This is a genomic window from Deinococcus alpinitundrae, assembly GCF_009982895.1.
Taxonomy (GTDB): Bacteria; Deinococcota; Deinococci; order Deinococcales; family Deinococcaceae; genus Deinococcus; species Deinococcus alpinitundrae.
Map to the genome: position 1 here is coordinate 1 of NZ_WXZL01000012.1, position 55,826 is coordinate 55,826.

General features: G+C 67.1%; 52 protein-coding genes, 3 tRNA genes and 1 pseudogene (1 of these 56 running past the window's edge). 34 read left to right on the forward strand and 22 right to left on the reverse strand.

All coding sequences use genetic code 11. From position 1 onward, the window contains the following. Nucleotides 1-21 precede the first annotated feature (21 nt). Nucleotides 22-97, forward strand: a tRNA-Gly gene (locus tag GUI70_RS12260). Nucleotides 98-168: 71 nt separating this feature from the next. Here the strand turns inward: GUI70_RS12260 and GUI70_RS12265 are convergent. The 4 genes from GUI70_RS12265 to GUI70_RS12280 form a co-directional block, all read right to left on the reverse strand. Beyond that, complete coding sequence (locus GUI70_RS12265; RefSeq protein ID WP_161882607.1) at nucleotides 169-2,478, reverse strand: glycoside hydrolase family 15 protein; 2,310 nt, start codon at nucleotides 2,476-2,478, stop codon at nucleotides 169-171. A gap of 71 nt (nucleotides 2,479-2,549) precedes the next feature. Next, nucleotides 2,550-3,113 (reverse strand): 3'-5' exonuclease, encoded by a 564-nt coding sequence (locus tag GUI70_RS12270; protein WP_161882608.1) that lies wholly within the window; start codon nucleotides 3,111-3,113, stop codon nucleotides 2,550-2,552. 5 nt (nucleotides 3,114-3,118) lie between these two features. Beyond that, on the reverse strand, nucleotides 3,119-4,021 hold the full coding sequence (locus tag GUI70_RS12275; RefSeq protein ID WP_161882609.1) for a DMT family transporter: 903 nt from the start codon (nucleotides 4,019-4,021) through the stop codon (nucleotides 3,119-3,121). Next, entirely contained in the window at nucleotides 4,018-4,770 is a 753-nt protein-coding gene (locus tag GUI70_RS12280) for a glucodextranase DOMON-like domain-containing protein (RefSeq protein ID WP_161882610.1), read from the reverse strand. Before GUI70_RS12280 ends, GUI70_RS12275 begins: the two co-directional genes overlap by 4 nt. A gap of 108 nt (nucleotides 4,771-4,878) precedes the next feature. Between GUI70_RS12280 and GUI70_RS12285 the strand changes: the two genes are divergently transcribed. The 4 genes from GUI70_RS12285 to GUI70_RS12300 all read left to right on the forward strand — a co-directional run bounded on the left by GUI70_RS12285 (nucleotide 4,879) and on the right by GUI70_RS12300 (nucleotide 11,457). Then, nucleotides 4,879-5,910: a GGDEF domain-containing protein gene (locus tag GUI70_RS12285; protein WP_161882611.1), complete on the forward strand. Its 1,032-nt coding sequence runs from the start codon at nucleotides 4,879-4,881 to the stop codon at nucleotides 5,908-5,910. Nucleotides 5,911-5,988: 78 nt separating this feature from the next. Beyond that, on the forward strand, nucleotides 5,989-8,094 hold the full coding sequence (gene recD2, locus GUI70_RS12290; protein WP_237724873.1) for an SF1B family DNA helicase RecD2: 2,106 nt from the start codon (nucleotides 5,989-5,991) through the stop codon (nucleotides 8,092-8,094). 125 nt (nucleotides 8,095-8,219) lie between these two features. Beyond that, nucleotides 8,220-9,845, forward strand: coding sequence for an HD domain-containing phosphohydrolase (locus GUI70_RS12295; RefSeq protein WP_237724874.1), 1,626 nt, complete (start codon nucleotides 8,220-8,222; stop codon nucleotides 9,843-9,845). A gap of 46 nt (nucleotides 9,846-9,891) precedes the next feature. After that, nucleotides 9,892-11,457 (forward strand): GGDEF domain-containing protein, encoded by a 1,566-nt coding sequence (locus GUI70_RS12300; protein ID WP_237724875.1) that lies wholly within the window; start codon nucleotides 9,892-9,894, stop codon nucleotides 11,455-11,457. Nucleotides 11,458-11,479: 22 nt separating this feature from the next. On the opposite strand, the gene GUI70_RS12305 is transcribed toward GUI70_RS12300, so the two are convergent. Then, the gene (locus GUI70_RS12305) at nucleotides 11,480-12,160 is read right to left on the reverse strand and encodes a hypothetical protein (RefSeq protein ID WP_161882613.1); all 681 of its coding nucleotides are present in this window, start codon (nucleotides 12,158-12,160) and stop codon (nucleotides 11,480-11,482) included. 123 nt (nucleotides 12,161-12,283) lie between these two features. Here GUI70_RS12305 and GUI70_RS12310 point away from each other — a divergent pair, with 123 nt between their 5' ends. The 4 genes from GUI70_RS12310 to GUI70_RS12325 all read left to right on the forward strand — a co-directional run bounded on the left by GUI70_RS12310 (nucleotide 12,284) and on the right by GUI70_RS12325 (nucleotide 17,365). Then, the gene (locus GUI70_RS12310) at nucleotides 12,284-12,586 is read left to right on the forward strand and encodes a putative quinol monooxygenase (protein ID WP_161882614.1); all 303 of its coding nucleotides are present in this window, start codon (nucleotides 12,284-12,286) and stop codon (nucleotides 12,584-12,586) included. 121 nt (nucleotides 12,587-12,707) lie between these two features. Then, a complete protein-coding gene (gene sthA, locus GUI70_RS12315) occupies nucleotides 12,708-14,222 on the forward strand; it encodes a Si-specific NAD(P)(+) transhydrogenase (RefSeq protein WP_237724876.1) in 1,515 nt (504 codons plus the stop codon). Nucleotides 14,223-14,226: 4 nt separating this feature from the next. Then, the gene (locus GUI70_RS12320; protein WP_161882615.1) at nucleotides 14,227-14,757 is read left to right on the forward strand and encodes a hypothetical protein; all 531 of its coding nucleotides are present in this window, start codon (nucleotides 14,227-14,229) and stop codon (nucleotides 14,755-14,757) included. 349 nt (nucleotides 14,758-15,106) lie between these two features. Continuing rightward, the gene (locus tag GUI70_RS12325; protein WP_161882616.1) at nucleotides 15,107-17,365 is read left to right on the forward strand and encodes a xanthine dehydrogenase family protein molybdopterin-binding subunit; all 2,259 of its coding nucleotides are present in this window, start codon (nucleotides 15,107-15,109) and stop codon (nucleotides 17,363-17,365) included. A 46-nt stretch (nucleotides 17,366-17,411) separates the two neighbouring features. Here the strand turns inward: GUI70_RS12325 and GUI70_RS12330 are convergent, their stop codons facing one another. Next, nucleotides 17,412-18,017, reverse strand: coding sequence for a TMEM175 family protein (locus GUI70_RS12330; RefSeq protein WP_161882617.1), 606 nt, complete (start codon nucleotides 18,015-18,017; stop codon nucleotides 17,412-17,414). A 289-nt stretch (nucleotides 18,018-18,306) separates the two neighbouring features. Here GUI70_RS12330 and GUI70_RS12335 point away from each other — a divergent pair, with 289 nt between their 5' ends. Then, on the forward strand, nucleotides 18,307-18,852 hold the full coding sequence (locus GUI70_RS12335) for a DUF4142 domain-containing protein (RefSeq protein ID WP_161882618.1): 546 nt from the start codon (nucleotides 18,307-18,309) through the stop codon (nucleotides 18,850-18,852). A gap of 89 nt (nucleotides 18,853-18,941) precedes the next feature. Here GUI70_RS12335 and sufD read toward each other — a convergent pair whose 3' ends face one another. The 4 genes from sufD to sufC form a co-directional block, all read right to left on the reverse strand. Next, entirely contained in the window at nucleotides 18,942-20,297 is a 1,356-nt protein-coding gene (sufD, locus tag GUI70_RS12340) for a Fe-S cluster assembly protein SufD (RefSeq protein ID WP_161882619.1), read from the reverse strand. A gap of 29 nt (nucleotides 20,298-20,326) precedes the next feature. Beyond that, nucleotides 20,327-20,686, reverse strand: a complete 360-nt coding sequence (locus GUI70_RS12345; protein ID WP_161882620.1) for a VOC family protein — start codon at nucleotides 20,684-20,686, stop codon at nucleotides 20,327-20,329. 183 nt (nucleotides 20,687-20,869) lie between these two features. After that, complete coding sequence (gene sufB, locus GUI70_RS12350; protein WP_161882621.1) at nucleotides 20,870-22,276, reverse strand: Fe-S cluster assembly protein SufB; 1,407 nt, start codon at nucleotides 22,274-22,276, stop codon at nucleotides 20,870-20,872. 126 nt (nucleotides 22,277-22,402) lie between these two features. Further along, nucleotides 22,403-23,197, reverse strand: coding sequence for a Fe-S cluster assembly ATPase SufC (gene sufC / locus GUI70_RS12355; protein WP_161882622.1), 795 nt, complete (start codon nucleotides 23,195-23,197; stop codon nucleotides 22,403-22,405). 200 nt (nucleotides 23,198-23,397) lie between these two features. Here sufC and GUI70_RS12360 point away from each other — a divergent pair, with 200 nt between their 5' ends. The 9 genes from GUI70_RS12360 (at nucleotide 23,398) to GUI70_RS12400 (ending at nucleotide 31,550) form a co-directional block, all read left to right on the forward strand. Continuing rightward, nucleotides 23,398-24,114, forward strand: a complete 717-nt coding sequence (locus GUI70_RS12360) for a MotA/TolQ/ExbB proton channel family protein (RefSeq protein WP_161882623.1) — start codon at nucleotides 23,398-23,400, stop codon at nucleotides 24,112-24,114. Further along, on the forward strand, nucleotides 24,111-24,515 hold the full coding sequence (locus GUI70_RS12365) for an ExbD/TolR family protein (RefSeq protein WP_161882624.1): 405 nt from the start codon (nucleotides 24,111-24,113) through the stop codon (nucleotides 24,513-24,515). Before GUI70_RS12360 ends, GUI70_RS12365 begins: the two co-directional genes overlap by 4 nt. A gap of 72 nt (nucleotides 24,516-24,587) precedes the next feature. After that, entirely contained in the window at nucleotides 24,588-26,897 is a 2,310-nt protein-coding gene (locus tag GUI70_RS12370) for a hypothetical protein (RefSeq protein WP_161882625.1), read from the forward strand. Nucleotides 26,898-27,012: 115 nt separating this feature from the next. Continuing rightward, entirely contained in the window at nucleotides 27,013-27,798 is a 786-nt protein-coding gene (locus GUI70_RS12375; RefSeq protein ID WP_161882626.1) for a hypothetical protein, read from the forward strand. Nucleotides 27,799-27,928: 130 nt separating this feature from the next. Continuing rightward, entirely contained in the window at nucleotides 27,929-28,768 is an 840-nt protein-coding gene (locus tag GUI70_RS12380; RefSeq protein ID WP_161882627.1) for a DUF72 domain-containing protein, read from the forward strand. A gap of 304 nt (nucleotides 28,769-29,072) precedes the next feature. Then, nucleotides 29,073-30,023 carry a hypothetical protein gene (locus tag GUI70_RS12385; RefSeq protein WP_161882628.1) on the forward strand — a complete coding sequence of 317 codons (951 nt, stop codon included), beginning with the start codon at nucleotides 29,073-29,075 and terminating at the stop codon, nucleotides 30,021-30,023. An 89-nt stretch (nucleotides 30,024-30,112) separates the two neighbouring features. Then, on the forward strand, nucleotides 30,113-30,505 hold the full coding sequence (locus GUI70_RS12390) for a RidA family protein (protein ID WP_161882629.1): 393 nt from the start codon (nucleotides 30,113-30,115) through the stop codon (nucleotides 30,503-30,505). Next, complete coding sequence (locus GUI70_RS12395) at nucleotides 30,502-31,425, forward strand: aldo/keto reductase (protein ID WP_161882630.1); 924 nt, start codon at nucleotides 30,502-30,504, stop codon at nucleotides 31,423-31,425. Before GUI70_RS12390 ends, GUI70_RS12395 begins: the two co-directional genes overlap by 4 nt. Before the next feature lie 50 nt (nucleotides 31,426-31,475). Then, a tRNA-Thr gene (locus GUI70_RS12400) sits at nucleotides 31,476-31,550 on the forward strand. 77 nt (nucleotides 31,551-31,627) lie between these two features. Here GUI70_RS12400 and GUI70_RS12405 read toward each other — a convergent pair. Then, nucleotides 31,628-32,239, reverse strand: a complete 612-nt coding sequence (locus GUI70_RS12405) for a TetR/AcrR family transcriptional regulator (protein WP_161882631.1) — start codon at nucleotides 32,237-32,239, stop codon at nucleotides 31,628-31,630. A gap of 125 nt (nucleotides 32,240-32,364) precedes the next feature. Here GUI70_RS12405 and GUI70_RS12410 point away from each other — a divergent pair, with 125 nt between their 5' ends. The 4 genes from GUI70_RS12410 (at nucleotide 32,365) to uvsE (ending at nucleotide 36,774) form a co-directional block, all read left to right on the forward strand. Next, nucleotides 32,365-35,097, forward strand: coding sequence for a YhgE/Pip domain-containing protein (locus GUI70_RS12410; protein ID WP_161882632.1), 2,733 nt, complete (start codon nucleotides 32,365-32,367; stop codon nucleotides 35,095-35,097). An 81-nt stretch (nucleotides 35,098-35,178) separates the two neighbouring features. Beyond that, a complete protein-coding gene (locus GUI70_RS12415; protein ID WP_202630469.1) occupies nucleotides 35,179-35,694 on the forward strand; it encodes a gluconokinase in 516 nt (171 codons plus the stop codon). Next, nucleotides 35,684-35,863 (forward strand): DUF2256 domain-containing protein, encoded by a 180-nt coding sequence (locus GUI70_RS12420; protein WP_237724877.1) that lies wholly within the window; start codon nucleotides 35,684-35,686, stop codon nucleotides 35,861-35,863. Before GUI70_RS12415 ends, GUI70_RS12420 begins: the two co-directional genes overlap by 11 nt. After that, nucleotides 35,860-36,774, forward strand: a complete 915-nt coding sequence (gene uvsE / locus GUI70_RS12425; RefSeq protein WP_272952874.1) for a UV DNA damage repair endonuclease UvsE — start codon at nucleotides 35,860-35,862, stop codon at nucleotides 36,772-36,774. Before GUI70_RS12420 ends, uvsE begins: the two co-directional genes overlap by 4 nt. 55 nt (nucleotides 36,775-36,829) lie before the next feature. Here uvsE and GUI70_RS12430 read toward each other — a convergent pair whose 3' ends face one another. From GUI70_RS12430 to GUI70_RS12445, 4 genes are read right to left on the reverse strand one after another with little or no spacing between them, the layout of a single operon-like run. Beyond that, nucleotides 36,830-37,354, reverse strand: a complete 525-nt coding sequence (locus GUI70_RS12430; RefSeq protein ID WP_161882634.1) for a copper chaperone PCu(A)C — start codon at nucleotides 37,352-37,354, stop codon at nucleotides 36,830-36,832. A gap of 36 nt (nucleotides 37,355-37,390) precedes the next feature. Next, complete coding sequence (locus GUI70_RS12435) at nucleotides 37,391-37,795, reverse strand: DUF2946 family protein (RefSeq protein WP_161882635.1); 405 nt, start codon at nucleotides 37,793-37,795, stop codon at nucleotides 37,391-37,393. A 42-nt stretch (nucleotides 37,796-37,837) separates the two neighbouring features. After that, entirely contained in the window at nucleotides 37,838-38,668 is an 831-nt protein-coding gene (pyrF, locus tag GUI70_RS12440) for an orotidine-5'-phosphate decarboxylase (RefSeq protein WP_161882636.1), read from the reverse strand. A gap of 1 nt (nucleotide 38,669) precedes the next feature. Then, nucleotides 38,670-39,563 (reverse strand): class I SAM-dependent methyltransferase, encoded by an 894-nt coding sequence (locus GUI70_RS12445; protein WP_161882637.1) that lies wholly within the window; start codon nucleotides 39,561-39,563, stop codon nucleotides 38,670-38,672. 165 nt (nucleotides 39,564-39,728) lie between these two features. Between GUI70_RS12445 and metK the strand changes: the two genes are divergently transcribed. From metK to GUI70_RS12460, 3 genes are all read left to right on the forward strand, one after another. Further along, entirely contained in the window at nucleotides 39,729-40,970 is a 1,242-nt protein-coding gene (gene metK, locus GUI70_RS12450; RefSeq protein WP_161882638.1) for a methionine adenosyltransferase, read from the forward strand. Between the two features lie 125 nt (nucleotides 40,971-41,095). Next, nucleotides 41,096-41,887, forward strand: a complete 792-nt coding sequence (locus GUI70_RS12455; protein ID WP_202630470.1) for a hypothetical protein — start codon at nucleotides 41,096-41,098, stop codon at nucleotides 41,885-41,887. Nucleotides 41,888-41,932: 45 nt separating this feature from the next. After that, complete coding sequence (locus GUI70_RS12460; RefSeq protein ID WP_237724878.1) at nucleotides 41,933-43,204, forward strand: MFS transporter; 1,272 nt, start codon at nucleotides 41,933-41,935, stop codon at nucleotides 43,202-43,204. A gap of 28 nt (nucleotides 43,205-43,232) precedes the next feature. Here GUI70_RS12460 and GUI70_RS12465 read toward each other — a convergent pair whose 3' ends face one another. From GUI70_RS12465 to GUI70_RS12475, 3 genes are all read right to left on the reverse strand, one after another. Beyond that, nucleotides 43,233-43,742, reverse strand: coding sequence for a GNAT family N-acetyltransferase (locus GUI70_RS12465; RefSeq protein ID WP_161882639.1), 510 nt, complete (start codon nucleotides 43,740-43,742; stop codon nucleotides 43,233-43,235). A 152-nt stretch (nucleotides 43,743-43,894) separates the two neighbouring features. Then, complete coding sequence (locus tag GUI70_RS12470) at nucleotides 43,895-44,272, reverse strand: hypothetical protein (RefSeq protein ID WP_161882723.1); 378 nt, start codon at nucleotides 44,270-44,272, stop codon at nucleotides 43,895-43,897. Next, complete coding sequence (locus GUI70_RS12475) at nucleotides 44,272-45,357, reverse strand: butyrate kinase (RefSeq protein WP_161882640.1); 1,086 nt, start codon at nucleotides 45,355-45,357, stop codon at nucleotides 44,272-44,274. Before GUI70_RS12475 ends, GUI70_RS12470 begins: the two co-directional genes overlap by 1 nt. A 126-nt stretch (nucleotides 45,358-45,483) precedes the next feature. On the opposite strand from GUI70_RS12475, the gene GUI70_RS12480 reads away from it, so the two are divergent. From GUI70_RS12480 to GUI70_RS12490, 3 genes are read left to right on the forward strand one after another with little or no spacing between them, the layout of a single operon-like run. After that, nucleotides 45,484-46,902 carry a S1C family serine protease gene (locus tag GUI70_RS12480; protein ID WP_161882641.1) on the forward strand — a complete coding sequence of 473 codons (1,419 nt, stop codon included), beginning with the start codon at nucleotides 45,484-45,486 and terminating at the stop codon, nucleotides 46,900-46,902. Between the two features lie 26 nt (nucleotides 46,903-46,928). Next, nucleotides 46,929-48,326 (forward strand): tRNA nucleotidyltransferase/poly(A) polymerase family protein, encoded by a 1,398-nt coding sequence (locus GUI70_RS12485; protein ID WP_237724879.1) that lies wholly within the window; start codon nucleotides 46,929-46,931, stop codon nucleotides 48,324-48,326. Between the two features lie 42 nt (nucleotides 48,327-48,368). After that, on the forward strand, nucleotides 48,369-48,983 hold the full coding sequence (locus GUI70_RS12490; RefSeq protein ID WP_161882642.1) for a site-2 protease family protein: 615 nt from the start codon (nucleotides 48,369-48,371) through the stop codon (nucleotides 48,981-48,983). Between the two features lie 65 nt (nucleotides 48,984-49,048). Here the strand turns inward: GUI70_RS12490 and trhA are convergent, their stop codons facing one another. Further along, a complete protein-coding gene (gene trhA, locus GUI70_RS12495) occupies nucleotides 49,049-49,705 on the reverse strand; it encodes a PAQR family membrane homeostasis protein TrhA (RefSeq protein ID WP_161882643.1) in 657 nt (218 codons plus the stop codon). A 181-nt stretch (nucleotides 49,706-49,886) separates the two neighbouring features. Between trhA and GUI70_RS12500 the strand changes: the two genes are divergently transcribed. Beyond that, nucleotides 49,887-50,801, forward strand: a complete 915-nt coding sequence (locus GUI70_RS12500; protein ID WP_161882644.1) for a LysM peptidoglycan-binding domain-containing protein — start codon at nucleotides 49,887-49,889, stop codon at nucleotides 50,799-50,801. A gap of 62 nt (nucleotides 50,802-50,863) precedes the next feature. Here GUI70_RS12500 and guaB read toward each other — a convergent pair whose 3' ends face one another. Further along, nucleotides 50,864-52,327, reverse strand: a complete 1,464-nt coding sequence (gene guaB, locus GUI70_RS12505; protein ID WP_161882645.1) for an IMP dehydrogenase — start codon at nucleotides 52,325-52,327, stop codon at nucleotides 50,864-50,866. Between the two features lie 104 nt (nucleotides 52,328-52,431). Between guaB and GUI70_RS12510 the strand changes: the two genes are divergently transcribed. Further along, nucleotides 52,432-52,507: transfer RNA gene (locus GUI70_RS12510), tRNA-Ala, on the forward strand. A 118-nt stretch (nucleotides 52,508-52,625) separates the two neighbouring features. Here the strand turns inward: GUI70_RS12510 and GUI70_RS12515 are convergent. After that, the gene (locus GUI70_RS12515; protein ID WP_161882646.1) at nucleotides 52,626-53,678 is read right to left on the reverse strand and encodes an SIS domain-containing protein; all 1,053 of its coding nucleotides are present in this window, start codon (nucleotides 53,676-53,678) and stop codon (nucleotides 52,626-52,628) included. A 46-nt stretch (nucleotides 53,679-53,724) separates the two neighbouring features. Then, on the reverse strand, nucleotides 53,725-54,870 hold the full coding sequence (gene nagA / locus GUI70_RS12520; RefSeq protein WP_161882647.1) for an N-acetylglucosamine-6-phosphate deacetylase: 1,146 nt from the start codon (nucleotides 54,868-54,870) through the stop codon (nucleotides 53,725-53,727). A gap of 84 nt (nucleotides 54,871-54,954) precedes the next feature. On the opposite strand from nagA, the gene GUI70_RS25010 reads away from it, so the two are divergent. The 3 genes and pseudogenes from GUI70_RS25010 to GUI70_RS25020 all read left to right on the forward strand — a co-directional run. Next, entirely contained in the window at nucleotides 54,955-55,080 is a 126-nt protein-coding gene (locus tag GUI70_RS25010; protein ID WP_272952875.1) for a hypothetical protein, read from the forward strand. A 36-nt stretch (nucleotides 55,081-55,116) separates the two neighbouring features. After that, nucleotides 55,117-55,545, forward strand: a pseudogene (locus GUI70_RS25015) (hypothetical protein); the annotation flags it as partial. 13 nt (nucleotides 55,546-55,558) lie between these two features. Then, nucleotides 55,559-55,826, forward strand: the start of a protein-coding gene (locus tag GUI70_RS25020; RefSeq protein ID WP_272952876.1) for a phosphatidylglycerol lysyltransferase domain-containing protein. It continues 371 nt past the right edge of the window; the window shows 268 of its 639 coding nt (coding positions 1-268); its start codon is at nucleotides 55,559-55,561; its stop codon lies off the right edge, out of view.

Consider the following 55,826-nt stretch of genomic DNA (forward strand, 5'->3'; position numbering starts at 1 on the left):
TTAGCGCTGCACCGATTTTTCGCGGGAGTAGCTCAGCTGGTAGAGCACTACCTTGCCAAGGTAGATGTCGCGCGTTCGAATCGCGTCTCCCGCTCCAAAGTAGAAAATGGCCCCGAACCGATGTTCGGGGCCAGCTTGCGTTGCAGGTACCAATTGCACTTAACACGGTCAGCGTTTAGCGAGCTGCACTTGATGCTCACCATGTTCCCAGCCGTCCTCGAACAACCGGGCAAATTCCAGTGTCCGCGCCGTTCTCAGCGTCGAGGCCCGTAGGCGCACCCCCCACATGCCGAATGGCAGCGCCCCGGCTTGAATGTCGTGGGTGCGTTGCCAGTTGTCGTGGCCCAGGTGCAGCGTGAACGGCCTGGTGTCCTCAACCATCAGGTCCATGCCTTTAGGCAAGGTAGCGCTTGGAGCCGCGGAGCGCCAGAAGCGGATCTTCGGGCGGCGGTCAGACGCCGCGTAGCGCTCCTGCACCGTCTTAAGCCGCTCGAACGGCTCGTGATGCTCGCGCGCCCACAGCAGCTTGATAAATTCAGCGTGTGCCCAGACCAGCGGCATGGCGCTGCCAGCGGGTTTCCCCGGATAAAAACCGCGCTCCGGCAGCGGGTCGGCGTCCCAGACCTGTTCGGGAAAGAGTCCGCCGGGACCGCAAGATTCGAGCATGGCTTTGATGTACGGCATGGGCGACTCGCCACTGAGCAGCGCCAGGTGACCGCGCTCGCCAGTCAGTAGCGGCCACGGACGGCCCTTGCCCTGGCCGTCGAAGCCGCTGCCGTCGTCGTAATTGCCGTAGCCGTCATGCTGGTAGCGGTAATAAAGCGGGCCGTGCGGCGAGTCGTAGCGCAACTCGCCGTCCACCACCCGCAGCGTGTCCTGAATGCGCGGATCGCGGGCGTCTCGCAGGCCCATACGGACCAGGTAGCCGAAATCCAGGCTGACGATCTCTCCGGCCCGGACCACCCTGCCCCCAGTATTGGCGAGCGTGAGCAGTTGTTGGCCGGGGAGATCGGCGGCTTGAGGCGCGATGCGGATGTAGTAGCCGGGCACGCCGTACTGGTGCGCCAGCGGTGCATCCTCTCCACTCACGTAGCACCAGTCTTCCAGGCGGTCATTCCAGTCGTCGGCCAGCGCCTCGGCGTACTGACGCTCCTCGCGGCTGAGCCAGGGACCCGCGCCCACCAGCGCAGCGATAATGACAGCCAGGGTGTAGGCGCTGACCCCGCTGTTTTCTTCCCAGCGGTCTTCCGGACTGACGGGGCCGCTGCGAATCAGGTAGCCTGCTGCCCGCTGAACCGCACGGGTCACCGAGAGGAACCGGATGTTGTGAACGGCCCCCAGTTCATGCATCTTGGCGGCCAGCAGCACGGCAAACGCCGTTTCGTCGAGCTGGTCTCCGGTCCAGTAACTCTCGCCGTCGGGGAAGATGTTCTGCGGCCAGTGACCGTCGCGGCCCTGGGTGGCCAGCAGGTATTCCAGCCCCCGCCCGGCGGCCTCGTGTTGTCCGGCGGCCAGCAGCGCCGTAACCCCTTCCACCATGTCGCGCGGCCAGACCAGGTGGTAGCCGCCCGCGTCGGCGTGCGACTGCCCGAATGGCACGCTGAGGCTGGCGATGATGCCGCCGGGAAAGTCGCGGCCCTCGTGCACGCGGATGACCTGGGCGCTGAGGCGGGCACGGCTGACTTCGGCGCGGTTGCCGGGCGGCAGGTTCAGCACCTCGGTCCAGCGCTGCCAGTCGTTCAGAAAACGCGCGCGCACCGCCGGAAAGTTCAGGTGAACGCTGGAGCGGGCGTGCAGCAGCGCCGACTCGGGATGGTTGGCGAACGACAGCGCGATGATCCCTTCCTTCTCGCGCAACTCGCCGATCAGCGCCACGTTGCCGCCCTCGGCGCGATCATAGGTCCAGGTCATCTCGCCGTGCTGGTCGAAGTCCTGCCACCCGTCGCTGATGCCCACGAATCCGGCGCTGGCGCGGGTCAGGCCGCCGCTGGCCAGCAGGGTCAGCACGTTCTCGCCGCGCCGGGCGAACAACGCCTCGCCGTCGACCCAGGCGGTGTTGTCGATGCCGGAGTCGCCCAGGTGAGGTGCGAGCAGGGCGTAGAGCACCGCGTCGCCGCGCAGTCGGTAGGCGATTAGCAGCGAATCGCGGTGCGGGTCGGGAACCACGTCGAGGCTGAGACTGAACCCCTCGCCTTGGTGGCGGATGCCGATGGCAGGGCCTTCTTCCGGCAGCAGCAGGCTGTAGCGGCGGCTGCGCTTGAGATCAAACCAGCCGCCGGAGGTACGAACCAGAAAGGTCAGGTCGCGCACCTGTGGATCGCCGTTGGTGGGCCAGTACACCTCGTTGAGGTTGCCGTGGCCGACGCTGGCCCAGACCCGGCCCCGGCCCAGCGAGGTGGTCACGGCGTCCTTGTCACTCGACGTCCAGGTGGGCGGCAGCCCCGGCGCACCGGGGGCGAGGCGAACAGGCTTGGACATGGCTCTCCCTTTGAACAGCGCTCTTCTGGCCCTGACCCTGACAGCGGGCGCTCAGGCCCGCATGAAACTGCTCACCTCGCCGCCGAGGCCGAGGCCGCCTCCAGCCGCCGACTGAGTTCGACGAAGGCGCGGGCCGTAACCTGCACGTCGCCGAAGCTGCGGTGGCGGCCTCCCGGCGCAAAATCCAGGCCCAGGCGCTGGGCCAGTGCACCTAAGTTGTGTGAGCGCTCACGCGGAAAAGCGCGGCGCGAGAGCTGCACAGTGCAGACTTCACGAACGGGAGCCCACAGCAGGCCGTGTCGTCGGGCCGCCACCCGCATGAAGCCGTTGTCGAAAGCGGCGTTGTGGGCCACCACTACCGCCGTGCCCACGAAGGCCAGAAACTCCGGCAGCACCTGTTCGAGAACCGGCGCTGAGCGCACCATCGCGTCGCTGATGCCGTGAACGCGCGCGGCTTGCCAGGGAATCGGCTTCAGCGAGCCGTCGGCGCAGAGGGGACGCACCAGCGTCTCAAAGCGCTCCTGCTCGTAAATCTGGCCGCCCCGGACTTTCAGCGCACCGATTTCCACGATGGCGTCTTTTTCCGGACTCAGGCCGGTGGTTTCCAGGTCGAAGACGACATATTCCCCTTGCATAGCCTTCAGGGTAGCGCCTCCTGAGCCTCTCTCGGCGCGGTGCTCAGCAGCAGGGCGGCCACGATGACAAGCGCCGCGCCGCCGAGTGCCGCCGGACCCAGGCGCTCGGCGAACAGCAATGCTGCGAGCAGCGAGGCCACCACCGGCTCGATGCTGGCGATCACGCTGGCACGGGTGGGATTGAGCCGCTGCAGGCCCAGGCTGTAGGCGCTGTAGGCCGCGAAGGTGCACAGCAGGGCGATCAGACCGAGATTGAGCCAGGCCGCCGGGGACTTGTGGACGAAACCGACAAAGGGGAGCAGGCCCAGCGCCCCCACCGGTAGCGCCACGGCGTAGAGTGCCTGCGGGTCGTAGCGCTCGAAAAAGACCCGGCCATACAGGTAATACAAGCTGTAGGTCAGGCCCGCCGTGAGGCCCCAGCCAAGTGAGAGCACCGACACTTGCACCCCCGAGCCGCCGCCCAGCGAGATCAGTGCCACGCCAACCAGGGTCAGGGCCACCGCGCCGAGTTCGCGCTTGCCCAGCCGCTCGTTCCAGAACAGCCAGCCGGAAAGCGCCACGAACGCCGGAGCGGTGTAGAGCAGCACCGAGGCCAGGCTCGCGCCGCCTGCCCGGACCGCCAGTTGGTAGCTGGCGTAAAACAGGCTGACCCCGCCCAGCCCGAACAGCCCGGTGATCAGCAGATCGCGGCCACGCGGCCAGGCGCTGCGGCGCACGCCGGCGCTGAGGGCAAAACAGCCGCCGCCCAGCAAGGCCCGCCAGAACGCGACTTCCAGCGGCGAGACGCCTTCCTGCTGGGTGAATTTGCCGAAGATGCCCAGCAGGCCCCACAAACAGGCGGCCAGCAGCACCCAGCCTGCCCCGGTGCGGGCCGCCGACCCGAGGTTCGTCGCGTGCGGGCGACTCAAGCGCCGCGCCGCCAGGCCAGGATCCCCAGCACGCTGGCCGCCACCAGCCCGGCCACCGCCAGCCCCAGCAGAGACAGTGCCCGCACGTCGCGCACCTGGCCCACGGCCCTGAGTTCGCCGGTGGTGTAGACCGATTTCTGATCGCCGCTGAGCAGCACATCCAGCGGCGCGGGCGTGCCTTCGCGGGCGCTTCTCAGGGCGCTCGGCGAGGTGTCGCCGCCGGGCTGCGCCACTCCGTCGGGGCTAAACGGAGTGTAGAGACTGGTCGTGACCCAGTAGCTGTAGCGTCCAGCCGGCAGGTCGGTGCCGATGATAATGTCGGTGCCGCTCAAGCTGACGCGCGGCGCAGGGCGGCTGAGCCGCTTCCCCGCTGCATCGGCGCTGAAGTGCTGGGCGACGAAACCGTTGACGCGGTAGTGTTCCTGCCAGCCGGGTGGCCTGGCGGCACGCAGGCCCAGGCCATCCAGATCGTTTGCGCCGCCTGGCCTGGTCTTGACGAAAATATCGAGGTTGAATCCGGAAAACCCTGCCGGAGCTTGCCAGGGGTTGCCGACGGCCCCCAGGGCAGTCCTGAGCTGCACCTCGCCGCCCACGTTCTCGGCTCTAAACAGCCTCAGATCGAGCATGGCCTCAGTGACGGCGGGCCGGGTCGGCAACTGGTAACTGCCGTCGCCGCTGGCGTCACCCGTCGGGTCGGGCACGCTCAGCAGCAGGGCGGCGGGAATGAAGGCGGCCAGCAACACAGACACGCCGGGCAGTATAGCGAGCGGTCCTCAGGGGCAGGTCGAGCAGTATAAGCGCCGGACCCAGGCGCTAGGCGCGGACCCTCAAAAAACCGCTAGGATAGCAGACACTGCATGGCTTTTCCGTTCATGACTCCTGATCTCTTTTCTCTCGAAGGTCGCCGCGCGCTGCTGACGTTGACCCTGGGCCTGATGGTGATGGGGCTGCTGCTGCGTCTGGGTCTGTTCGCCTTCAGCGAACCCATCGTCCTGGCGCGCCCCGCCAGCTGGCTTCCCCTGGTGGTGGCCGCGACGCTGCTGCTGATCTCGCGCAGAAGATGGCCGCTGAGAATCAGCGTGGCGCTGAGCGTGCTGGTGTTCGCGCTGGTGGCGCTGCAAGATCTGTTCCAGGCGCTGCTAATTGGCAGCTTGCCCAGAGGCCTGAGTTTGTGGACGCCTGCCGTGATCATCGAGGTCTTTTTGCTGCTGGGGTCGTCGGCGGGGCTGGCGGTCACCGGATTGTTCGGGACACTGCTGCTGGGCGTGCTGCTGTGGCACCTGCCGCTGGCGCTGGTGATCCAGCAGTCCTGGGTCAATCTGGTGCTGGCCACGCTGCTGCTGACCTGGCTGGGCTACGGGCTCAGCCGGTTTCTGGAGCGTGCTTACCGGATGCAGGAAAGCAGCAGCGCCGCGCTGGTCGAGGCCCGCCAGGACGCCCTGACGCGGGTGCTGGGCCGGGCCGCCATCGAGGACGAACTTGATCTGGCGCTCGAACGTGCCGAGCTGCACGGCAGTCCGCTGAGCCTGGTGGTCTGCGATCTCGACCATTTCAAGACGGTCAACGATCGCCACGGCCACGCGGTGGGCGACGAGGTGCTGCGCGGGGTCGCCAAGCTGCTGCGCCGCAGCGTGGGCCAGGGCAGTAGCGTGGGGCGTTGGGGCGACGAGGAATTCTTGCTGGTAGTGCCGCTCGCCAAGCCGGATGCCCTGGGCCTGGCCGAGCAGCTCCGGCGCGATATTCAGGCCAGCCAGGTGGCTGGGCTGCGCGTCACGGTGAGCCTGGGGGTGGCCGCTTACCGCAGCGGTGAGAGTGCCACCAGCGTGTTTGCCCGCGCCGATCGGCGGCTCTACGCGGCCAAACGAGCCGGGCGTAACACGGTGCGCTGAACAGATGTTCCAGGCGGCGGGTTCACCCCGAGTCCACACCTGCCGGAGCTGATATGCTGAGAGCAGAATGGAGCCGCCGTGACCGATCTCGCCTCGCTGACCGATTTCAGACCCCGGCAGCTCAGTGTGACGGGCAGCGTCAACAAGGTGCGCTACCGTGCCGAGAGCGGCTTTACGGTGCTGTCAGCCACCCTCCGAAACGAGGAGGGCGAGGATGGCGACGCCACGGTGGTGGGCCTGATGCCGCCGCTGGATATCGGCGACCGCTTCAGCGCCGAGGTCAGCATGGAAGAGCACCGCGAGTACGGCTACCAATACAAGGTGCTGAACATGGTGCTGGAAGCGGTGCCCGCCGACCTCACAGAGGAGGGGGTGGCTGCTTACCTGGAAGCCCGCGTGGGCGGCGTCGGCAAGGTGCTGGCGAGGCGCATCGCCTCACATTTCGGCCCGGCGACGTTTGCCGTGCTCTCGGACACCCCCGAGAAGATGCTTCAGGTGCCGGGCATCACCCAGGCCACCTTATTCAAGATGACCCAGAGCTGGAGTGTGCAGGGCGGCGAGCGGCGGGCGCTGGCGGCCTTGCAGGGCCTGGGCCTGAGCATTTCTCAGGCGCAGCGTGCGGCCAAGCACTTCGGAGAGGCGGCAGCCGAGCGCTTGCAGGCCGACATCTACGCCCTGACCGAAGTGGAAGGCATCGGCTTTCTGACTGCCGACAAACTGGCCCGCGAACAGGGCATGACGCTCGACGACCCACGCCGCCTGACCGCCGCCGCCGTCTACGCCGTGCAGCAGGCCGCGCAGCAGGGCGGCCACAGCTACCTGCCGCGTGAGCGTGCCGAAAAGGGCGTGGCCCACTACGCCCGCGTCACGCCGGAGCAGGCGCTGCTGGCCCTCGACAACGCCGTGGAGCTGAACCGGCTCAAAGACGACGCGGGCCGCATCTACCTGCCGCCAGTCTTGCGCGCCGAGCGGCGGCTGGCCGGAACCATCCGCACCCTGATCAATACCCCACCCACCGGCGAGTGGAGCGTGCCCGCCGGAGCCGAACAGGGCTTATCCGAGGAGCAGGCCAGCGTGCTGCACCTGATGGAAGCGCACCGCCTAGTGGTCCTGACCGGCGGCCCCGGCACCGGCAAGAGCACCACCACGCGCGCGGTGGCCGACCTGGCCGAGTCGCTGGGGCTGGAGGTCGGCCTGTGTGCGCCCACCGGCAAGGCGGCGCGGCGGCTGAGCGAGGTCACGGGCCGCAGCGCCAGCACCATTCACCGCCTGCTCGGCTACGGCCCCGAGGGTTTCCGGCACAACCACCTCGAACCGGCCCCTTATGAGCTGATCATCGTGGACGAGGTGAGCATGTGCGGTGACGCATTGATGCTGAGCTTACTGACCGCTGTAGCGCCGGGCGCGCGGGTACTGCTGGTGGGCGACACCGATCAGTTGCCTCCGGTGGATGCGGGGTTGCCGCTACACGCCATCACCCAGGTGGCACCGGCCATCCGGCTCTCGCAGGTGTACCGCCAGGCGGCCCAGAACCCGATTATCCGGGCGGCCCACGATCTGCTGCATGGTCAGGCTCCGGCCTGGGGACCCGCAGAACTCCACTTCGTGCCCACCGAGGCGGACGTGGGCGCGCGGCGGGTGGCCCTCTTGGTGCGCGAACTCGGCGGTCCCGGCAAGGTACAGGTCCTCACCCCCATGCGCAAGGGACCGCTGGGCGTGGAGATGCTCAACCACCACCTTCAGGGCGTCTTCAACCCCGGCGTGGGGGGCGTACGCATTGCTGACGGCGAAGCGCGGGCCGGGGACATTGTGGTGCAGACCAAGAACGACTACCAGAACGAGGTCTTCAACGGCACGCTCGGCACCGTGCTGCGCGAGGACCGGGGCAAGTTGCAGGTGGATTTCGACGGCAACGTCGTGGACCTCGCCGGAGCTGAGCTCTTCAACCTCCAGCTCGGCTACGCCCTGACCGTCCACCGCGCCCAGGGCAGTGAGTGGGGCACGGTGCTGGGCGTGCTGCACGAGGCCCATATGCCGATGCTCTCGCGCAACCTGGCCTACACCGCCCTGACGCGGGCCAGGGAGCGGTTTGTGGGCGTCGGCTCAGAGAGTGCCTGGGTGCGGGCGGCGGGTCGACAGAAAGACGAGCGCCACACGGCGCTGCTGGAGCGGATCCGCGGCTGAAATTACTGGTTCAACGTCGTCACAGTCAGGATTTTGCAAGGCCCAGAGGACTACACTCCTCATGATGGCCTCCTGCTTTTTCCTGCTGGTCGACGGCGCTGCTGGACATGGCCAGGGTCGTGGTCTTGAAAGCTGCTGACTTGCCGGGTGTCGTGTCTGCTGGGGCGGATTTGCACCGCGCTTCCAGGACACCCAAACCCGGTGTGGAAGCGCAGGCGCTGGTGCTGTTGGCCCAGTCTTCCGAGGACGTGTTCCGGCGCTGCGTCAGCCTGGCACTGGAGATCACGCGGGCCACGACCTCGATGGTGCTGCTGCACCGGCCCGCGCTGGACGTGCTGGAAGTGGTCGCGGCCAGCGGCCATCTGGCCGAGGAGGCCACCGGGCGGCGGCTGAGGCGCGGCGAAGCGCTGGGCTGGCGGGTCTTTGACGCGGGTGAGGTGCAGATTGTCGAGCAGGCGCAGGACACCGCCGAGGCCTATTTCGTCTCTGGGCGTCCCCAGCCCGGTATGTACCTGGGGGTGCCGCTGCTCGACCCGGAAGGCCAGGTGTTGGGCGTGCTGTCTGCCGACACCACCAACACCACGGAGCGGCTCGACGCGGCAGACGCGCAGGTGCTGCTGCTGCTGGGGCAGGCCGCCGGCGTGGCCTACAGCCGCTGGCTGGCGCTCGAACACGCCCAGGTCACGGCGCGGCAGTTCGAGCGCCTCGCCACGCTGACGCCGGAGCTGGACCGCCTGACCCAGCCCGAAGAGATTGCCCGGCTGGCACTGCAAGCACTGATCGACATGAGTGGGTTTACTTCCGGAGCGGTGTTCGCCATCGACCCCCAGGGTCAGGCCACCCTGACCGTGCTGGAGGGCGAAGCCTACGAAGGTCCACCCAGCGTTGCCCGCCTCCGTGAGCCGCACCCGCCGGTAGGCCTCGTGGCGGAGGTGTTGCGAACCGGCAGTCCGCAGTTGGTGCCCGATTACCTGGGCTGGAGCGGCCCACGTGTGGGCGGTATCTATACCGCCGTCGCCGCGCCGCTGCGTTCACGTGGACAGGTCGTGGGCGTGATCGGCCTGATGCATACCCGTCACCGTCACGACGCCCCCGGCGAAATCATGACCCTGCTGGGGATGGTCGCGGCCCGCATCGATCAAGCGCTGGAACGCGCCGCCGGACTGGAGTATCTGCATCAGACGCGTGAGGCGGCCCTGCGGGCGCTGGGCCGGGTGCTCGAAGGCCGCGACGGCGATACCTTCGGCCACACTGACCGCGTCACCACGCTGGCCCTGAAACTGGGTGAAGCGCTGGGCCAGTCGCCGGAGGACTTACAGCATCTGCGCTGGGGCGCGTACTTGCACGACATCGGCAAGGTGGCGGTGGGCGACGACGTGCTGCGCAAGCCCGGTGCGTTGACTGCGGGGGAGCGTCGGCTGATGCAGCGCCATGTGGTGGTTGGGGACGACATGCTGCGTGACGAAATGTTCGTGCCGCGTGCGGTCAGGGAAGTGGTGCGCCACCATCACGAACGCTGGGACGGTTCGGGCTATCCGGACCAACTGGCGAGGCAGGCGATTCCGCTGCTGGCCCGCATCTTCAGCGTGGTGGACGTCTACGACGCGCTGCTCAGTGAGCGGCCCTACAAACGGGCCTGGCCCCAGTCGGAGGCCCTGGCCGAACTCCAGCGCTGCGCGGGCAGTCAGTTCGATCCTCAGATCGTCGAGGTCTTCGTGGAATTGGAGCAGCCGTGGCCTGTCTCCCGGTGATGCACCGTTGCTCCAGCGCTGCGGGAGGGTGGGCGTGAGCGGCGGCGTGTCAGACCGCTTGCTGGCCTTGCCCCGGCGAACGGCCCTGCAAGAGGTAGAGAAGAACCTGGCCAAGTCGGAGGTGGGGGCTGCCGAGCGCGCGCTGCTTCACCGCGACGCTGTGTACATCGCCCTGGATTTGGGCGAAGCCGCCTGCGCCATGACGCACGCCCTGAGTGCGCTGGAGCTGGCCCGTGCCTGCCAGGACGGCCCCTTGCAGGTCAAGGCGCATGTCGCTCTGGCGCTGGTGCAGGCTGAATTTTACGATGATCTGGGTGCCGGGGTGCAATTTGCGCTGGCCGATGGGCTGGCCCGCAAACATCATGATGACCGTGGCGTGGCTTTGATCGCCGTGAATACCTCGCACTACGAACTTGAGCGCCGCAACTACGGCGAGGCGGTAATGGTGCTGACCCGGCTGCTGCGCTCTGAGCATGTCCGGGGACTGGCACTGCCCGAGTCGCTCGGTTTGCTGAATACCTTTCACGTCAACTTCGTGGTGGCGGCGGCCGAGGCACTGCTGATCGGTCAGGTTCCGCTGACCGATCAGCCAGGGGCCGAAGAGCAACTGCAGTTCTCGGCCTCGTTCCTGCGCGGTCTGCAGCGTGAGGGCGGTATGGCTTCACTGGAAGCGACCGCTGTTCTGGACGCCTTGACCCGCTATGCGCTGTGGCAGGGCGACCTGACGGCGGCCCAGCAACTGGCCGACGAACACGTGCGTCTGACCGGGCAGGCCGACGTGCCGGTGCTGCATGGCCGTGCCCTGCTGGACCGCAGCCGGGTGCGTGGGCAGATCGGCGATCTGGAGGCGGCCATTGATGACGCCCAGCAGGCCGTCGAACACTTTGGGGCGGCGGCCGACGGCTTGTGGGAAAGCCGCGCCCGCGAAACGCTGGCCGAGGCTTACGCCCGGATCGGACGCTTTGAGCAGGCCTTCGAGGCGCAGCGGGCGGTGACGCGCGGAGTGGAGCGGCTGTTTCGCGATTACCACCAGCAGCGTGCTCTGGTCGGTCAGATTGCCCAGCAGGCCCGTGAGGCCGAGGTGCATGCCCGGGCCATGGCGCAGGCGGCCCTGAGTGATCCCCTGACCGGCATCCCCAACCGGACCCAGGCGATGCAGGTGCTAGCCCGACTGCGCGAGCAGGTGGTGGGCGGCGGGCCGGTGAGCGCCATCGCACTGATGGACCTCGACCATTTCAAGCGTGTCAATGATCTGTACGGCCACCTCACCGGAGACGCCGTGCTGATCGAGGTAACGCGCCTGCTGACCGCAGAGTTGCGGAGTAACGACGTGCTGGCCCGGCTGGGCGGTGAGGAGTTCGTGGTGATTCTCACGGGAGTGACGCTCAGTGAGGCCGTGCGACTCTGCGATCATCTGCGCGCTACCCTGCAGCGCGCCGACTGGGAACACACCGCGCCGGGGCTGAACATGACCGCCAGTTTCGGAATCACCATGCTGAGCGCCGAGCTTGACCTGACGGCCACGTTGCAGGCCGCAGACCGCGCGCTCTACGAAGCCAAGGCGGCTGGGCGCAACACCATGCAAGTGGCCCCGCAACTGCAATACGTATAAGGCGAGGTCGACAGCTACTGGCTCAGAACGCGATCTGCGATTTCAGGGCGTCCAGACTGCTCCAGACGCTACCGGGCGCGAGCGCACCGTTGTTGACGCTGCCGCTCACGCTGATGGTGCTGGGAAAGCTGTACGTGCCGTTGATGCTCAGGGCCAGCACATTCCAGCCGGTCGAGAGGTTGACGTTGACCTGCAAAGTGGTGGGAAAGCCGGTGGCCGCCTTGCAGTCGAGCGGCCCGTTCAGGGTGGTGGGCTTGTCGGCGTAAAGGTAGGCGCGGCCCTTGAGGCTCCGGTTGAAGGTGTACTCGTCCTTGATCACCACCGCGTCGGCATAATCCTTCTGGTTGCCTGCTTTGAGCGTGGCAAAGCCGTAGCCCTGGGCGCTAGGATCGCTCAGGCTCAGGCTGCCCTTGCAGCCCAGATCGGCCAGCAACACGGCGCTCAGCGAGGTCTTGACACTGGTGACTTCGTCGCTGGTCGGCAGCGTCAGCGAGAACTTGCCCTGCGCGTCGACTGTCGTTGAAGCCAGGGTGCGGGTGCCGACGATCAGGGCCAGGCTGGTGCTGCTTGCTCCAGAGAGCTGTCCGGTGATGAAGGGTGCGACTTCGGCAGCGGGCAGGGGTTTGGGCGCAGCAGGTCGGCCGCAAGCGCCGAGTAGGGCGGCGGTCAGCAGAGCCGCAGGAACGAGACGCAGGAAAGTCATGCTCTAGACTACGACGTCAGGCTCGTCTCAATCTGATGGAAGTTCCCTGGCCAGGCGTTCAGAGGCCACCCAGTCGCGCTACAGTAGGGCGTTCCCCAACCCAACTTCCCGGAGGCGATTTCGATGATCATTTCGCACGGTACCCTGACTTTTCCCGTCGCCCACTTGGACACCGCCCGCAGCATGCTGATGGGCCTGGCGGCTCAGACCCGCACGGAGCCGGGCTGCCTGAGTTACCTCGTTTCGGAGAATTTGGACACGCCTAGCGCATTCATCATCAGTGAGCAGTGGGAGAGCATGGACGCCATGCAGACGCACTTGGGCTTGCCGGGCGTCGGTGAGGCGGTCAAGCAGGTCACCGAGATGGGTGTTGACGACCTGACCATCACCGCCTGGGAAACGGGGCAAGCCACCAAGATCATGTGAGGCTGGCTGCGCCGCGCGCCTGATCATCAAACTCCGATTGGCCCGGCCATCCGGGCATGCCACAATGGAGCTGACCCCTTCGGTTGGCTCTTTTTCCGTTCTCCTCGCCCGTGAGGTTGCCATGACACCCAGCCCTAAGAACAGCCAGATGCCGCTTAGCGCTTCGCCGCACGACGACTTCACCTACGATCTGCTGGTCATCGGCTCCGGTCCCGGCGGGCAGCGCGCGGCGATTCAGGCGGCCAAACTTGGCAAGAAGGTGGCAGTGGTGGAGCGCAAGGCGGTGATCGGCGGCGTGTGCATCAATACCGGCACCATTCCCTCCAAGACCTTTCGCGAGGCGATCATGCACCTCAGCGGCTACAACGAGCGCGGCCTCTACGGCTCTTCCTACGCCGTCAAAGACGACATCACCGTGCAAGACCTCTTGCTCAGAACCTCCAGCGTGATGTCGCACGAACTCGACGTGGTGCGCAACCAGCTGCACCGCAACCGCATCGAGAGCATCAACGCCGAAGCCTCGTTCATGGGGCCGCATACCGTACGCCTGCGCGACGTGCGCGGTCACGGCGACGGCTGGCGCGACGTGACGGCCCGCCACATCGTGATCGGGGTGGGCACCAAAGCGGCGCGCGATCCCAAGATTCCCTTCGACGGCCAGCGCATCATCATCAGCGATGACATTCTCGATCTGCGCGAGTTGCCACGCACCGTGACGGTTATTGGCGGCGGCGTCATCGGCTGCGAGTACGCCAGCATGTTCGCCGCGCTGGGCGTGCGCGTGACCCTCATCGACAAGCGCCCGAGATTGCTGGAATTCGTGGACCACGAGATCACCGACGTGCTGGCCTACCAGATGCGCCAGAACCGCATGACCCTGCGGCTGGGCGAAGCGGTCAAGGCGGTGGAGCCGTTTGCGGATCAACTGGGGCAGCGCGTGAAAGTGACGCTGGCCAGTGGCAAGGAAATCGTCAGCGACATGGTCCTGTATGCGATTGGCCGGGTGGGGGCCACCGACAAACTCAACCTGGAAGCAGCAGGCCTGAGCGCCGACGAGCGGGGCCGTATTACCGTCAACGGGCACTACCAGACAGGTGCGGGGCACATCTACGCGGTGGGCGACGTTATCGGTTTTCCCAGCCTGGCCTCAGTGAGCATGGAGCAGGGGAGATTGGCGGCCTGCCACGCTTTCGGGGTGCCGACCCAGAGCGTGCCGGAACTGTTTCCCTACGGCATCTACACCATCCCTGAGATCAGTACGGTGGGCAAGAACGAGGAAGAGCTGACGGCGGCGGGCGTGCCGTACGAGATCGGCAAGGCCCAGTACCGTGAGATTGCGCGCGGCCAGATCATCGGTGACGAGCAGGGCACCTTGAAGTTGATCTTTCACCTCGACACCCGCGAACTGCTGGGCGTGCATATCATCGGCACCGGGGCCAGCGAACTCATTCACATCGGGCAGGCGGTGATGGCCTTCGGCGGCACGGTGGACTACTTCGTGAACACGGTCTTCAATTATCCGACCCTGGCTGAGTGCTACAAGACCGCCGCCTTCGACGGCATCAACCGCCTGGGCAGCGCGCCGCTGCTGGAGCCGAAGCTCGAACCGGCCAAAGAAGTGGGGGAAGTGGTTTAAGGCCATGTTGCGGTTCCTGCTCACCGTCCTGATGCTTACACCTGCGTTGGCCGCCGAGGTGCGGGTGCCGGGCAGCAACGTGTTCTACGCCGTGTCCAAGGACGCCCAGGGCCACAACAGCAGTGCCATTTTTCTGGATGAACTGTACACCGACACCAGCAAGAGTTATCTCAGCCTGCGCTGCATCGGCGGGGGCTATCTGGCGAGTCTGAGCACCAAGTTCGAGCTGTTCAGTGCCGGGCAGCGCTCCAGTCTGGACCGGCTCTACACCGTGACCTATCAGGTGGGCGCGGCCAGGCCAGCCAAAGTCAGGACGCTGCGCGCGTTCGAGGTCGGCGGGCAGCTCAACCGCTCGGCCCTGACCTTCCTCGACCCCAGCGCCAACGCCATGATCGCCAGCGGCCTGAGCGCCGGAAAAACGATGCGCCTGAACATCGTGCCGCTGGCCGGGGCCGTGCTGAGCGCGCCACTGAATTACACCTTTCCAGCCAGCGGCTTTGCGGCGGCGGCCCAAGCAGTGAACGGCTGCCGGTAAAGTAGGTTCGTTCGGCTTGCTGGATATGCTGGTTGTCGGCCGGTATCCGCTCGAAGCGCCTGACTTTTGAAGCTCTGGGCGGCAGGGTCAATTCGCTGAAACTGAGCCGCAGCGCTTCGTGACGCGTCTGGCCAAAGGCGCGCTCGGCCGCCGGATTCCGCTCGCCCCCCACGGTGTCCTGATCGGTAGCGCTAGATAATGCAGTCCAGTGAGGCTTGCAGCATGGGGCTGGGGCTGGCCGCTGTGAAAAAAGGAGATAAGGTCAGCGAGGAACGGGCAGCCTGACTTGGCCTACCAGTCACCGCCGGGGAAATCCGTAGAATGCGGCCAAGTACAACTGGAGGCCTGCATGAAGGAGACCAATCATCTCGGTAAGCGGCGCAAGATCATCGACGGTTTCGAGAAAGTGACTGGAAGTGCTCAGTACACTGCCGATGTCTCGCTGGCGGGCATGGTCCACGCCCGCCCGGTGCTCTCGCTGTACCCGCATGCGCGGATTAGCACCATTGATGCCGAGGCGGCTCTGGCCATGCCCGGTGTCATCGCCGTGCTGACCGGGCACGACCTCAACCGGGGCCGGGCTGCTCCCTCGCGCTCGCGGATGATCCTGGCTGAAGGCGAAGTGATGTTCGCCGGACAGCCGGTGGCCGTCGTGGTGGCCGACAGCGAGGCCCGGGCCGCCGATGCCGCCGCGCTGCTGGACATCGACTATGAGGTGCTGGAGAGCGTGGACGACGCTGAGCAGGCCATGACGGATGACCTGTTGGTCTGGCCGCACGGTGCGCCCAGCGCCGACGGCAGCATGGCCAGCCTCCACGGCGGCGAGGCAGGCGGGCAGGAAGCCCAGAAGGCGTCCAATATCGATCAGCAGCGCGTGTTTGAGCGTGGAGACGCCCGCGCTGCACTGGAAAGCGCCCACGTGGTGATCGACCGCCACTACAGCAACGCCTGGGTCCACCAGGCTTACCTGGAGCCGCACGCCGTCGTCGCGCAGCCGGGCGTCCGCCCTGGGCAGGTCACGGTGTACACCAGCACCCAGGGCCAGTACACCGTTCGCAGTGAAGTCGCTGGAGCCCTGGGCCTGCGCGAGCGAGACGTGCGGATCGAACCGATGACCGTCGGCGGCGGCTTTGGAGCCAAGTACGGCATCCTCGACGCGCTGGTGGCCGCCGTGGCGATGCATCTGCGCCGCCCGGTCCGGATGGTGCTCTCGCGCTCGGAAGACATGCTCACCACCATGCCCGCGCCCGGCATCACCACCCACGTCCGCCTGGGGGCCGACGCGGCAGGTAAACTCACCGCGCTCGACGTGCGGGCCGTGATTGAGAATGGCTTGTTCAGCTTTGGACACGCCGGCATCATCGCCACCGTGATCGGCGGAATGTACCGCTGCGAGAACGTGAGGATCGAGACGTTCGAAGTGGTGACCCACCGCGCACCGACAGGTGCTTACCGCGCTCCCGGCGTGCCGCAGGCCCTCTTCGCGCTCGAATCGAGCATTGACGAGTTGTCGCGCCAGTTGCAGCAGGACCCGCTCGAACTGCGTTACCTCAATGCCGTCGAGACCGGCGACCTCACCGGCACCGGGCAGCCCTGGCCGGATATCGGCCTCAAGGCCTGCCTGGACCGTGCCCGCCAGCATCCCATCTGGCGCTCGCGCGGCCAAGTACCCGGCGAGGGCGTAGGGCTGGCCATCGGCGGCTGGCCCGGCGCTTTCTCACCGGCTGGGGCGGTGTGCCGGGTCGATACCGACGGCACCGTGCGGCTGCATGTCGGCAGCGTGGACATCAGCGGTGTTCACTCTTCGATGGTGCTAATCGCCGCCGAAACGCTCGGCGTCGAACCTGAGGCGGTGGAGATCGTACAGGGCACCACCGACAGCGGCCCGTATGCGCCGGGTTCGGGCGGCTCACAGGTCACCATCAGCCTGGGCGGCGCGGTGCTTGACGCCAGTGAGCAGGTGCGCGATCAGTTGGTCGACCTGGCCGCTGTTCAATTCGAAGCGCACCGCGAGGACATCGAACTCGTAGGTGGGCAGGCACGGGTGAAGGGGGTGCCGGGCATGTCGGTGGGCATCGGGCAACTGGCGCAGCGCGCCCAGCGTCAGGCTGGCGGCCCCGGCCCGGTCGTGGCCGAGGGGCGCGCCGCCATCAAAGCCGGCGCGCCGGGCTTCATCGTGCAATTTGTGCGGGTCCATGTCGATCCCGACACGGCCCTGGTGACGCCGCTGGAGGCGGTGGCGATTCAGGACGTCGGCTTCGCGCTCAACCCCATGCTGGTCGAGGGACAGATGCAGGGCGGCATGGCCCAGGGCCTGAGCATCGGCCTGTATGAGGGCCTGGCGTTTTCCGGTGGCACCCTGACCAACCCGAACTTTCTTGAGTACGTCTTTCCCCGCGCCGACAACCTGCCGCCGATCGAAGCGGTCATCGTCGAGCAGCCCTCGGCCAACGGTCCCTTCGGAGCGCGCATCGTGGGTGAGCCGCCGATCACGGCGGGGGCCGCCGCCGTCGCCAACGCCATCCGTGACGCGACCGGCGTGCGCGTCACGCAACTCCCTGTTGCGACTGAAGCCCTCTGGCGGTTGATGCAGGCTTCCCCGAACTGAGCAGCGCCCCGGAGGTGCTCGCCTGGGCACCGACCCGAGAAGTGCTTCACGACTTGCTGGAGCGCTGGTGCGCGGCCAGCACCCGCTCGATGCGCCGGTCGGGCACGACCCACATCAGCGCCACGCCGATCAGAATCAGACCGCTGAGCCACACGCCGGGCAGTCCCAGCAGCGGACTGAAACTGGCGACGATGTACGCGCCCGTCGAGAGCTTTTCCCTGAGGCCGCCTTCCACCGCGTCGGCCAGCAGCGTGTTGCTGGGGTCGGCGCGCATGATCGCTTGCTGAAGCAGCGCAAAGGCCACGCCGCACATCAGCAGGTCGACCGAGTAGACGCTCATGGGCACGGCGGAAAAATGACTTTCGCCTGCCCAGGCCGTTAGGATCGGCAGCAGCGAGAGCCAGAACAGCAGGTGCAGATTGGCCCACATCACCGAGCCGCTGATGCGTTTGACGGTCACGAGCAGGTGATGGTGGTTGTTCCAGTAGATGCCGACATACACGAAGCTGATGACGTATGCCAGGAATTTGGCCCAGTCGCTGAACAGATCGCTGAGCTGATGGCCTTCTGGCGCTTTGAGTTCCAGCACCATGATGGTGATGATGATGGCCAGCACGCCGTCGGAAAAGGCTTCAAGTCTGGATTTGTTCATGTCCTCGTGACCTCAGCCTTGGCATCGGGGTATTTGGTACCGAGCGGCGCCATTTTCTGCCCGCTGCGCCGCACAGTAGCATGCCAGCCGCCCGGCAAAGCGCGCACCTGAAATGCACCTCAGATAAAGACTGGCTGTGCCGAGGATCAACGCCAAACGAAGGTCAGTTCAAGGAGGGGGCGGACGATGTTCAGGTGGCTCAGGGCAAATCAGGCGGCCCAGGCGGCAGCTTGAAGGCAGGAGCGCGAGGTGGTCCGTATGGACGCCTTGAGCGCTCAAAGGAGTGTTCATGTCAACATTTTTGAAGTCTGCTGTTCTCACCGCTTCGCTGCTGCTTTCACTGTCTGCTGCCCAGGCCGGGGGCGCGGGGATGCCCATGCCGCCGAGCGTGTCTACCGCCCAGACGACCAACAACCCCGACGTGCTGTTTATGGACGTGGCGACCATGAGCAACCTGGCCGAGATCGCCACCTCGAAGCTGGCGCTGCAAAAGAGCAGCGACGCCTCGGTGCGCGCCTTCGCCCAGCAGATGATCACCGATCACACCAAGGCCCAGGCTGAACTTGCCCAGCTCGCCGCCAGCAAGGGCATCAAGCTGGCCGACAAGCCGGGAGCCGATCAGCGCCTCCAGTCCGACAAGCTCGCCACGCTCTCGGGCGCGGCCTTTGACGCCATGTACAAGATGGTGCAGGTGGGTGGCCACCAGATGACCCTCGATCTGATCAAGACCTACCGCACCATCGGCAAGGACGTCCAGGCGCTGGCGTATGCCGCCAAGATTCAGCCGGTGGTGGCGATGCACCTGGACATGGCGAAGGCACTGCCAGGTCAGTAAGCTTTCCCCTGCCGACTTTTGCACCACGACAACGAAGCGCCCCGCCGATTTGGTTCACTGGCGGGGCACTTTCGTTTGTGGGCCGGGTTTTAAGCCGCTCCGACCTTCTTGGCGATGATGCCCTCAATGTACTTGACCACGCTCTGAAGTGGCACGCGGCCCAGCACGTCTTCCAGAAAAGCGGTGACCAGCATCTTCTCGGCCTGCTCCTCTCGGATGCCGCGCGATTTCAGGAAGAACAGCTGCTCCTGATCGACGGGGCCGGTGGTAGAGCCGTGCGAGCAGCGCACATCGTTGGCATTGATCTCGAGCTGCGGCACGCTGAAGTTCTGCGCCTCGCTCGACAGCATCAGGGTGCGGTGCTTCTGGTAGGCGTCTGTTTTCTGTGCCCCCAGGTCGACCTTGATCATGCCGGAGAACACCCCTACGCTCCGGTCGTCGCTGACGCCCTTGTAGAGCAGATCGCTGTGGGCGTTGGCAGCGGCGTGATGCTGGAGGGTGTAGTGGTCGAAGTGCTGGTCCTCGTTGGCGAAGTAAAGTGCCAGCATCTCGGAGTCGCTGCCCTGGCCGCGCAGATAGCTCTGCATCTCGGTGCGGGAGAGCGTGCCCCCCATGGTGACCACCAGCGAGTTGAGGACGGCGTCCTTGCCCACGTCGCCGCGCTGGCGCTGGATGTGGGTCACGCCCTTGCCCCAGTTCTGAATCGAGACGTAGCGCAGTTGCGCGCCGTCCTTGACGACCAGCTCCACCGCGCCGATGGCGTAGGTGCCGGGCAGATCTTCGCTGTCTTGCTCGTCGATAAAAGTCACGCGGGCGTTTTCCTCGGCCACCACCAGGGTGCGGGTGGCGGTGAAAGTTCCAGCCTCGCTCATGACCCGGAACGACCCCAGCGGCAGGGCCACTTCCACGCCGCGCGGCACGTACACGAAGGCCCCATTGGTCCACAGGGCCGCCGCCATGGCGCTGAACTTGCCCTCGCTGGGATCGGGCGACTTGCTGGGCGTGGTGCCGGGCGCGGCGATGGTGGTGTCGTCGGGCACCTCGGCGGGCACCACGCTGTAGAGGTACTGCTGCACCTTGTCGGGGTACTGCTCCAGCGCCGACTTGAGATCCGTGAAGATGACCCCCTTCTCGGTCAGCTCGGCGGGCAGCTCGGTGCGGTACACCACGTCGGGGCCGTCGAGCACCAGGAACGCGCCCACGTCGGTGCTGCTCAAGCGCTCCTGCACACTTTTGGGCAGCGCCGAAACGTCATGGACGGCCTCGCGCTTGGGGTGTGGGTTGAGCTTGCCGAAATCGATGACGACCTGGGTGTACTTCCAGGCTTCTACACCGCTGTGCGGCACTTCCAGGGTGTCGAAGAGATCGAAGCTCTGCTTGCGCTTGGCGGTCAGCCAGTCGGGGCCAGTGTGCTGGGCGAGGTGGTCGCTAAGAGGTTGGGTCATATGGTCTCCAGATCAATTGAGCGGCTGGCTCAGCCGAAAAACGATTCGACTTCCAGCAAGAAGCCGCCAGGTGTATTGAAGTAAAACGTCAGGCGCCCATTGTTTTCGTGCGGCTCGGGAATGCTGAATCCGGCGCTCACGAGTTGCTGGTGCATATCGCGCACCTGCTGAGGCGTGTCCTGCATGAAACCGATGTGGAACACCTTGGGGTACTGTACGTCGTTGGCCCTGAACACCGAGATCAGCGAACCCGCGTCGTCGCGCATGAAGGCCATGCGGTCGTTCATTGGCATGCCGCCGCCCGCAGGCATGAAGCCGAAGTGGTCCTGAAAGAGGGCCACCGTTGCGGGAACGTCAGTGACGCCGAGGTTGATGTGGTTGAGTTTCAAATGGACTCCTGCCTATCTTTGGTCTGGGTGGAGACCTGGCACTGGCTGTGTGCGTCGTCCATGACGCTTCAAACCCCGTAACTGGCTTTCGAACGCGCCAGAGTACCGGGCCTCAGAAAAGGACGGCCCGGCCCCTGCAAAAATCGTTGATACGGTGATTGACAAGGGCCGTGATTTCTTTTCTCAGCCGACCGAGCCTTCCATCTCCAGCTCAATCAGCCGGTTCAGCTCGACGGCATATTCGAGAGGCAATTCCTTAGCGATCGGCTCGATAAAGCCGCGCACGATCAGGCCCGCCGCCTGGTCGCCGGTCAGCCCGCGCGACTGCAAGTACAGAATCTGCTCGTCGTTGATCTTACTGACGGTGGCTTCGTGACCCACGCGGGCGGTCTTTTCCTCGATCTCGATGTAGGGGTAGGTGTCGGTGCGGGCTTCCTCATCGAGCAGCAGGGCGTCGCACTCCACGTTGGTCTTGGCGTTGCGGGCACCCTCATAGATCTTGACCAGACCACGGTAGCTGCTGCGGCCCGAGTCCTTACTGATCGACTTGCTGACGATGCTGCCCGAGGTGTTGGGCGCGAAGTGAACGATCTTGCCGCCCGCGTCCTGGTGCTGGCCGCGTCCGGCCATCGCGATGCTCAGAATCTCGCCGCGCGCACCGTCTTCGAGCAGGTAGCAGGCCGGGTACTTCATGGTGACCTTGCTGCCCAGGTTGCCGTCCACCCATTCCATCACGCCGTTGCCGTAGACGGCGGCGCGCTGGGTGACGAGGTTGTAGACGTTGTGGCTCCAGTTCTGGATGGTGGAGTAGCGGAAGCGCGCGCCCTCCTTGACCACGATCTCGATGACGCCCGAGTGGAAGCTGTCGGAGTTGTACGCGGGAGCGGTGCAGCCCTCGATGTAGTGCGCCTGAGCGCCCTCGTCGATGATGATCAGGGTGCGCTCGAACTGGCCTGAACTCTCGGCGTTGATGCGGAAGTAGGTCTGGAGTGGGATGTCCACCTTGACGCCCTTGGGCACGTACACGAAGCTGCCGCCTGACCACACCGCGCTGTTGACGGCGGCGAACTTGTTATCCTCCGGCGGCACGATGGTGGCGAAGTGCTCGCGGAAGAGATCGGGGTACTGGCGCAGGCCGTCCTCGATGCTCAGGAAGACCACGCCCAGCTTTTCCCATTCCTCTTTGAGGTTGTGGTACACCATCTCGGATTCGTACTGGGCGCCCACGCCCGCCAGTGCGGCCCGCTCGGCCTCAGGAATGCCCAGGCGCTCGAAGGTCTTCTTCACATCGTCGGGCACGTCGTCCCAGCTGCGGGCATTCATGCCTTCGGGCTTGATGTAGTAGTAGATCTCGTCGAGGTTCAAGCCGCTGAGGTCCGCGCCCCAGGTGGGCATCGGCTTGCTGTAGAAGATGTCGAGCGCCTTGAGCCGGAAGTCGAGCATCCACTGCGGCTCGTCCTTGGCCTTGCTGATCATCTCGACGACCTCGCGCGACAGGCCCCGGGGAGCCTTGAACGCGTACTTCTCGGGGTTGCTCCAGCCGTACTCGTAGTCGGTGCTGATGTCTTTGACTTCAGGATTGATGGTCATGATTGCTCCTTCGGAGGCAAATCTGAGGGGCTAAAGATCAAAGGGGCCAGGAGCTGAATAAGCGGTCCAGGCGGTTCCGACCTCTTCCGTGAGCCTGCTGTCACGGGTGCTGAGGTGGACGCTGGCTCAGGCTGTCGCCAGTTCCTTGACCCAGTCGTAGCCCTCGGTGTCCAGCTTCTGTGCGAGTTCGGGGCCGCCGGACTGCACGACCTTGCCGTCCACGATGATGTGCACCTTGTCCGGCACGATGTAATCCAGCAGGCGCTGGTAGTGGGTGATGATCAGCCCGCCGAGGCCGGGGCCGCGCATACTGTTGACCCCGCGCGCCACGATCTTCAAGGCGTCCACGTCGAGGCCCGAATCGGTCTCGTCCATGATGATGTAGCTCGGATCGAGCATCAACATCTGGAGAATCTCGTTGCGCTTTTTCTCGCCGCCGGAAAAGCCCGCGTTGAGGTAGCGCTCGACGATGCTCTCGTCCCATTCCAGGGTCTTGAGGGCAGCCAGCAGTTTGCCGTAGAACTCGGTGAAGCTGACTTCCTCGCCCTCGGCCTTGCGGGCCTGCATGGCCAGGCGCAGGAAGTTGGCGATGGTCACGCCGGGAATCTCGACCGGGTACTGGAAGGCCAGGAACACGCCCAGGCGGGCGCGCTCGTCGGGTTCCATCTCCAGGATGTTCACGCCGTCGACCAGCACCTCGCCTCCGGTCACGGTGTACTCGGGGTCGCCGACGATGACTTTGGCCAGGGTGCTCTTGCCGTTGCCGTTCGGCCCCATGACCGCGTGCAACTCGCCGCGCGGCACAATCAAGTTGATGCCCTTGAGAATCGGCAAATCGCCGACGCTGGCGTGGAGGTCGCGGATCTCGATTTGGTGGGGGCTGGGCTGGGTGGTCTTGGGCTGGGGATCAGGTGAGGTCATGGGCGCTCCTGTCAGGCTGAATTGGGCTGCTCTTAGGAATGATTCCTACTTACTGGCCCATTCTAGCGGGTTTACCCCCCTAAAGTCGAGTGGTTTACTGCGGATTTGCCCAGCCCCGGAGCTGAGCGCCGCCTGCCCAAGATGAGCTGCATGGAGAATTCTTCACGCTTGCCATAGACGGCCATGCTAAGAGGTGGAGGGTGAATGTCCTCTCGCTGATTCAGGCTGCCGGGCCGCTGCTGTGGGTGCTGCTGGCCCTGTCCCTCTACACCGTCTACCTGATCGTGCTGCGCGTGACCGAACTCTCGCGGCTCGGGCAGGACTCCTCGACCTTGATCGAGCGCACGCGGGCCACCACCGCCGAGTCGGGTGCGGCGGCGGCACTGGCCGAGATCGATTATTCGGGCCTCCAGACGCCCACCGCCAACGTGCTGCGGGCGGGCCTGGCGCGGTCCGACCGGGGCATCGACGCCGCCCAGGCCGCCATGAACGGCGCGATTTTGCAGGAAGATGCCCGGCTCTATGCGGGCATCAGTGCGCTCGGTACGGTGGCCCAGATCGCGCCGCTGTTGGGTCTGCTCGGCACCGTCATCGGCATGGTCCGGTCGTTCATCGTGTTCTCGCAGACCACCTCGCCCACGCCCGCGCAGCTCGCCACCGGCATCAGCGAGGCACTGATCAACACGGCGGGCGGACTGATCGTGGCGATCATCGCCTACGTGGCCCGCAACGCCCTGCGCGCCCGCGCCGACCGCATCGCAGCGGGAGCTGAGCGGGTGCGAGAGGAGTTGCCTGCCTGGCTCAGCGCACCCATCGCGCCGGTCCTGGCGCGCGCGGCCCCGGTTCGCTTGGCGGCGGGTCAGGCTGAGGCCATCGCTCCGCTGGAATTCAGCTTCGAGAGCAGCGCCAAGCCGTGAGACGCCGATTTCAGGAAGAGCAGTCGCTCACCTTCGATTTCGCGCCGATGGTGGACATCGTGCTGCTGCTGCTGATTTTCTTCTTTCTGACCAGCAACCTCAACGCCCGCCAGAACGCCCTGCCACTCGATTTGCCGCGCGCTTCGCAAACGGTGCAGCAGACTCCCGATTTGCCGGTGGTCAGCCTGGAGAAATCCGGCAAGGTGTATCTCAACGGCAAGGAAACCACCCTGACCAAGCTCGGCGGCCAGCTCAAACCGCTGCTGCGGGTCTCGGGCGGCGTGGTGGGCCTCAGGGCCGACGAGAAGGGCAATTATGGTGGCGTGGTGCAAGTGATGGACGTCATCAAGAAGGCGGGCGGCGAGCGGCTGGCGCTGGGCACCCGCAGCGGGAGCAAGTAACGCCGTGACGATTTCCTTGCTTTGTTCGCCGCCGGTTCTTCCGCAGTTCACGGTGCGCTTCAGGAGCCTGCCATGACTGCCTCGCTGCCGCCCCAGGGCCGTCCGAACCGCAACCGTCCACCCCCGGTCACCCCCGGCCAACCGAATTCGAACAACACCGACCGGGCGCGGGCGCTGGGCGTCACCCTGATCGTTCACGCGGCTTTGCTGCTGGGCATTCTGGCGCTGCGGCCCACGGCATCCAGCCGCCTGCCGAGTCCAGCTGACCTGAGTCGCGCGCCGCTGGAAGTGGTGACGCTCGCCCCGGAAGTGCAGCCCACGCCCACCCTGCCGGTGACGCCGCCCGCCACGCCACCGAAAGTCCAGCCGGTCAAGCCGGTGACCACGCCGAAAGCGCCACTCAAGACCCAGGTGTTGCCGCCCGAACCGCCCAAACCGGTTCCCCCGAAGGTCGAGCCAGTGAAGGTGACGCCCACGCCTGCTGTACCCAAACCAGTGGTGCCCACACCAGCGGTACCCAGGCCCACCACGCCGCCGAAGGTGGCCCCACAGCGCTCGGCCCAGCCGCAGACTGCCGCGCCGAGAGTGCCGGTGGCCCCCACGCCCGCACCGACCCCCTCTGAGACGACCCGCAGCGCACCCACCCGGACGCCGACCCCGGCCACGCCCACCCGGTCCGAAACAGCCCAAACGCAACCCGCTCAAACGCCGACCACCCAGTCGCCCAGCACTCAGCCGCCAACCAATCAGCCGCAACCTGTCGAACCGACCCCCGCTGCGGCCCAGCCCAGTGAAACGCCCACGCCGCAGGCCCAGCTCACCCCGCCTGATCCGGCCCCCTCTACCTCGACACCGCAGACCGACCCCACGCCGCAGGCTACCCTCACCGAACCGGCCCGCGTGCCAACCGACCAGCCGACCGACACGCCGACGCCGACCACTACGCCCGTCACAGCCCAGCCCGCTCAGGTGGAAACGCCTATCGCCGCCGCGCCCACCAGCCGCCAGTCGCAGGCCAACGCTGCCGCGCCGGACGCGCCTGCTCCGGCACTTCCCACACCGCCCGCTGCGCCCGCGCCCGATCCGTCGCCGATCACGTCGCTGCCCCGGCGCGAAGACGCCGCCGCGCCCAGCCAGCAAGCCGAGTCGGCACGCGGCGGCGGCGCGGCAGGCGACCCCGGTGCTCAGGCGGCGGCTCCGGCCCGCCGTCCGGCCAGTTCCGCCAACACTGCGGCCAACGCCGCCAGCAGTGAAATCGCCCAGGCAGCTCCCCGGCCCGGGGCGGCGGCCACCGCCGCGCCCGCGCCCGCCGCCCCGGTGTCACCGCGTCCGGAGATTTCGGCCAGCGACATTCCCGCCGCCCCGGCCCGCAGCACCAGCCCGGTGGCGACCCAGCCGAGCGAAACACCGTCCCAGAGTCCGGCCCCGTCGCGCGGCAGCAGTGGGGGAGCGGCCGCGTCGGCTCCGGCGGCCGAAACGGTTGCCCGGCCACGCGGCAACGCCAGCGCTGCGGCGGGCAGCCAGGCCACCCCGGAAGCGACCCGGCCCATCGGCGGCAGCAGTCAGGGAGCAGCCACCGGCGGCAATCCGGCGGCGGCCCGCCCGGCTGCCGGGTCAGGGGCCAACGCGGGCGAACCGGGCCGGGCCGAGGCCGTCACGCCAGCGGGGGGCAGCGGTGCGGGCACGGCCAACACCCCCGGCGCAGACAGCGCGGCCCCGGTGCGCGGCACGCCCGGCAGCAACGGCGTGAGCGCCGACGCCCCCGCTGCTCCCCGCGAGTCGGCAGGCGGCAGCACCGGCAGCGGTGCGGGCGGCAGCCCTGCTGTGGGTGAGGTGGCGGGCCGTCCGGCGGGCGGCAGCAGTGGCGGGGGCCGCACAGGTGCGCCGCAGCCGCAGGGCGATGCCCAGGGCCGCCAGACCGGCAGCAACCCCGATACGGCGGGTGGCGGCTCCGGCGAGACTGCGGGCCTCAGCGGCGGCGGGGCCAGGGCCACCGGCGCGGGCGGCACGGGAGCGGGCAGCGAGAACAAGGCGCTGCTGTGCACCGTCGCCATTGACGTCCGCGGCCTTGACTCACGCTTTGAGCGGGCGCAGACCAGTTTCGTGTTCGACAGCGCCGGAAACCAGCTCTGGCCCGACGCTGCCCTTATCAAAGGGGTCAGCTCTCAGATCGTCAACGAGGGCAACCTGCACACCTACATCACCACCGAAGGCGAGCTGGACGGGTTTCAGAACGTGACCCGCATCAAGGCGGCCAGGGTGCAGGCCACCAAGTTCTCGCCCAAGAGCAACTACATCACCGACTCGGTCCTCGACGCGGCGGGGACGGCGGCGTTCAGGGCTGCCGGGCAGGCTTGCCGTCTGGTCTACCTCAAGAGCTGACCTTACCCGGCCTGTCCGGATTCGAGCCAGCCTCAGCGCGTCAGTTCTGCGTCATTCGCAGGCATTAGATATCGAAAGTAACTTCAGTCTTCAGCACGTCACAGTGAGGTTCTCCATGCGAAAAACGTCCCTCGGTCTGGTTCTGCTCACCATTCTTACCTCCGGCCCGGCACTGGCCTGGGTGCCCAAGCTCGAAGACCAGAGCGCTAAAACGGTCATCGACAGCGCCTACGGTCGCCGGGCCACCGTGCCCACCTTCTCGACCCTCGACCTGAGCGTGGACGGCGGCAAGTTCAAAGCGCCGGACGGCAGCGTCAAGGTGTTTGACGGCGGCGACACCTGCCTCAGCAGCTGGCTGAGCGCGCCGGGCGACTACGGCCAGGGCAGCCGGGTCGCCAGCTTGACCCTCAGCGGCCAGGCCGATCAACTGCTGTATCAGGCCCAGGACGCCCGCGACAACTTCAAGAACCTGAGTGTGGCTGACGCCCTCAAGGCGTTTGGGGCCGGGTATCTGCCGAGCGCCGACAACGGCTACGGCTCGAAAATCGTGGCGACACCTGCCGGGGCCACTACACCGGCGGCGCAGAGCGGCTCACTGGCTCTGCCCGACGGCCAGCTGCGCATCGACATCGCCGTGAAGGGCTTGGACGACTTGCAGCAGCGCAGCGCCTACCAGGTGCGGCTCAAGGGACCCGACGGCAAGTTGCTGGCTCCCACCCGCTTCAGTTTCGTCAACGACTGGAAGGCCGCAGACGGCGGCAAGCAGGCCGGAACGCTGGTGTATTACTTCGAGCCGCTCAAGGCGGGCCTCAACGCCAACGACAAGATCGATCTGCTGCTGCGCAACGAGCAGGGCAGCTGCGCCTACGATTTCATTCTGGACCTGAGCAAGTTCAGCTGAGTTGAGTTTCGCCCCACATCCAGCCAGCCGCCTTCTTCCAGGGCGGCTGGTGTTCGTTGGCGCGGCTTGAGCTTCCCTTCAGCACCCGGCCCCGGCCCCAGCGCAAAGTGAAGGGTATGAAGGCAAGCGAATGAAGGTGTATATCGGCACGGGCGGCTACACCAACGACGACTGGATCGGTGAGAACCTGCTGTATCCGCCCGGCACCAAACAGACCGACTTTCTGAGCGTCTACGCCCAGCATTTCGACGCTGTCGAACTCAACAGCAGCTTCTACGGCATTCCCGGTCTCAAGGCCTTCGAGGGAATGGCGCGCAGATCGGCGGGGCGCACCCGCTTTGCCGTCAAGCTCAACAAGGTGTTCACCCACGACCGCGCGCCCCAGGACAGCGATTTTGACCGAATGCTGCAAAGTCCCCAGCCGCTGCGCGAGGCCGGGGTGATGGGGCCGTATCTGGCGCAGTTTCCCTACAGTTTTCACCGCACGCCGGGCAACCGCACTTACCTGCGCGAACTGGCCGAGCGCTTTGCCGGGCACGAGCTGGCCGTGGAGTTTCGTCACCAGGGCTGGGACCGGCCCGAGGTCCGAGACGGCCTGCGCGAATTCGGCCTGATCTGGGTCAGCCCCGATTACCCGCCGGTCGCGGGTGTGCCGGAACCGACGCTGCACCTCACGGCCCCGGTGGCGTATTTGCGGCTGCATGGGCGCAACAGCGGCAACTGGTGGAGCGGCGAGAGCGCCGCCGAGCGCCACGATTACCGCTACCAGCAAGCCGAGATGGACGAGTGGGCCGACAAGATCGCCTTCGTGGACGGCGAGGTGGACGAGCTGTACGTGTTCTTCGAGAACACCACCAAGGGGCACGCCCTCAAGAACATCCCGATGCTGCGCCAGGCCCTCAACGCGCGCGGTATTCCGGTCAGTGCGCCTGACCCACGCTCGCCGTCGCTGTCCGGCGACTTGTTCTGAATGTGGTCAGGACGTTTACCAATTGCCTGTCTGACCTGAAGTGAGTGTTCACCGTCGTGCTCATGGGTTCCTGACCCGAGCGGCGGTCAGGTCGCAGACAGAAGCGTCCCAGACGCGATTGACCTGACTGCCTACTGTGTTTCCGAGTCTGCACACTTTCAGACCATGAGAGTCAGATTGACGGCGGCTGGGTTTCGTGTCGGGAGCACAGCCGGTACGGTGGACCTGTTCGTGCCGGGGCCATGTCCCGGTCATCGCATGTCAGGCACCTCACACTTCGAGCAGGCATTCAGGGAGAAGACCAATGACCAATCGTGACTTTTTATCGCACCGGCTGAGCTGGCCTGGCGTTTTTGCCGGTCTGGCGGTGGGCCTGGTCGTTCAACTCACCCTCATCGCGCTGGGAACCGCTATCACGGCGCTGACTGGCATCACTCTGTCGGGCGTCGGCATCGCTGCCGTCATCTGGCTGGCCATCAGCGTGCTGGTGGCCGCCTACCTGGCGGGTCTGGTCGCGGTGCGGGCCAGTGCGCCGTCTACCGTCGAAGGCACGCCGGGCATCGCGTCCATGACCAAAGACGACGCTACCCTGACCGGCCTGGTGACCGGCAGCTTGCTGGTGCTACTTGGTACTTTGCTCGGCTATAACGCCCTGAGCACCGCGACCGGCGCGGCCACCAGCGCGCTCGGCAGCCTCGCCAGCGGCATCCCGGCGCTGGCCGGAGCCGCCTCGGCAGGCGCGCAGCAAGCCGCCCAGACCTCACAGGGCCAGGACATCGTCGCGGGCTTCGGCCAGTCGGACGTGGAGAACCTGATCGCGCAGGCCAGCCCCGACCTCAACCAGCAGCAGGTGAGCGCGGCGGGCAACGTGGTGACGGGCATCGTGCGCCGCGCCGCCAACGACCTGGGCGATCTGACCAGCGTTAACAACATCGGTGACTTTGTCACCAAGCGCGTGGACAACATCAAAAAGGCCCTGACCGGCGATCAGTTCGTGACCCGCTTGCAGCGCCAGGGCCTGACCCAGCCGCAGGCCGCCGAGGTGCAGACCTCGATCAACCAGGGCATCGAGGCCGCCCAGAAGCAGGCCGCCGATACCGCCGCCGCCACCGAGCGCATCGCCCGCAACACCGCCAACACGGCAGGCTGGGGCTGGCTGCTGGCCGCGGGCCTGACTCTGCTGCTGGCGATCACCGGCGCGCGTAATGCCGCCAGCGGTGGCCGCACCGTGACGTCTGAGGTGGGCCGCCGCTAAGCCCCACGTCCTCTCTCAGCGCAGGCTCTCGGGCCTGCGCTTTTTGTGGCCTGTTGGCGTTTGGCGTGCCCTCACCGCACAATGGCGGCATGAGACGCAACATCGGCGGCACCTCGCCCTGGGAAGCGCAGGTGGGGTATTCGCGGGCCGTGCGGGTGGGCCAGCACGTCAGCGTGGCTGGAACCACCGCAATGGTGGACGGCAAGGTCGTCTGCCAGGGCGACCCGGCGGGCCAGACCCGCGTGGTGCTGGAAATCATTCGGGCCGCTCTGGAGGAAGCCGGAGCCAGTCTGTCGGACGTGGTCCGCACCCGCCTGTATATAACCGATATGGCCGACTGGCAGGCAGTCGGTCAGGTTCACGCCGAGGTCTTCGGGCAGATTCGCCCCGCCGCGACGCTGGTGCAGGTGGCCGCCCTGATCGACCCCCGCCACCTGATCGAGATCGAGGCCGACGCCATCGTGCAAACAGAGAATCTATGAGTGCCCGGCTGGGTCTGGGGCTGGCGGCGCTGGGACGGCCCGGCTACATCAACCTCGGGCACGCCGGGGATTTCGCGGCGGGCCGCAGCGTGGCCGATCTGCGCGCCCGCAGCCACGCGCTGCTTGATCTCGCCTGGGCCGCTGAGCTGCGCTGGCTGGATGTGGCCCGCTCCTACGGCCTGGCTGAGCAGTTTCTGGGCGAATGGCTGGCTCAACACCCAGAGCGCCGCTCACAACTGACTGTTAGCTCCAAGTGGGGCTACACCTACGTGGCCGACTGGCGCAGCGACGCCGAGCAGCACGAGGTCAAGGACCACTCGCCCGCCACCTTCGACCGGCAGTGGCCCGAAACCCTGGCGGCGCTGGGCAGCCCGCCGGATCTGTACCTGATTCACAGCGTTACACCGGACAGCCCGGCCCTCGGCGACGCGGCACTGCTGGACCGGCTCTCGGCATTGGCCGAACAGGGCGTGACAGTGGGCCTGTCGGTCAGCGGTCCCCGGCAGGCCGATACCATTCGCGCTGCGCTGGCGCTGAGCTGGCCCTTCGCGGCGGTGCAGGCCACCTGGAATGTGTTGGAACCGTCTGCCGGGGCGGCGCTCGCCGAGGCCAGGGCGGCTGGCTGGCAGGTGGTGATCAAGGAGGCGCTGGCCAATGGGCGGCTGACCGGGCGCGGCGATGTTCCCGGCCTCAAGGATCTGAGTGCAGAACTCGGTGCCGTGCCCGACGCGCTGGCGTTGGCCGTCGCCCTGGCGCGTCCCTGGGCCGATGTGGTGCTCAGCGGCGCGAGCACCCGCGCCCAGCTGGAGAGCAACCTGGGAGCGGTCAGGCTGATGGGCGCTGACATGGCGGACCTGACCGGGCTGGCTGAAGCGCCCGAACGCTATTGGTCTACGCGGGCCGGGCTGGCCTGGAATTGACACCCCTGGGCACTTTCTCTATACTCCCTGAGCCTGACTTTTGAAGGAAGGCCAGTGTAGCTCAGTGGTAGAGCAGCTGATTCGTAATCAGCAGGTCATCGGTTCAAGTCCGATCTCTGGCTCCAGAACAGTTTTGCCGAATATAAGCCCGCCCTGCGCGGGTTTTTTCGTTTTCGGCGCTCAGTACTGATCTACCCGCCCTCTACTCTTCGGGGCCCTGCGCTTCCAGCAACAGGGCTGAGCCGCCACGCACAAAGGCGTCGAGGGCCTCGGCCAACGCGCCAGGCTGCTCTGGGGGCAGCAGCATGACCCGCAGCGCCACGCTGTCGAGTAACTGGGTGAGCAGCATCAGCAGGTAAGGTGAGCGCCGCACGGCGGGCCGCAGCCGCGCCAGCCGGGCGGCCAGTTCATCGAGGAACGCCAGCCTGCGGCGCTGAAAGGCCGGGCCACCGCCGCAATGCAGCAGTGAAAGGGTCGCGCGCTCGCCCACCAGAAAGGTCAAGAGCGACGAATACAGCTGCGGCGGCAGGTGCTGGGGCAGCGGTGAGGTCGCCGGGGGCAGCAGCCGCGCGAGCTGCTCCTCCAGCCCAGCCCAGAATGCCTGGAGCCGCTCGCTGAGCAGCACGTCGAGCACCGCTTCAGGCGAGGCGAAATAGGTATACATGGTGGGCCGCGAGACGTGCAGCAGCTGGGCTAGATCCGTCATGGTGACGGCCTCGAAGCCGCGTGACACGAACAGTTCGGCGGCAGCGTCTAGAATCTGCCGCCGTCGGTCTTCGGCGGCCAGACGTTTGTGAAGGATGGGAGCGATCATGGTGACAGTTTAACAAAAAGTTGACGCTGCGTCATTTGACGCCCTGTCTACTTGACACAACGTCAACAAGGCAGCAGACTGAGCGGCAGCCGGGCATACTGACCGCCCATCTCCCGAGGAACGCCATGAATAATCAAACGCCCGATGCTGTCCGCCTTTCGCCGCTGCGCCGTCTGAGGCAGGATTTCAGTGCCCTGACGCCCAGCGAACGCCGACTGTGGCGAGCGCCGATCATGTGGGCGGCGGCCCTGGCGATCCTGCTGATTCCGGTCATCTACGTCTCGGTGTATCTGGCGAGCGTCTGGGACCCCTACGGCAACCTGAGTAAGCTGCCCGCCGCATTGGTCAATGCCGACGCGGGCACCACCTTCCAGGGGCAGCGCTATGACCTCGGGGCGCGGCTGGTCAAGACCCTGCACGACGATCCGCCGGTCAAGTTCGTGGCGTATCCCAGTGAGGCGGCGGCCCAGGCAGCAGTGCGCCGGGGCGAGGTGTATTTTGCGCTGAGTATTCCCGCCGACTTCAGCCGCAAGGCGCTGGCCGGAAGCAGCACCGAGCATGGCCTGCTGCACCTCTACAGCGCCGAGGGCACCAGCTATTTTGCCAGCCGGGTCAGCGCCTCGGTGACAGACAAGGTGGCCGCTGGCCTGAATGTCAGCTTGGGCGACAGCCGCTGGGACAAGGTGCAAAAGGCGCTGGTGAAGGTGGAGCAGGGCTTCGGGGACATTCGCAGCGCAGCGGGGCAGCTCAGGGACGGCGCGGATCAACTGGTGGACGGCAGCACCAAGCTCAGCGGCGGGGCCAGCCGCCTGGCCGCGGGTACCCTCAGCGCGGCCAGCGGCGGCCAGCAACTCGCCCAGGGCGCACATGACCTGTCGGGTGGGATGGGGCAGTTGACCAGCGGCGTGGCACGGCTCTCTGGAGGTGTCAGGCAGCTCAGCGCCGCTGCGCCCGGCCCGGCGCAGCTCAAGCCGCTGCAAGAAGGGGCCGCCGTGCTTGGGCAGGGGAGTGACCAATTGGCTGGTGGGATGAAGCAGCTCAGTGCGGGCGCGGACAAGCTGGCGGCCAGCAGCGCTCAGCTCACGGGCGGGGCCGAGCATCTGAGCACGGGGGCCGGACAACTGGCGGCGGGCCTGCCCAAACTCGGTGATAGTGCGGGCCAACTCCAGCAGGGTGCGGCTGCCCTTTCTGGCGGCGCCGGGCAGCTCGCGGGCGGGCTGAAGCAGCTCGGCGGCGGCGCTCAGCAACTGGCGGCCAGCAGCAAAACCCTGGCAGCGGGAGCTGGGCAGGTCAACGGCGGCGCTCAGCAACTGGCCCAGGGCTTGCCGACCCTGACCAGCGGTCTGGGTGAGCTCCAGACCGGCGTGGGCACGCTGACCAAGGGAGTCGGGCAGCTCGGCCAGTCTGTCGCTGAGTTGAAGGCGGGCGTGCCCGACGCGCCGACCCTGGCTCCCGTCAAGGCGGGCCTCCAGCAACTTCAGGACGGGGCCAGCCAGCTTCAGAGCGGCAGCGGTGATCTGGCCGCCAAGCTCGGCACGGCGGCGGACGCCGCCCAGAAACTCAGTGCCGGGGCCACCACACTGGCGGCGGGCACGGCGAAGCTGAACGCGGGCGGCCAGCAACTTCAGGCGGGCGCGGCGACCCTGGCCCAGGAGACGGCCCAGGCCCAAGCCGCCGCCGCGACACTGGCGACCGGCACGGCGACGCTGGCCGAGAAAAGTGGCGGGCTGCAAAGCGGCGCGCAGCAGCTCAGCGAAGGAGCGACCACCCTGGCGACTGGTGCGGCCAAACTCGCAACGGGCAGTCAGCAGCTTCGGCAAGGCGCAGCAACGTTGGCGCAGAAGACCGGCGAGGCCCGCAGCGGCGCGCAGAAGCTGGCGACTGGTGCGGCCTCGCTCGGCGGCGGGCTGGAGACCCTGGTGGCGGGCAATCTCAAGCTCAAGTCGGCGCTGGGCAGCATCGAGGATCAGCTTCCGGCCCAGTCGGGCCTGAACAAGCTCAGCGGCGGAGCCAGCACCCTGGCCCGGAAGAGCGGCGACCTCGCCAGCGGCCTGGAGCAGCTCGGCAGCAGCGCGCAGGCGCTGGCGACGGGGGCCAGCGCTGTCAGTGGCGGCAGCGTCAAACTGCGCGACGGCCTGGAAAAGCTGTACGCGAAGATTCCCACCCATGTCCAGCAGCTCGGCGGCGATCCGCAGGGCTTGTCGGCCAGCGTGCTGGTGGTGTCGCAAAAGGCGGCCAGGGTCGCCAACAACGGCACCGCCTTCGCGCCCTACTTCATCACGCTCAGCTTGTGGGTCGGCTGCACGCTGACCACCTTCATCTTCCCGTTCCTGCTGATTCCCGAGAGTGGTCGCCGCAGCGGGCAGGCCGCCAGGGTGCTGCGCAAGTTTGCGGTGCCGGGTGTGTACGTGGTGGCGCAGGCGCTGGTGGTGGTGCTGGGCATTCACCTGCTGGGCACCCCGTTTCTGCACCCGGTGCTGGTCGTCTGCACGGCGGTGGCGTCCAGCCTGACCTTCATGCTGCTGGTGCTGGCGCTCAACCTGCTGCTGGGCGCGGCGGGGCGGCTGCTGGCGCTGGTCTTGCTGGTGGTGCAATTGGCGGCCAGCGGCGGTACCTACCCGGTGGAGCTGTCATCGCCGTTTTTCCAGGTGCTGCACGCGGTCGTGCCGGTCACCGACGCCATCAATGCCATGCGCTTTGCCCTGTTCGGTAGCTATGACGGGCAGTACGGGCTGTTCATGATGCGGCTGGGCGCGGTGGCGCTCATCAGCCTCGCCGTGGCGCTGCTCAGCCGCCGCCGCTGGCTCTACGTGTCCGACGAACGCTTCCGCTCGCCTTTGCTCTCGGATGTGGGCTGAGGAGTCGGAGGCGTAAAAAGGCGTTGCTGGGCTGTGCCTTGACTTGCACACCTCAGCGCCGCGCTGCTCTAGCGTATCGGCATGCCCACCTCCCCGTTTGCCCAACTGATCGTGATGGGCGTGTCCGGCTCCGGCAAGACCACCCTGGGGCAAGAGCTGGCAGCGTACTACGGCTGTCCGTTTCTGGACGCCGACGACCTCCACACGCCCGACGCCAAAGCCAAGATGGCGCGCGGCGAGGGCCTGACCGACGCCGACCGCGCGCCCTGGCTGGCCCGCCTGAGGGACGCCCTGGACGAGCACGCCGCCGGGGGCGTGGTGCTGGCCTGCTCGGCCCTCAAGGCCAGCTACCGCGCGGTGCTGTGCGGCCCGCAGACCGGCTTCGTGTACCTGAACGTGCCGCACGATGTGCTGCGCTCCCGGCTGGAAGCGCGCCAGGGCAGTTATGCCAAGGTCTCGCTGCTGCCCAGCCAGCTCGCTGCCCTGGAAGAACCCGCCCCGGATGAGGCCATCACCGTGCAGGTTGGGGCCGACGAAACGCCCGATCTGGTGCTGGCCGACGCCCTGCGCCAACTGGACGGAAAGCGTGGCGGGTAAATCTGCTGCCGTGAAGCCGATGGGCGGCGGCAAGAAGCCCTCCGAGCGGCCCCAGAAACTCTGCCCGGTGTGTGGCCGCCCGTTTGCCTGGCGCAAGAAGTGGGAGCGCGACTGGGACACGGTCATATACTGCTCGGACCGGTGCCGGGCGCAGGGGCGCAATCCGTGACCCGTTCCGAATCCACCCCGCCCGCCTTCGGCCTGGTCTGCATGACGCTGGGCCCGGAGCTGCGCTTCCGGACCATCACCCTCAAGCGCTACCGCTCGCTGGACGCGCTGGAGCGGTACCCGGCCCTGCGCGCCCTCTACGCGGCCAACACCGCCACGCTGACCAGCGCCGCCGCCTACTGCACGGCGCGCGGCATCCGGCTCTTCCGGATGTCGGCCGCCCTCTACCCGATGCTTGACCTCGTGGACGATCCCACCGGAAGAGCGGTGCTCGACGAACTCGCGCCCGAACTGGCGGCGGTGGGGCGGGCCTTTCATGAGGCGGGCGTGCGGGTGCTGATTCATCCAGACCAGTACATCGTGCTCAACTCCGAGCGGGCCGAGGTGCGCGTCAGCAGCCTGCACCAGTTTGTGACGCACGCCGACGTGCTCGACCGGCTGGGCTTCGAGCGCAGTCCGTGGCACTGCATGATCCTGCACGGCGGCAAGGGGGGCCGCGCCGACGTACTGGCCGACGTGATTCGCGATCTGCCCGACGCGGCGCGGTTGCGGCTGGCACTGGAAAACGACGAGCGCGCCTACAGCCCCGCCGAGCTGCTGCCAGTGTGTCAGGCCACCGGCACGCCGCTTGTCTTCGACGCGCATCACCATGTCGTTCACGACAAGCTGGAGGGGCAGGAGGACCCCAGTGTGCGTGAATGGGTGCTGACGGCGCGGGCCACCTGGACGCCGCCCGGGTGGCAGGTCGTTCACCTCAGTAACGGTATCGAGGGACCGCAGGACCGCCGCCACAGTCACCTGATCACCAACGTGCCCAGCGCCTACTTTGACGTGCCCTGGATCGAGGTGGAGGCCAAGGGCAAGGAGGAAGCGGTGCTGGCGCTGATCGTGGGACAGAACCTGCGTTCCTAAGGTCGCTGCCACAGGGCCTGTCGGCAGATTGGCCGTCACGCGCCGCTCGCACTGTTTACAGGCGCTTGACCGGTACCTTGAGCTTCAGCGGCGCGTAGCCGACGAAATTTAGCGTCAGGCTGACGGTTTCGCCGACCTGCGGCACCCGTTTCATGCGGTAGAGCATCAGGTGGTCGCCGCCCGGACGCAGCGTCAGGGTCTGGCCCGCTTCGATGATCATGACGGGCAAGTCTTTCATGCCGGTCATTCCAGCCATACCGGTCATCCTGGTCTGCTGCATCGGCGTCACGGCCTGGCTCACACTGGACGCGCCGCCGATCAGCTTGAGGGCCGTCTTGCCGGTGTTGGTGAGGCTGAGGTACACGCTGCCGTCGGCGGTGCCGGCGGGAAGCGCCTGCACGAAGGCCCCACTGATCTTCACGGGTGCGGCGGGCAGGTTGTTGGCCGCGTTGACGGCAGGCTTGGCGGGCATGGTCATGCCGGGCACTTGGGGAGCGGACACGGCGTGGTCGTGCTGGGCCTGGGCTGATGGAAGCACGATCAGCAGCGTCAGGGCCACGGAAATCAACTTGCGAGACATCAGGAAACCTCCAGAGCGAGAAGAAAACGGCGATCTTCAGCGCTGGGCCGTGGGTGGAGCGCGGGCCTCGGCGTGGTATGGGGCCAGCAGATGCGGCTGAGGGTACAGCGGGTGAACGAAACCAGAGCGAGTTACCCCGGTCAGCGCCAGCACGAAGCCCTGGGCCTCCAGTGCGAAGGCGGCGCTGAAGCAAAACGGGCAGTGGGCGGCGTGGTTGTGCGCCGGGTTGATTGGGGCGCTGGGGTGGTCGTGGGCGGTGCGGTCGGCTTGGTCCATGTTCATCCCGGCCATGTCGCCGCTCATGTGCATGCCCCTCGGCGCGGGCCGATCAAGCGCCGCGCTCAGGTCGTCCGGCGCGCGCATCAGATAAGCGAACGAGGCCACCAGGCACAGAAGCGCCGTCCAGAGACGGAGCAGGCGTTGCCGGGCCGCGAAAGTCATGCGCTCAGGCTAGAGCCGGGGGTGAGGCGTGATGTCCTGCGGTCAGATCGAGCCTGAGAGTGCCGCGTTCAATTCATCCCTGAACGCCCGCGCTGCCGATGCCGCCGCCATCACGTCCAGCCCCGCCGCATACTGGATGCCCCGGCTGGCGCTCACCACCGCGCCGGTGCCGCCCGGCAGGAAGGCGGGGGCCAGGTCGGCGGCCTTTGCGCCCTGCGCGCCCAGCCCCGGCAGCAAGAGGAGCGCCTGAGGCATGGCGGCCCGCCACCCGGACAACTCCTGCGGGTGGGTCGCGCCGACGACGGCGCCGACGCTGCTCAGTTCATTTTGATCCGCACCCACTTCCTCTCGTCCCAGCCGCTTGACCTCCGCCGCCACCTTCTCGGAGACGCCGCTGCCCTGGAAGTCGGCCTGGCCGGGATTGCTGGTCTTGACCAGAACGAACACTGCGCCGCCGTTGGCCCGCGCCGCCTCCACGAAGGGCGTCAGGGTTTCTGCGCCGAGAAACGGGTTGACGGTCAGGGCGTCACCCGCGTGATCACCGCTGAGCCAGGCCTGCGCGTAGGCCGCTGCCGTGGAGCCGATGTCGCCGCGCTTGCCGTCGAGAATGATCGGCAAGTTCAGGGTGCGGGCCGCCGCGCAGAGGTCTTCTAACAATTGCATTCCCCACAGGCCCAGCGCCTCGTAAAAGGCCAGCTGCGGCTTGACGCAGGCGGCGTAGGGGGCGCAGGCGTCCAGTACGGCCAGGGTGTGCTGGCGCAGGGCGTCGCGTCCCTCGTAAGCGTCCAGGCGGGGATCGAGGCCCAGGCACAGGCGGGTGCCAAGACTCAGGCTGCGTTCGGTCAGGCGCTGGGTGAAGGGGGTGGAGGTCATGTCAAGAACCCAGTTTAACGCCCTGAATCGGCACCCCCGTTACCAGCACCTCGTACTTGCCGGTCACGTACACCTTGAAGCCGTGCTTGTGCAGGTGACGGCGCACCAGCGCCACATCGGCCATCAGCAGTGACAGGTCGGGGTCGCGAAAGTTGAGCATCCGCGCGCCGTAGCGCAGCTCGCCGCCCGCGTACCGGCAGTTGGGGAAGCCGATGATCAAGCTGCCGCCCGGGTTCAGGTGCTGCTTCATCAGGCCGCGCAGGGCCACGTCCAGATTGACGCTTCGGCTTTGCAGCACGCTGAGGGCTGTGATCAGATCGAAGCGGCCCAGGTCGCTTCTCAGGGCGTTCACGTCGCCGGTTTCGAAGGTCCAGGTGGGGTGGCGCTCGCTGGCCAGCGTCAGCGCGCTGGCGTCCAGATCGATGCCCATCACTTCGAACGTCACGCCCGGATACGCCAGTGCCAGCGCGTCCAGCTCGCGTCCCGCACCCACGCCGACGCTGAGGACCCGCGCGCCCGCTTTCAGATCGGCCCGCGTGAGCGCCTCCACGAAACCCACCAGAAACCAGGGATCTTCCAGCTTGTCGATGCGCTGAAATTCGCTGCCCGCACCGTAGCCCTCACCCCTCACCAGCGGCGGCAATCGGCGCAAGGTCAGCTCCACCCGCTCGCCTGCGAGCCGCTGCGGGGTCAGCAGCCTCGCGCCCAGCACGTCGGCCACATCGAGCCAGGTCTGGTACGAGCGGTGGCGGCCCGCCCGCCCGATTTCCCCGGCGTACAGCTCTGCGCCCACGTCGGGGTCGGGTACGTTCAGCTGCACCTCGCCTGCCGCCAGCAGAGCGGCCCGCAGCCGGAGCAGCACCTCGGCAAGCGGCTCAAGCCCAAAAATGAACATCCGCCCAAGATGACAGATTCGCCGCGTCCCTGTACGCCCGAGTGCCGGGCTTGTTAGATTGGTTGCGCGCTGCCGGGCAGGTGAACACTCCGCTCCAGGTCTGTTCTGTGAGACACATCCCGGCTTCCCGAACCGCGCGAAGGCGGCGGGGCGCAAGAGGCCGCTATGCAAAATTCGCAACCGCACCACACCCGCGCCAGAACCTACTACACCTCAGAATCGGTCTCCGAGGGCCACCCCGACAAGCTGGCCGACTTCATCTCCGACAGCATTCTCGATGAGTTTTTGCGCCAGGAACCCGGCAGTCGGGTGGCCGTCGAGACGCTACTGACCACCGGCATGGCCGTGGTGGCGGGCGAGGTCACGGCCCACCGCGCCCACGTGGACGTGCAGCGGGTGGTGCGCGAGGCGGTCAAGGAAGTCGGCTACACCCGCGCCCACTACGGCTTCGACGCCGAGTACAGTGCCGTGCTGGTGGCGCTGCACGAGCAGAGTCCCGACATCGCGGGCGGCGTCAACTTCTCCGAGGAGTGGCGCGGCATGACTGAAGCCGAGCGCGCCGACCCTGCCAACACCTACAGCATGATCGGCGCGGGCGACCAGGGGTTGATGTTCGGCTACGCCACCGACGAAACCCCTGAACTGATGCCGCTGCCGATCAGCCTGGCCCATCAGCTGACCCGCCGCCTGGCCGAACTGCGCAAGACCGAGCAACTGACTTACCTGCGCCCCGATGCCAAGGCCCAGGTGACGGTGGTGCGCGAGGCTGCTGCAGAAGGCGGGCAAGACACCTGGGTCGACACGGTGGTCATCTCGACTCAGCACGACGAGGACGTGACCCAGACCCAGATTCGCGCCGATCTGGAAGCCCAGGTGATCCGGGCGGTCATTCCGGCCGAGTACCTGCGCCCCGAGACCAAATTCTTCATCAATCCGTCGGGCAAATTCGTGATCGGCGGCCCGCACGGCGACACCGGCCTGACCGGGCGCAAGATCATCGTGGACACCTACGGCGGCGCAGTGCCGCACGGCGGCGGGGCCTTTTCCGGCAAGGACCCAACCAAGGTCGACCGCTCGGCGGCCTACTACGCCCGTTTTATCGCCAAGAATCTGGTGGCGGCGGGCCTGGCCAGGAAAGCCCTGGTCGAGATCGCCTACGCGATTGGCCGCGCCCACCCGGTGTCGCTGCGGGTAGAGTCCTACGGCACCGGCACGGTAAGCGACGAGGCCCTGGCCGAACTGGTCCGTACCCACTTCGACGCCCGCCCGCAGGCCATCATCGCCGAGCTGGATTTGCTGCGCCCGATTTACGCCCGAACCGCCGCCTACGGCCATTTTGGCCGCCCCGAGTTTCCCTGGGAACAACTCGGCAAGGTGGAAGCGCTGAGGGCGGCGGGCGCGCTGTAGCTCTTTTGCCGAAAGCAGGTCTTCAATGTGCGCCTCGCTGGCACGGCGTTGGCAAGGTGGAAGAAGGCTTGGGGAAGTTAATCTGGAGTACGGACACCCTGCTTGAGCGCCGCTAGTCTGTTCGGATGCCTGTCCCGCCCGCCGAGCTGCTGGTCAGCCTGACGCTCAACCGCTACGGGGGCGCGCACCGCTGGGCCGGGCTGCGCAAGATGGGCAGCGATCATCCGCATCTGCGTGAAGTACCGGGCCTGCGGGCCTACCGTCTGCTGGGCACCGGGCGCGGCAGCGGCTTCGGTCTCGGCGCGGACCTGCGGCGTTGGGCCAGGCTGTCCGTCTGGTCGTCAGCGGCAGCCTTCGAGCACTTCGAGGGTAGTCCCTGGCGACAGCAGGAACGCGCGCTCACGTGCGAGAGTTACACCCTGACACTGCGCCCCACGCGCTGGCACGGCCAATGGCGCGGCGAGGCCCTGTTCGGGCCGCCTGCCACGGCAGCCCGGGGTGTTGCCCTGGCGAAGCCAAGTCAAGTTGAGACAGGGCAAGCTGGAACAGGCCAGATCGCTGTCCTGACACGCGCTGCCATCCGCCCTGCCCGGCTGTCGGCGTTCTGGCGCAGTGTGCCCGCCGCGCAGGCGAACTTGCAGGCGCAGCCGGGACTCCTGGCCTCGCTGGGGCTGGGCGAGATGCCGCTGCTGGATCAGGCCACCTTCAGCGTGTGGCGGGATACGGCCAGCATGCAGGCCTACGCGTATCAGGGTGCCGGGCACCGTGAGGCCATCGCCCGGTCCAGGCGGGACAACTGGCTCAGCGAGGAGCTGTTCGTGCGCTTCGCCGTGCTGTCCAGCTGCGGTAGTTGGGATGGCCGCGATCCACTGTGCCCCGCGTCTGCCATGCCGACCTCTGCACCAGCCGGTTGCTGAGGTTGGCAAAGCAGGCCAGGATGCCGCACCACTGGCAGCCAGAGCATGGATCGGCGGCGTGTGGGCCGCAAGACGCCCGCTCCTCCAGATGCCCCGGCCACGACTTGCTACAGTCAGGGCATGGCCGCCCCCGTTTCCGCTTCCAGCCGTTCGCAAGGCAGCGCCCTCAACCTGGCGGCGCTGTTCGTCTCACAGTCGCTGGCCACCGGGGCCACCACCGCCAGCACCGTGCTGGCCTCGCTGGTCATCAGTGCGCTGGGCCGTGAGGCGCTCTCGGGCCTGCCCAGTACCCTGGTGACGCTGGGCGCGGCGGCCTCGGCAGGGCTGTTTGGCCTGCTGATGCTGCGGGGCCGCCGTCAGGGGCTGGTGCTGGCCTACCTGCTGGGCGTGGTCGGCGCGCTGATCGGCTTCTGGGGCGCGTGGCAGCATCATTTGCTGATTTTTCTGCTCGGTGCGGCCCTGGTCGGTATGTCGCAGGGCGGGTTCCAGCAGGCCCGCTACGCCGCCGCCGAGAGCGTGGCTCCAGAGCGGCGCGGGCTGGTACTGGGCGCGATGATGTTCGCCTCGGTGCTGGGGTCCGCCCTCTCCACGGCGCTCAGCGGACCGCTCGCCAATTTTGCCAGTGGACTGAACACCTCGGCAGAAGTGGTGGGCTGGCTGTTGGCCGCGCTCTTCTTGCTGCTCGGCGCGGCGCTGACCTCGCTGTGGCGGCCCCCGGCGCAGGACATTCACGCGGCCCAGACCGCCGGGGTGGTCCGGGTCCCCCTCACGCACCCGCAGGTCTGGCCCGCTGCGCTGGCGGTGGCCGTCTCGCAGGGACTGATGGTCACGTTGATGAGCCTGACCCCATTAAGGGCGCACCACATGGGCATGGACCACACCGCCATCGCCGGACTCGTCATGGTGCATATCGCGGGCATGTTCGGCTTCGGCTGGCTGACCGGCCCGCTGATCGACCGCCTGGGCGTGCGCGTCGGCTACCTGGCCGGGGCCGCGCTGCTGCTGGCTGCCGCCCTGAGCGCGCCGTCGGGGCGGCTGTGGCTGGCTCCGAGCATGTTCCTGCTGGGCCTGGGCTGGAATCTGGGCTTTTTGTCGGGCAGCAAGGCGCTCACCGCCCACCGGGGCGCGCAGGGCAAGGTGGACGCCCTGGCCTACCTCAGCGCGAGCTTCGGCACCTTTTTCGGCGGGCTGCTGCTGGGCAGATTCGGCTTCGAGCCGCTGGCCTGGGTCTGTGCGGCTCTCAGCAGTCTGTTGCTGATCAGCGCCTGGTGGGGCGGCGGGAGTGTTCGGGGAAGAGTGGCGGTGGCGGCCGACTGAGACGGGCCCCGTTTCCGGACACAGCACGCTACAACTGTTTTTCTGGTCTGCCACTGGCCCTCTGCGTCAGCCGTTTGGCGAAGATCACCTTGCTGTCGCCGTCGGCGTAGAAATCCGGGATGCGGGCGACCTCAGTGTAGCCCCGCTGGCGGTAAAAGGCGTGGGTGGCATCAAATTTCAGCTTGGAGCTGGTATCAATGACGATCATCCGTCCGCCTGCTGCCGCAACTTGGGCTTCAGCGAAGTGGATGAGCTGGCTGCCGACGCCCTGGCCTTGGTGGCTGAGGCTCACCGAGATCCAGAGCAGATCCCAGGTGCGGTACGCCATGTCGTTGAGTGCGAAATACACCGCACCCGCAGGCCCAGTGCCGGGGGGATCACTCCACAGCGCCATGCGGTGGTGTTCGCCCAGACGTCCGGTGAGCACATCCTCGAATACGGGGCGCAGCGAAGGCGTTTCATCCGGCAGGAAGAGGGTGGAGGAAACGGCCAGGTCAAGGAGGGCCTGGAGGTCTTCGGGTGCAGCGGCTCGCAGCATAAACGGCTCCTCTGAACAGCAGAGAATGAGGTGAAGATTCAACGTCGCCCCGGCGGGGGAGACCATTGACATTCAGCGCCGCGACATGCTGAGAGCCTAACAATGTGCACAACTGCCGTCAAGCTCATTGGGAGGGTATCGCTGGCCGCTGCTCAGCGCATCTGGTCGCGCACCTCGCCGAGCGTTTCCAGAAAAGCGTCCAGAAACTCGTCTTCCAGCGCGCGGTCGCGAATCAATTCGTCCTGGGCGGTGGCCGACTGCGCGCGTGTCCATCTCACGCGGGCGTTCCGGGCCTCGTAGACGTTGCCCTTGCCCGCCACGAAGCGCGCGGCGTGCCGCACCGCCTCGGTGGGGTCGTCGGTCGGCGCGAGGGTGATGAGGTTGCGCAGGCCGCCCTGATCGTTGACCAAGCTGGCGATCACTTCCACCCGCTGGCCCCGGCGACTCAAGAAGACCTGATCGACCCGCCACATACTGGTGGCCCGAATCGGGTTGGGCGGGCGCTGAGCGGCGCGTGGGCGGCGGGCCATCAGGCGGGGCCAGCGGGCGGCGCACTCCACTCGCGGGCTTCTTCCAGCCCCAGCAGCACCCGGCCCACGCCCTCGGCCAGCGCTTCGAGTTCGAGTTCGCCGGGCAGCACACTCAGCGGCGCGATCCAGCCGACCCGGCGCTCGATGCGGTCCACGACGCTGTTCCAGCGGGCAATCCCGCCGGTCACGGCGATGGCGTGTGGGCGGGCACTCAGCGCCGCCGCGTAGGCCCCGATGTGCTTGGCGACCTGGTGGGCGAAGGCGTCGGCGGCCAGTTTGACTCGCCCCTCGGTCTTCTCGCGTCGCTCCAGTTCGCGCAGGTCGGCGGTGCCGGTTAGGCTGACGAAGCCCGATTCGCGCAGCAGCAGCCGCTCCAACTCGGCGCGGGGACGGCTGTAGGCCAGATCGAGCACGCTGTGGATCGGCAACGTACCGGCGCGGCTGGGCGTGAAGGGTCCTTCGTCGAGCCGCGCGCCGGTCGTGTCGACGATCCGCCCATTCTCGAAAGCGCTCACGCTGACGCTGCCGCCGAGGTGGGCGACCACCACGCGGGCGTCCTGAAAGCGCACCCCCTGTTCATGGGCCGCGCGGCGGGCCACCAGCCGGGCGTTGAGGGTGTGCAAACGGCTGAGGCGCTCCACCCCAGCCAGTCCCGAGACGCGGGCCTCGGGCAGCAGTTCGTCCACGTCCGGCGGATCGACGATGTAGGCATTCACGCCGCGCTGCTCGGCCAGCGAGAGGGCCAGCGCCGCGCCCACGTTGCTGGTGTGTTCGCCATGTGGGTGGGTCAGCAGCCACCCGGCCAGCTCCGGCGTGACCCGGTAGGCCCCGGATTCCAGGTGGCCGATCAGGCCGCTGTGGGCCACCACCGCGTCAGGGTCGGGCCAGTCGGCGGCGGCGGCGCTCAAATCGGCTTCCAGGCTGCCGAGATCGAGGGGGGCGCTCAGCAGCGCCGAGTGCTCGATCTCAGCCCGGGTGAGCTTGAGGCGCAGTTGCGAGGGCAGCGCCGGATTGTCGCCGCGCTCGATCTCGGCCAGGGCCAGTTTGGTGCTGGTTGAGCCGGGATTGATGACGTAGGCGAGCATGAGAAACAAGGTAGCAGATCGGCAGCCTGCGCCGGTATGGTCTGAATCGGCAGGCCGCGCGGTCTGAGAAGGTCTTCACCGTTTCTGCGGGCCGCCTTCACACCGGGCGCGCTCTAATGAAACGATATGGCCAAGTCCACCAGCACTGTTATCGTTACTGCCGTGATCGCCGCCGCCGTGGGCCTGGGTGTGGGGGCCACCGTCGTTCGCGGCGGGCTGCCGGGGGTGGGCCAGCCGGTCAGCGCCTCACCCGCGCTCATCAGAACCGAGGCGACCCAGAGCGCCCAGCGTCAGACGACCCAGACTTTGGCTGCGCCCTCGACCAGCACCGCCGCGCCCGGTGACGCCACCGCGCCGATCAGCGAGGTGGGGGCCAAGCTGCAAAACGAGGCCAATACCATTTCCATCGTCAAGCAGTACGAGCCGGGGCTGGTGTACGTCAGCACCGAGTCGCCTGCCAGCCCCGATCCGTTCGGCCAGCGGCAGGGCGGCGACTCGGTTCAGGGCGGCGTCGGCTCAGGCTTTTTCGTCGATGAGAGCGGCGACATCCTGACCAACTTCCACGTCGTCACCGAGGGTGGGCAGACCTTCAACGCCAGCATCAAGGTTCGGGTGCAGAGTCAGAAAGACCCGGTGGATGCCGAGATCATCGGCCTCGCGCCGCAGTATGACCTGGCCCTCATTCGTCCCAAGAACATCGACAAGGCGCTGATCAAGCCGATTCCGCTGGGCGATAGCGACGCGCTGGAAGTCGGCCAGAAGACGGTGGCGATGGGTGCGCCGTTCGGCTTTGATTTCAGCGTCTCGGAAGGCATCATCTCCAGCGCCTCGCGCCAGATTCCGATTGGCTTCAGCCTGACGGCCCTCGGCGGTGGGGGTGGCACTCCGGAAGGCATCACCCAGAAGGCCATTCAGACCGACGCGGCCATCAACCCCGGCAACAGCGGCGGGCCGCTCCTCGACAGCACCGGGCGCATCATCGGCATCAACACCCAGATCATCAGCCCGGCGGGCGCACAGAGCGGCGTGGGCCAGAGCGCGGGCGTGGGGTTTGCCATTCCCATCAACACTGCCAAGAACCTGCTGCCCCGGTTGCGCACGGCGAACGGCGGCATCGTGCTGGCTCCCACCATCGGTATCCAGTCGGGGTTGCTGGCGCAGCAGAGTGACGGCCAGGGCGGGGTCGTGGGCGTGCCGGTAGACATCGGCCAGCTCACCGACCAGGCCAGGGTGCAGTTCAAGCTTCCAGCCAGCGGCTTGATCATCGGCAAGGTCACGCCCGGCAGTCCGGCGGCCAAGGCGGGCCTCAAGGCCGGAACGCCGCGCCAGTTTCAGGGCGGCCAGATCGCGCTGGGCGGCGACGTGATCGTGAGCGCCGACGGTACGCCGGTGTCCAACGCCGAGGATTTGCAGGGCACCTACATCGGCAAGAAGGCGGGCGATACCGTGAAGCTGGAAGTCGAGAGCGGCGGTCAGACCCGTACGGTCAGCGTGGTGCTGGACCAGAGTTCGTTCTCCACGCTGCCCAAGGCCCAGTTCAACTGAGCGCCCCGATGTGAGAATCTGAGCCGATGCCCGACACGCTGGCCCACCTGCTGCCCGAATCGCCGCCGCCCAGCCTGACGCCCGGCACACTGGCGCAGGCTGAGCGGCGGCTTGCTGACTGGAAGCTGGACGCTCTGGCGGTGCTGGACGGGGCAGAGGTTGTCGGTGCGGTCACGGTGAGTGGAGGGGTCGGGCCAGTGCCGCTGCTGACCAGCACAGCCAAGCTGGAGGAGGCCCGCGCCGCTTTGCGAAGCGCACCTGCCCTGGCGGTGACGCACGCCGGAGCGTTCGCCGCCCTGCTGACGCCCGCCGACCTCGCGCCGCCCGCCGCGCCGGAGTTGGCCGAACGGGTCTGGGCGGCGCTGGGTGAGGCGGACCGTGAACTGCTGATGCGGCTCCGCGCCCAGTTGCCCAGCGGCAGGCTGGCCCTGGTCGGCGGGGCGGTCAGAGACGCTTTGCTGGGCCTGACGCCGCTCGACCTCGACCTGGTGGTGGTGGGCGCGGATGTGGAGGCCCTGGCGCGCGTTTCAGGGTGGCCGTTCGTGTTTCATCCGGCCTACCGCAACGCCACCCTCCGCTTGCCGGGCGAGCGCGCCGCCGATCTGGTCAGCGCCAGAATGGAGCGCTATCCGGCTCCCGGCGCTTCGCCCCTGCCGCACCCCGGCACGCTCGCCCAGGACCTGCGGCGGCGCGACTTCTCGCTCAATGCCCTGGCCCTGGTGGTGGGGGAGACGCCGGAACTGCACGACCCCTGCGGCGGTCTGGCCGATCTGCTGGGGCGTGAACTGCGTCCGCTCAGCGCTCGGTCGCTGACCGACGACGCCTCGCGGCTGGTGCGCGGTGCACGGCTGGCGGCCCGGCTGAACTTGAGGGCGGCACCGGAACTGCTGGCCCAGGTGCCGCAGGCGCTGGCCGCCGCTTCCCGAACGCCCCGCCTCGATGCTGAGCTGAGGTTGCTGCTGGCCGAACCCCGGCCCGGCAAGGTGGCGCGGGAACTCGTCGACTGGGGCGCGGGGGCGCTGCTGCCACCCGCCGCGCTGGCGGTGCTGGACCTGCTCGACGCCCTGCCAGAGCGCCCCCCCGAGGCCGTCTACGCGGCGGGCCTGCTCTCCAGCGCGGCGGACCGCCCGGTCTGGGAGCAGCGGCTCCACCTGGGGCCGCGTCCGGTGGCGCTGCTCCTGAGGGCGCTGGGAGACGATCACGCCGCGCCGGGCAGCCCCGAGGCCGTGCTGCGTGGGGTGCTGCGGCCCCAGGCGTACGACCCGCTGACCGGCAAGGATGTGCTGCAATTCGGCGTGGCATCGGGGCCGGGGGTGGGCGCGGCACTCGCGCACCTGGCCGCACTGCGCCGGGCCGGGCAGGTCACCAGCCGCGAGGGCGAGGCGACGGCGCTGCAAGCTTATCTGGCCGGGTCCGTGTCTTGAGGAGGGGCCACTTATCATGAGACGCCCCGCTAGACTGCCCACATGGGTCTGATCTCGCTGCTCCAATCCAACCCCACCGCCTTCGTCATCATCGCGCTGGCGCTGGTGCTCTCGCTGACCGTCCACGAGTTCGCCCACGCCTACACCGCCGACCGGTTGGGCGACCCCACACCGAGGCGGCTGGGCCGGGTGACGCTCAACCCGCTGGCGCACCTCGATCCGTTCGGTGCTTTATTGCTGCTGGTGGCAGGTTTCGGCTTCGCGCGCCCGGTGCCGGTGAACTTCGCCAACCTGGGCCGCTGGGGCATGGTGGCGGTGGCGGCGGCGGGGCCGCTCAGCAACATCCTGATTGCGCTGGTGTGCATCCTGCTGCTGCGGGTGCTGCCGGAAACCAACCTGGGCGACACCATTCTGGGCATCGTCGCCAGCATCAACGTCGTGCTGGCAGTCTTCAACCTGATTCCTATCCCGCTGCTCGACGGCTCGCGCATTCTGGCGGGCATCTTCCCCAACACCCTGGGGCGCAGCTTGATGGAGTTCGAGCGGTTGCCCTACGCCTTCCTGATCGTGATGGGCTTTATTTTGCTGGCCCGTGGGCCGCTGAGCAACGTCATCGGCACGGTGCAGGGCTGGCTGTTCGGTCTGGCAGGCGTCTAGCACCGATCACTCAAGTTTGAGGGGGCGGGCCATCTTTCAAGCCCGCCCCCGCTCATGTTGCGGTCTCAGCGCAGCGAGAACATCATCGCCACGTGTGCCCCGGTGCCGCCCAGCACGAACAGGTGCCAGATTTCATGGAAGCCGAAGACGCCGGGGCGCGGGTTCCAGCGTTTGGTGCCGTAAACGACTGCGCCGATGCTGTAGAGCACACCGCCTGCCGACAGCCAGAACAGCGCTGCGCCGCTGAGGGTGCGCGAGAGCTGCGGCAGGAATGCCACGGCGGTCCAGCCCAGCACGGCGTAGAGCAGCGTGCTGACCCACCTGGGCAAGCGCATGGTCAGCACCTTGAGCAAAATGCCGGAGAGCGCCACCCCCCAGATGACCCACAGCACCACGCTTTGCCACAGGCCGCTGAGACCGAAGTAGGCCACTGGGGTATAGCTGCCCGCGATCAGCAGGAAAATGGCGCTGTGGTCGAGCTTGCGCAGCCGCAGCAGGGCGCGCTCGCCCACCCGGAACGAGTGGTAGGACGCCGAGGCGGTGTAGAGAAACAGCATGCTCAGGCCGAAGACCAGGAATGGCCAGACGCTCAGGTGCCTGGAGAGCGCGTACCACAGCATGGCGACCAGCGCGATGACCGCCAGTCCCGCTCCCGCCCAGTGGGTGAGGCTGTTCCACGGCTCACGCAGCGAATGGTAGGCGGTGCTCAGCATCTTCTTCATGGCCTCAGTGTACTCCATTTTCGGGTGAGATGACAAATTGTCAGGAGTGACCAGATCGGGAAACCAGGGCTTCTTGGTGACCGTGCATACCGTGACAAAATTCTCAAAGCCGTCTGGGTGCGGGTCGAGACTCACCTTCACTCATCCGGAGTGAGCTGCGCACCTTTATGATCCCAAGGAGATGAAGCTCACTTTTCTCTTGGGCGTCGGGTGCGCCTGGGCGCTGCTGGCCGGTTGTGCCTCGGCAGCCTACACCGTCCAGCCCGGCGATACCCTGTACCAGATTGCCCGCAGCGCTGGTGTGGATGCCCAGACGCTCCTCAAGCTCAACAACCTGAGCAACTCGACCTTGAAGGTGGGCCAGCGGTTGCAGCTTCCGGCCAGCGGCGCGGCCCAGGGCAAGGGTCGAAGTAAGGGACAGTCACCCCGGCCCGCCCTCCGTGCCAGCTCGATTCCGGCGCTGCCCGCTCCGCCGCCGGGGCTGCCCAGGGTGCTCCCTGCCGCGCCCATCGGCGGTCCCCTTGCCTGGAGAATTGAGCCTGCCGCGACGGTGGCGAGCTTCGTGGGCTGGTCGCCGGTCATCAACGTGGCCTCGTTTGGCGACGCCCTGCCGCTGCGAACCTACCTGCGGGGGCTGGCCTTCGACTTCCAGACCTATAACAACTGCGGCCCCAGCGCCCTCTCGGCGGTGCTGGGCTTTTACAAGGTCAGGCTCGGCCAGAACGTCATTCAGCAGACCACCCGCCAGGGGAGCGGCTACATGCAGGTGAGCGCCATCGCCCCGGAACTCGCCAAGTTCGGCCTGCGCACCCGCACCATTCGCGGCGGCCAGCTGATGCAGGTCAAGAAGCTCTTGGCCCTGGGCATTCCGGTGATCGTCTTGCAGTGGTATGACCGGCCCGGCCATATCAACCACTTCCGGGTGGTGCGCGGTTACGACGACCAGGCGGGCGTCATGTGGGTCAGTGACAGCATGGTGGGGCCGGTGTCGTACCTGAGCTACCGCGACTTCGACGCCCTGTGGAACACCCAGGGCCGCCAGATGTTCCCGGTGTACCCGGCAGGCTACGACGCTCAGGTCAAGACGTTTCTGTAACGCCCGAATGACGAAGAGGGCTGAGCACCTTCCGGTTGCTCCAGCCCCCTTCGTCATCGGGTTTACTTGCTGTAGTTCGGCGCTTCCTGGGTAATGGTGACGCCGTGCGGGTGGCTCTCGATGAGGCTGGCCGAGCTGATGCGCACGAACTGGGCGTCGCGGCGCAGGGTGCCCAGATCGGGCGCGCCGCAGTAGCCCATGCTGCTGCGCAGGCCACCGACGAACTGATACACCACCTCGCCCGCCGTGCCCCGGTAGGCCACGATGCCCTCGATGCCTTCCGGCACGAACTTCTTGCTGCCTTTTTCCTGAAAGTACCGGTCCGAGGAGCCCTGGTCCATCGCGCCCAGGCTGCCCATGCCCCGGTAGCTCTTGTAGCGCCGTCCGTCACGCAGCACGACCTCGCCGGGGGCCTCGTCGGTGCCGGCCAGCATGCTGCCCATCATCACGGCGCTGGCTCCCGCCGCAATGGCCTTGGCCGCGTCGCCGGTCTGTTTGATGCCGCCGTCGGCGATGATCGGAATGCCCGCCTCGCGCGCGGCTTCCGACGCCTCGAAGATGGCGGTGATCTGCGGCACGCCGACGCCGGTGACGACGCGGGTGGTACAGATGCTCCCAGGTCCGATGCCCGCTTTCACCGCGTCGGCCCCCGCCTCGATCAGCGCCAGGGTGCCTTCCTTGGTCGCAATGTTGCCGGCGATCACGTCCACGTCGAAGCGGGTCTTGACCTGTTCCAGTGCGCTGAGAATGCCCTGCGAGTGCCCGTGGGCACTGTCGAGCACCAGCACGTCTGCCCCTGCCTGCACCAGCGCTCCGGCCCGGTCCATCAGATCGCTGCTGACCCCGATGGCAGCAGCGACGCGCAGCCTGCCCAGGTCGTCCTTGGCGGCGTTGGGGTACTTGACGGTCTTTTCTATGTCTTTAATGGTAATCAGCCCGCGCAGATACTCGCCTTCGGTAACCAGCAGCTTCTCGATGCGGTTGCGCTTGAACAGCTCTCTGGCGTCTTCCAGATCGGTGCCCACTGCCACCGTCACCAGGTTCTCGCGGGTCATCACGTTGCCGATCGGCTGATCGAGGTCGTCGATAAAACGCATGTCGCGGTTGGTGATGATGCCCAGCAACTTACCTTCCTCGTCGGTGATCGGCACGCCGCTGATCTTGTACTCGGCCATCATCCTGTCGGCCTCGCGCACACTGGCGGTGGGCGGCAAGGTAATCGGGTCGACGATCATGCCGCTCTCGCTGCGCTTGACCTTGCGCACCATCTCGGCCTGGGCTTCGATGCCCATGTTCTTGTGAATGACCCCGATGCCGCCCTCGCGGGCCATTGCCACGGCCATCGCGGTTTCGGTCACGGTGTCCATCGCCGCCGACACGAAGGGGATATTGAGCCGCACCCGGCGGGTGAGCTGGGTCTGCACACTCACGTCTCTCGGCAACACCAGCGAATGCCGGGGCAGCAGCAGCACGTCGTCGAAGGTGATGCCCTCGCGGCCAAACTTGTAAGCGAAACGGTCGTCCATCGTGGAAGCTTACACCCTGACCGTGCGCTTGAGCGTGACGCCTCTTGCGCCCCTGCAAGGGCCGTGCTACGCTCTCTTTCGCCTGAGATTGTTTGGGCAGTTGTGGGGCCATAGCTCAGCTGGGAGAGCGCGTCGTTCGCAATGACGAGGTCAGCAGTTCGATCCTGCTTGGCTCCACCACCAAGAGCAAATCAGCCGATGGAGATGCTCCTCAACGGCCAGAAAATGAAAGCGCCGACGGATTAAAAACCCAGTCGGCGCTTTTTTGCCGTGAACGGCGTGGCCTTTCCGCAGCCTCTTAGCGTGTCTTCGTTACCTTGCTCAGCAGCGGCGGGGCGTCGGGATTGAGGCCTTTGTGCAGCGCCAGATGCCCGGCGAACAGGTAAAACGCCAGGGCGCTGGCCACCGGGTCGGTCAGGGCGTGGCCGGTTTGGGGCGTGATCAGGCTGCTGGCTGGGGCCGGGCCGATGGTTCGCAGGTCGGCTCCGCTGGCTTGCAAATCGGCGTAAGCCTCCAGGGTGGCACGCTGGGCCGCGTCGGCGGGCGCGAAGCCCAGCAGTGGCAGGCCCTCGGCCAGAAGCCGCTTGGGGCCGTGACTGAACTCGGCGGCGCTGTAAGCTTCGGCGTGAATGCCGCAGGTTTCCTTGAGCTTGAGGGCCGCTTCCTGCGCCACCCCGAAGTGCAGGCCGCGTGCCAGCACCAGCAGGTTCTCGGCGAAACGGTAGCGCTCGGCCAGATCGGAAGCGCTGCTTTCCAGTTCCAGGGTCTGGGTGAGTTTTTCGGGCAGCCGGGTCAGGGCGTCTTGCAGTGCCTGCTCGCCGGTCAGCGCCGCGATCACCGGCAAAAAGGCCGTCAGGCTGGCGAGGTAGCTCTTGGTGGCAGCCACCGCTTTTTCCTCGCCGCAGCGCAGCGGCAACGTGAACTCGGCGGCGCGACCTAGATCGCTGCCCTCCACATTCACCAGCGCCACCGTGATGGCCCCGCCCTCACGGGCCATCTGCACGTTCTCCACCACGTCCGGGCTGGCCCCCGACTGCGAGACGGCGATCACCAGTGCGCCGCGCAGGTCGAGCCGCGCTCCGTAGAGGGTATGCACGCTCGGCCCCAGCGAGGCGACCGGCAGGGCCAGCTGGGTTTCCAGGGCGTACTTCAGCACGGTGCAGGCGTGGTCGCTGCTGCCGCGCGCCACCGTCACGGCGTAGGGTGGGCGGCGCTGGCGCAGGGCGGCGGCCAGTTCACTCACGGGCCCGGCGTTCTCGCGCTGCTGGCGCGCGATGACCTGCGGCGTCTGACGGGCTTCCTGAAGCATCAGCGGGTTGGCGGTGGATGGAGAGGCAGGTTCGGGTGACATGGTGACTCCTTGAAGGTAGAGAGGGAAGGGCGGCGCTCAGATTGCGCTAGAGGCTGGCTCCGGCGACCTGTTCTCTGTTGATCTGCTGCCCGCCCACGTACACCGCCTCCACTTCAAACTGTTCGCTGAGCACCACCACGTCGGCCCGCAGGCCCACGTCCAGGCGGCCCCGGTCCATCAGGCCGAGTGAATTGGCGGGCGCGGCGCTGAGCATCCGGCTCACGTCGGGCAGACTCAGGCCGGTTGCTAGCGCATTTCTGAGGGCCACGTCAAGTGTCAGCACGCTGCCCGCGATGCTGCGGCCATCCGCCAGCACTGCCTTGCCGTCCTTGACAATCACCTTCTGGCCGCCGAGTTCGCTCTCGCCGTCACCGAGGCCAGCAGCGCGCATGGCGTCGGTGATCAGCATAACCCGGCCCGCAGCGGCAGTGGCGGCCAGCAGAAAGCTGATCTCATGCACGTGAACCCCGTCCAGAATGACCTCCAGCCAGGTCTGCGCGTCGGTGATCAGCGCCCCGGCAGCGCCCGGAACGCGCCCCTCGATGCCGCCCATGGCGTTGTAGAGGTGGGTGGCCGCTGTCCGTCCGCCCGCCGCCTGCACCGCCTTCAGAAAATCACGGACCGTCTCGGCGTCGGCGGTGGTGTGCCCCACACCCACCCGCACACCTGCGCGGGCGAAGTCCAGCCCAGCCTGGGCGGCTCCCGCCATTTCCGGCGCGAGGGTCACGGCCCGGATACTGCCTGTTTCCAGCGCCTGGGCCACGCGTTCGGGGGTGGGGGCGAGGGTCAGCGGCGGCTGAGCGCCCAGTTTGTTCGGGCTGATGAACGGCCCCTCCAGGTGCGCACCGACAATGTCCGCGCCGCCCGGCACGCCACGTGTCATCACCTCGCGCACGGCCTCCAGCGCCGCCAGCACCTGCCCCCAGGGGTTGGTGATGGTCGTGGGCAATAAGGTGGTGGTACCGTGCCGGGCGTGAAAGCGGGCCAGCGTATCGATGCCCGCCACACCGTCCATGGTGTCGCCGCCGTTGCCGCCGTGAACGTGGCTGTCGATGAAACCGGGCAGCAGGTAGCGCACCGGTACGCTGCCCGGCTGCGGCTGAATGTTGATCTGCTCGATGGTCCTCCCGAAGTGGAGTTCGCCTGCCTGGAGGCCGCCGGGCAGCACCAGCACGCCGCTGAGGACAGTCATACGGCCCCGCGGCCCGCTGAGAGGGTGATAGGCGAGAGCAGGGCGGTGGGTCGTGGGCAGACGATGAAGTCTCCGGGTGACCAAGTGGGGCAGCGCATCCTGCCAGCCTACGGCCTGAAAATTATTTTTGTCAACAGCGGAAGTTTGAGAGAAATTTTTAAGTCGCTCGGCCTGGCCTTCTCGGAACTGAGCATCCAGCCCCGGCTTTGAAGTCGGCGCTATCTGCCGCTTCTAAGCTGCCGGCCGATGACTCCGCCAACGACCCCGCGCCTTACCCTGCCGCTGCCTGCCGCCCAGGCGGCCCCGCCCGTTTCGACCGAACTGGAACCGCCGTCTTCCGCGCAGCGCTGGGCCTGGCAGCGGGAGTTCGGCTACAACCCGTCCTCACTGGGCGCGCTGGGGGGCGAGGTGTTCACGGTGGGCGGTATCGAGGGCGGGTTGTGCTACCACGCGGTGAACCGGGTCTGGATCGGAACCGGCGACCCGCTGTGCCGCCCCGGCGACCAGGCGGCACTTGTGGCCGCGTTCGTGGCGCAAGCCAGGCGTCACGGCAGCCTCGCCGTGCTCCTGCCGGTCACGGCCCGGCTGGCTGCTGCCGCCCCGCCCGGCTTGAGGGCGGTAACGCTGGGAGCCACGCCGTACCTCGATCTGGACAGCTGGTCTCCGGCGGGCAACCGGAGCAAGATGCTTGCGCGGCAACCTCGGCAAAGCGCGGCGGCTGGGCGTCCGGCTCGAACGCGCCGAACCGACCCCAGTATTCCGGACCGAGTGCGCTGCACTGATGCAGGCCTGGCACGCCCGGCGGCGCGCTGGAACCGCGCTGGGCTGGGTCTTCGACCTCGACCCGTTTGCCTGGGCGGCTCACAAGCGCTACTTCCTGGCGCGTGACCATGGTGGACAGGCTGCCGCCTTTCTGGCCGCCAGCCCGCTTCCGGCGCGCGGTGGGTGGTATCTGG

Coding starts and splice junctions, on each gene's coding strand:
- GUI70_RS12265 (WP_161882607.1), bottom strand. CDS start 2,478: ATGTCCAAGCCTGTTCGCCTCGCCCCCGGTGCGCCGGGGCTGCCGCCC.
- GUI70_RS12270 (WP_161882608.1), bottom strand. CDS start 3,113: ATGCAAGGGGAATATGTCGTCTTCGACCTGGAAACCACCGGCCTGAGT.
- GUI70_RS12285 (WP_161882611.1), top strand. CDS start 4,879: ATGGCTTTTCCGTTCATGACTCCTGATCTCTTTTCTCTCGAAGGTCGC.
- GUI70_RS12305 (WP_161882613.1), bottom strand. CDS start 12,160: ATGACTTTCCTGCGTCTCGTTCCTGCGGCTCTGCTGACCGCCGCCCTA.
- GUI70_RS12310 (WP_161882614.1), top strand. CDS start 12,284: ATGATCATTTCGCACGGTACCCTGACTTTTCCCGTCGCCCACTTGGAC.
- sthA (WP_237724876.1), top strand. CDS start 12,708: ATGACACCCAGCCCTAAGAACAGCCAGATGCCGCTTAGCGCTTCGCCG.
- GUI70_RS12320 (WP_161882615.1), top strand. CDS start 14,227: ATGTTGCGGTTCCTGCTCACCGTCCTGATGCTTACACCTGCGTTGGCC.
- GUI70_RS12325 (WP_161882616.1), top strand. CDS start 15,107: ATGAAGGAGACCAATCATCTCGGTAAGCGGCGCAAGATCATCGACGGT.
- GUI70_RS12330 (WP_161882617.1), bottom strand. CDS start 18,017: ATGAACAAATCCAGACTTGAAGCCTTTTCCGACGGCGTGCTGGCCATC.
- GUI70_RS12335 (WP_161882618.1), top strand. CDS start 18,307: ATGTCAACATTTTTGAAGTCTGCTGTTCTCACCGCTTCGCTGCTGCTT.
- sufD (WP_161882619.1), bottom strand. CDS start 20,297: ATGACCCAACCTCTTAGCGACCACCTCGCCCAGCACACTGGCCCCGAC.
- sufB (WP_161882621.1), bottom strand. CDS start 22,276: ATGACCATCAATCCTGAAGTCAAAGACATCAGCACCGACTACGAGTAC.
- sufC (WP_161882622.1), bottom strand. CDS start 23,197: ATGACCTCACCTGATCCCCAGCCCAAGACCACCCAGCCCAGCCCCCAC.
- GUI70_RS12370 (WP_161882625.1), top strand. CDS start 24,588: ATGACTGCCTCGCTGCCGCCCCAGGGCCGTCCGAACCGCAACCGTCCA.
- GUI70_RS12375 (WP_161882626.1), top strand. CDS start 27,013: ATGCGAAAAACGTCCCTCGGTCTGGTTCTGCTCACCATTCTTACCTCC.
- GUI70_RS12380 (WP_161882627.1), top strand. CDS start 27,929: ATGAAGGTGTATATCGGCACGGGCGGCTACACCAACGACGACTGGATC.
- GUI70_RS12385 (WP_161882628.1), top strand. CDS start 29,073: ATGACCAATCGTGACTTTTTATCGCACCGGCTGAGCTGGCCTGGCGTT.
- GUI70_RS12390 (WP_161882629.1), top strand. CDS start 30,113: ATGAGACGCAACATCGGCGGCACCTCGCCCTGGGAAGCGCAGGTGGGG.
- GUI70_RS12395 (WP_161882630.1), top strand. CDS start 30,502: ATGAGTGCCCGGCTGGGTCTGGGGCTGGCGGCGCTGGGACGGCCCGGC.
- GUI70_RS12405 (WP_161882631.1), bottom strand. CDS start 32,239: ATGATCGCTCCCATCCTTCACAAACGTCTGGCCGCCGAAGACCGACGG.
- GUI70_RS12410 (WP_161882632.1), top strand. CDS start 32,365: ATGAATAATCAAACGCCCGATGCTGTCCGCCTTTCGCCGCTGCGCCGT.
- GUI70_RS12415 (WP_202630469.1), top strand. CDS start 35,179: ATGCCCACCTCCCCGTTTGCCCAACTGATCGTGATGGGCGTGTCCGGC.
- GUI70_RS12430 (WP_161882634.1), bottom strand. CDS start 37,354: ATGTCTCGCAAGTTGATTTCCGTGGCCCTGACGCTGCTGATCGTGCTT.
- GUI70_RS12435 (WP_161882635.1), bottom strand. CDS start 37,795: ATGACTTTCGCGGCCCGGCAACGCCTGCTCCGTCTCTGGACGGCGCTT.
- pyrF (WP_161882636.1), bottom strand. CDS start 38,668: ATGACCTCCACCCCCTTCACCCAGCGCCTGACCGAACGCAGCCTGAGT.
- GUI70_RS12445 (WP_161882637.1), bottom strand. CDS start 39,563: ATGTTCATTTTTGGGCTTGAGCCGCTTGCCGAGGTGCTGCTCCGGCTG.
- metK (WP_161882638.1), top strand. CDS start 39,729: ATGCAAAATTCGCAACCGCACCACACCCGCGCCAGAACCTACTACACC.
- GUI70_RS12455 (WP_202630470.1), top strand. CDS start 41,096: ATGCCTGTCCCGCCCGCCGAGCTGCTGGTCAGCCTGACGCTCAACCGC.
- GUI70_RS12460 (WP_237724878.1), top strand. CDS start 41,933: ATGGATCGGCGGCGTGTGGGCCGCAAGACGCCCGCTCCTCCAGATGCC.
- GUI70_RS12465 (WP_161882639.1), bottom strand. CDS start 43,742: ATGCTGCGAGCCGCTGCACCCGAAGACCTCCAGGCCCTCCTTGACCTG.
- GUI70_RS12470 (WP_161882723.1), bottom strand. CDS start 44,272: ATGGCCCGCCGCCCACGCGCCGCTCAGCGCCCGCCCAACCCGATTCGG.
- GUI70_RS12475 (WP_161882640.1), bottom strand. CDS start 45,357: ATGCTCGCCTACGTCATCAATCCCGGCTCAACCAGCACCAAACTGGCC.
- GUI70_RS12480 (WP_161882641.1), top strand. CDS start 45,484: ATGGCCAAGTCCACCAGCACTGTTATCGTTACTGCCGTGATCGCCGCC.
- GUI70_RS12485 (WP_237724879.1), top strand. CDS start 46,929: ATGCCCGACACGCTGGCCCACCTGCTGCCCGAATCGCCGCCGCCCAGC.
- GUI70_RS12490 (WP_161882642.1), top strand. CDS start 48,369: ATGGGTCTGATCTCGCTGCTCCAATCCAACCCCACCGCCTTCGTCATC.
- trhA (WP_161882643.1), bottom strand. CDS start 49,705: ATGAAGAAGATGCTGAGCACCGCCTACCATTCGCTGCGTGAGCCGTGG.
- GUI70_RS12500 (WP_161882644.1), top strand. CDS start 49,887: ATGAAGCTCACTTTTCTCTTGGGCGTCGGGTGCGCCTGGGCGCTGCTG.
- guaB (WP_161882645.1), bottom strand. CDS start 52,327: ATGGACGACCGTTTCGCTTACAAGTTTGGCCGCGAGGGCATCACCTTC.
- GUI70_RS12515 (WP_161882646.1), bottom strand. CDS start 53,678: ATGTCACCCGAACCTGCCTCTCCATCCACCGCCAACCCGCTGATGCTT.
- nagA (WP_161882647.1), bottom strand. CDS start 54,870: ATGACTGTCCTCAGCGGCGTGCTGGTGCTGCCCGGCGGCCTCCAGGCA.